Source organism: Bacillota bacterium, from assembly GCA_036504675.1.
In the GTDB taxonomy this organism is placed as follows: Bacteria; Bacillota; Sulfobacillia; order JAJYWN01; family JAJZPE01; genus DASXUT01.
Window position 1 is genome coordinate 1 of sequence record DASXUT010000052.1, and the last position, 55597, is coordinate 55597.

Consider the following 55597-nt stretch of genomic DNA (forward strand, 5'->3'; position numbering starts at 1 on the left):
CGTCGGTGGGCCGGGCCGTCCCGTTCTGGCCGGCCGAGAGGACCATTGTCAGCCGCCCATCCTCCCAGCGAAGGTCGTGCACGAGCGGCCTCAAATCCATTTCTCTCTCGCCCTTGTCAGTCCTTCTGACGACGGGAACTGCCTCAGCTTCCTTGAAGAGGTCGATCGCCCGGCGGACGGCGGCCTCGTCGACCGGACCGGCCGGCCCGGACCCGGATGACCCCCCGCCCCCCGACGGCCGGGCCTCGTAGGTTGCCCCGGAGACCTCCGCCGCCGGGTTCGGCGCCTCGGCCGCGACCTCGCGGGCCCTGGTCGCCCGAAGGCCCTCGGACATGGCCGCGTTGACCCGCCGGACGAAGTCCTCAGGGGCCACCGGCTCGTTCAGGGTGACCTCGATGATCTCGGCCCGCCCGGTCAGACCCACGGCCAGGCTGGAGGCCAGAGACATCTTGGGGTGGGGATTGAAGCCCTGGGAAAACGTCACCGGAAGGTCGGCGCGGCGCATCGCCCGTTCCCAGGCCCGCATCGTGTCCAGGTGAGAGACGAAACGGACCCGGTCGCCCTTGATGAACTCAGCCCTGATTCGCACCCGCGCCCACACCGCCCTTTATCGTCAGGTCAGCGCCGAGGTTGGGGCAGGCTCCGCAGAGGGTGCAGCCCGCCGCCCGGCAGTCCGGGGTAGTCTCGCCGGCCATGGCCCGGCGGTGTTCGTCGATGAAGAACTCGCGGGTGACGCCGGAAGTCAGATGGTCCCAGGGAAGGACCTCGTCATAGGCCCGCGGCCGGTTGGCGTAGGAAGCCGGGTCGAGCCCGGCTTCCTGGAAGGCGGCCAGCCAGGCGTCGAACCGGAATTGGTCGGACCACGAGTCGAAGCGGCAGCCCAACCGGTGGGCCGCGAGGAGGACCCGACCCAGCCGCCGATCGCCGCGGGCGAAGACCCCCTCGATGAAGCTGACCCTGGCGTCGTGCCAGTTGAGGTCGGCCAGGCGGGGCGGCAGGTTCCGGCGCAGGAAATCCTGCTTGCGGCGAAGGGTTTCGAGGGTGTCCTGGGGTTCCCACTGGAACGGGGTGTGGGCCTTGGGCACGAAGGACGAGACGCTGACCGTCAACCGTAGGTTGCGCCGGTTGCCGCGGGGCCCCCGCTGTTCGCTGGTGGCTTCCTGGTAGACCCGGGCGATCTTGCGGGCCAGGTCGACGATGCCGGCCAGGTCGGCCTCAGTCTCGGTCGGCAGACCAATCATGAAGTAGAGCTTGAGGCCATTCCACCCGGCCGAGAAGGCGGCCCTGGCCGTCCGCATCAGGTCTTCCTCGGTGACACCCTTGTTGATGACATCCCTCAGCCGCTGGGTGCCGGCCTCGGGGGCGAAGGTCAAGCCGGTCTTGCGGACCTTCTGAACCTCCCGGGCCAGGTTCACGTCAAAGGCGTCGACCCGCAGGGAGGGCAGGGAGACGCCGACCCCGGCCGGCCCATGGTCCTCGATGAGGGCGTGGAGGGCCTCGCCGATGGCGCTGTAATCCGTGGTGCTCAATGAAGTCAATGATATCTCGTTGTATCCGGTCCTTCGGACAAGGTCTGCGGCCAGGGACTTAACCTTCCCGGCCGACCGTTCCCTGACCGGCCGGTAGATGGCTCCCGCCTGGCAGAAACGGCAACCCCGGGTGCACCCCCGGAAGACCTCGATCATGATCCGGTCGTGGACGATGTCCAGGAACGGCACGATCGGCCTGGTCGGGTAGTCCAGCTCATCGAGGTCTTTGACGACGCGCTTTTGGACGACCGTGGGGACGCCGGGACGGTTCGGAATGATGGCCTCGATCCGCCCGTCGGGCGCGTAGGTCACGTCGTAGAAAGCCGGCACGTAGACGCCGGGGATGGCCGCCGTCCGGGCCAGGAAGGCAAGGCGGTCGGCCGGGCGCCCCTCCCCCCGCCATTTCTTGTAAGCGTCGACGATTTCGTGGACGACCTCCTCGCCCTCACCGAGGACGATGAAATCGAAGAACCCCGCCACGGGTTCGGGGTTGAAGGCGCAGGGCCCTCCGGCGATGACGAAGGGGTCTTGCGGCCCCCGGTCGGCCGCCAGGAGTGGAATCCCGGCGAGGTCCAGAAGGTTCAGGATGTTGGAGAAGCTCATCTCGTACTGGAGGGTGACCCCGACGAGATCGAATTCCCGCACCGGCCGCCTTGATTCGAGGGCGAAGAGGGGCAGCCCGTGCCCCCTCATCACGGCCTCCATGTCCACCCAGGGCACGAAGACCCGTTCGGCGGCCGTATCCGGACGCCGGTTCAACTCGTGGTAGAGCAGGCGCAGTCCGAGGTGGGACATGCCGACCTCGTAGACGTCGGGGAAGGCCAAGGCGAAAAGAACCTCGACTGAGTCGTGGTCCTTCCGGACTTCGTTCCATTCCCCCCCCGTATAGCGGGCGGGCTTCTGGACCTGGCTGAGGAGATGTTCGAATTGGACCATATGAGCCTATTATAACCTATCAGCAGCCTCCCCTGCCATCAGGCGGCGGCGATAGCAGCGAGGCCAAGGTGGCATTGAACGCGTTGGCCTCCAGCGCCTCCAGAACCTGAGCCTCGGTGAGGACCCCGAGGCGCCCGAGAGTGACCGGGTCAAGGACGGCGACGACCTGAAAGGCGTGGGGTTCGAAGGACTTGAGGACCTCCTTGACCGTCCGGTCGCCCAGGGCGACCAGGAGGTTTCCGCGCAGGACGCCCCCCGACCGGAGCTCCACCCGGCGTCGAAAGAGCTGCGTGTAAGCTTGGTAGACCAGGGCGTCGCGCTCCAAGACGGCGGCGGCCAGGATGAAGAACCCCGCCGCCGCCAGTCCGGCCGTCGCCCGACCGAGGACCATGCCGGCCGGCCCGGCGACGATCAGCCCAGTCCCGATGACCGCCCCGGCCCGATGGAGGAGGGCCGTCGCCCGCCGGTAGCCGAGCCTCGGGGACAACAGGGCCCGGCCGAGCCGCCCACCGTCGAGGGGCAGGGCCGGGACCAGGTTGATGGCGATCATGGCCAGATTGAAACGCCAGAAGAAGGCGTACAGGGAGGGGTCGAGGAGGCCGCCGCGGTCGGCCAAGCCACCCAGGGCGATGAGGATGAGATTGCCAATGGGCCCTGAGGCGGCCAGAAGGCCCTCGGAGAAGGCATCGGCCGGTGGCGTGTCGTTTCGGGCCACCCCTCCGAAAGGCCAGAGGGTTATCCGTTCGATTTCGGCCCGGACCGCCTTGCCCGCGACGAGGTGACCGACCTCGTGGGTCAGGAGGGCGCCCAGGACGACCAGGGCCTCACGGGGATAGCCGGCCAGGGCAACCACCGCAAGCAGCCCGAGAAAGAGCGGGTGGGCGGCGATGGACGTCCCAAAGAGGGTGAAAAGGTGCATCCTCGGTCATCGGGGCCCGGCCCTAGCTACCTGGGCTGATGGGCAGCCACGGCGAGGGGTCGACGGCCTTTCCGTTGACCCTGACCTCGAAGTGCAGGCTCGGCCCGTCAGCGTCGCCGGTCTGGCCGACCTTCCCGATCACCTGGCCCGGCAGGACCTCCTGTCGCTCCTGGACGTTGGTCTCCGAACACTGGGCGTAGAGGGTCGTCAGCCCGCGCCCGTGGTCGACGACGACCACCCGGCCGTACCCGTCGTCCAGCCCCACCTTGGTCACCTGGCCGGCCAGGGCGGCGACGATGTCAGTCCCTGTCGGGGCGGCGATGTCCAGGCCCGAGTGCTGCTCGGTCTTACCGGCCGCGGCCCGGACCCCGAAGGTCGAAGTGACGGTGCCCTCCACCGGGAGGACCATCTGGTGGTCGGCCGGGGCCGGCTTCTCCAGATGCAGAAAGGAGCGGAGCCGTTCGAGCCACGGGTCCACCACCTCGGACAGGTTGCGCCCACCGATGGTCTGCATCGAGGGCAGCTTGGCCCAGGCGTTCTTGAAGTCGTAGTCGGTCCCGATAGTGTACCGCACGGCCTGCATGGCCACCCCTACCGGTCGGTACTTCTCGAGTGACTTTCCGACCAGGGCCAGGGCCAGAATGGCCAGGCAGATGAGGGTTTGACGGACCCACAACGGACCCGTGAGCCTGAGTCTCCAGTTCCAGTGCCAACCGCCTTCGGCCGTCCGCAACTCCCGGACCCGGGTCCGCATCCGGCGTCTCAGCCGCTGCCAGCGCATTAGGGTCGCCTCCAGTCGCCAAAAACGCGAGCCTGGACTATTCTCGACTATTTATATTGGCCCGTCCCTCACTTTAGACCCCGGGAGACGCTCGCTCGCCTGATTAGCTAACCTCAACGGCTTCTTTGGGGGAGCCGATGGCACAGGCAGATAACCTCTTTTCGGGGTGATTGGTCTGCGTCGAGCCCTGAAAGTAACCGCCGTCCTCGTCTTCACCATGACCTTCCTGCTTGCGGCGGCCCTGGGGGGCGCCGCCCTGGCCTTCCTCCAGCCCGGCCTATCCGGCCACGCCGCCGGGCTGCTGGCGGTGGCCACCGGGGCCCTGGATCGTCTGGCCAAGCCGGCGGCGGCGGAGAGCCACCAAACGAGCCTGGGTCCCGACGGCTACGAAATCGAAGCCATCCTCGGCGTCGACCAGTTGGTCGCCGGCCGGGTGACGGTCACCTACACCAACCAGAGCCAGACGGCTCTGGATCGTTTGGTTTTCCACCTCCCGCGGGGCCTTCAGACCATCGCCCTCGAGGAGGTCTCGGGGGCCGAGGCCGGTTCGCCGGAACGCGTCGGCCTGACCTTGACCGTCCCCCTCACCGGCCGACTGGGGCCGAGCGGGCAGGTCAAGGTGGTCCTTCGGTACTCGACCTTCCTGGCCCAGAGCCGCAAACGCCAGGGGATCTCCGGCGGGGGTGGCGTCTGGCTGGTCAACGACTGGTACCCGAGCCTCGACGTGTTTGACGGGGAACGGTGGCACAGCGGGCAGGGGGCCGCTTTCGGCGACTACTCCTTCCTGGCGGCCGCACCGTACAAGGTCCGCTTGACGACTCCCCCGGGCCTGGCCGTCTTCGGACCGTATGGGGATCGAGGGCTGCCGGTCGTGGGCGATGAAACCAGCCAGACCGTGACCCTCGAGACCGGCAAGGTCCGGGAGTGCGCCCTGGTCCTGACGATGAGCCACGAGACCATGGTCGAGATGGGCCGGACCGACCCGACCGTGGTCGCCCTCTACCTGCCCGGCCACGAGGCGGGGGCTCGGGCGGCCATCGGGGCGGCCAGGCGCTCGCTGGACCTGTATACTCGGCTCTTCGGACCCTACCCGGGGCGGTCGTTCCTGGTCGTCGAGGCCCCCATCACGGATTTCAAGGGAGTCGAGTTCCCCGGCTTCATCCTCCTCTCGACGGCCGAATTCGAGCGACCGGCCGAGGTGGAGGCGGTGGTCGCCCACGAGGTCGCCCACCAATGGTGGTACAACCTGGTCGGCAGCGACCAACTCGAGGAGCCGTGGGTCGACGAGGCTCTGGCCGGCTACTCGACGGTGCTCTACTACGAGAAGGAGTACGGCCCGGCCGCGGGTCAGTCCGTGCTGGCCGGTGGGGCCTTCGGGCTCTATCGCTCGCGGCGGAGCGCCTACCCACAGTCCTCCGTGGCCAAGCCCCTGTCCGCCTTCGCCACCGACGAGGAGTACAAGATGATGGCTTACGGGCGCGGGGGCCTGTTCATCGGGGCCCTCCGCCAGACCCTCGGCGACGAAGGCTTCTTCACCTTCCTGCGGAACCTGGCGACCAACTACGCCGGTGGGTACCTCAGCGAGGCGAGCCTGCGCCAGGAGGGCGAGGCCATCGCCGGTCGCAGCCTGAGCACCCTGTTCGACCAATGGCTTAGGGCGCCCGATGGCCGGTTCGACCCGTAAGCAAGGCGGATGCCAAGAGGCAGACAATCGGCCGGCCCACGGGGGCCGGCCTTATCTTCGCTGACCGCTTATGGATTGGCCGCGGGTGGACCGGCCTCTGGCAGAAGGGACCAAGCGCCCAGAATCAACTCGTCCGTCCCTGGCTAACCTTGCTCCAGCGGGCTTTTCGAAGGGAGCGCGAAGGGTGAGCGTAAACGATAAACGGCTGCTTCAAACCTTCCTGGACCTGGTCAAGATAAGCAGCCCCTCCCGACGGGAGGGGCGCTTGGCCGCCGAACTCAAATCCCGCCTAGAGGACCTCGGCCTGAAGGTGCGGGTTGACCAGGCCGGCAGCACTTTCGGCGGGGAGGCCGGCAATGTCTTCGGCCGGTGGCCGGCCGATGCCGACCGCGGCCAGGGCAGCGGCGGCCAGGGCGGCAGCAACGGTCATCAAGGCCCGAACGCCCGGCCGGCCCCTGGGCCGATCCTGCTCTGTGCGCACATGGATACGGTCCGCCCGACCGAAGGCCTGGAGCCGAGGGTCGAGGGGGGCATCGTCCGCAGCGACGGGCGGCACATCCTGGGGGCAGACGACAAGGGCGGGATCGCCGCCATCCTCGAGGGGCTGACCGCCATCCATCAGGCCAAGCTCCCCCACCCCGAGGTCCGCGTCCTCTTCACGGTGGGCGAGGAGGTCGGCCTCCTGGGGGCCAAGTCCGCCGCCGATGAGGCCGGCGAGGCCGGGTTCGCCTTCGTCTTGGACAGCGGCAGTCAGGTCGGGACGATCATCGTCGAAACCCCATCGACCTATGCCCTGAAGATCAAGGTGATCGGCCGGGCGGCCCACGCCGGGGTCGAGCCGGAAAAAGGGGTCAATGCCATCCACGTGGCCGCCAAGGCCGTGGCCGCTTTACCCACCGGGCGGATCGACCCGATCACGACGATCAACTTTGGGATCATCGAGGGCGGGACGGCGACCAATATCGTCCCCCCTGAGGCTACCGTGGAGTTGGAGGCCCGCAGCCGCGACCGGGCGGCCCTGGACGGGCTGATCGAGCGGGTCGAAGCGACCTTCCGTCGGGAAGCGAATTCGGCCGGGGCCCGCGTGAACATCGACAAGCGGCTCGACTTCGAGGGCTTCAAGCTCGATCCGGAGGACGCGGTCGTCGGGGTGGCGGGCGCCGCGGTCAGGAGGGTCGGCCTTCAGCCGGGGCTGGTGCCCCGGGGGGGTGGCAGCGACGCCAACGTCTTCAACGCCCACGGGCTGCCGGCGGTCAACCTGGGGGTTGGTCCGAGCGACGAGCACACCGACCAGGAAAGCCTGGCCGTGGATCAACTGGTCAAGGCGGCCGAGTTGGTGGTGGCCCTGATCGAGGTCAGCGCCGGGGGCCGCTAGGCGGGCGGCCGGTTCTCGCCGGGTCGACCTTCGCGGGGTCCGCCTTCGCCGGGTCCGCCTTCGCGGGGCTCCGCGTCCTTGGGCCACAGGCCGAAGAACCCGGCCAGGTCCAGTCCGGAGGAAGTCCGTGCGGCCGGGCTCGCCTCCCCAACCGCGCCGGCTGCCCGACCCGCCTCCCCGCGGGCGGCGGCTCGGCTCCTCGCCGGGGTGACGATCAGCCAGTAATAGCCGGTGACCCCGGCGACCACGGCCGCCCCGGAGACGAACCCGATCCTCTCCCCCGGCACGAAGTAGATGGCGAAGATGATGGCGGCCATGGAAATGATGGCCGCCCAAGTCGTATAGGGGTAGCCCGGCATCCGGTAGGCGATGGCCCGCGGGTTGGCGGCCGTCATCTTCGGTCGGAAGTACAGGTGGGTCAGGGCGATCATCAGCCAGGTGAACATCACCCCGAAGGAAGACATCGCCGTGATGTATAGGAAAGCCGTGCGCGGCGAGAGGTAGTAAATGAGGACGGCTCCATAGAGCGTGACGGTGCTGAGGACGACCGCGTTGGACGGGACCCGCCGCCGGTTGAGGACGGCCAGGATGGCCGGGGCCTCGCCCTCCTCGGCCATGTTGAAGAGGATCCTGGAGGCCGTGTAGAGCCCGGAGTTCATGCTCGAGAGGGCGGCCGTGATGACGACGAAGTTCATCACGTTGGCCGCGCCCGGGATGCCCAGAAGTTCGTAGACGGTGACGAAGGGACTCCCCCGCAGTCCGACCTCGTTCCACGGGATGACTCCGACGAGGATGGCGATGGAGCCGATGTAGAGGATGAGCGTTCGGAGGACCAACCCATCCAGGGCGCGGGGCACGTCGCGCTTCGGGTTAGTCGACTCGCCGGCGGCCACGCCGATGATCTCCGTGCCGCCGTAGGCGAACATGACCATGACCATGGCCAGGAGCAGCCCGGGAACTCCCCGCGGAAGGAAACCGCCGCGGCCGATATAGTTGACCGCCCCGACCCGCGCTCCCGGAAAGACGCCGAGGATGAAGGCCCCGCCGAGGCCGATGAAGGCGACGATGGCGACCACCTTGACCATCGAGAACCAGAACTCGAACTCCCCGAAGGACCCCACCGACCGCAGGTTGACAAGGGTCATGGCCATGGCGAAGACCAGGCCGAAGACCCAGCTGTAGTTATGGGGGACCCAGAAGTCCATGTAGGTAGTAGCGGCGACGATCTCCGCCGACATGATGGCCACCCATGACAGCCAGTAGACCCAGCCGGTGAGGAAGCCGGCGAAGGGGTGCAGATAGCGTCCGGCATAGTGGCGGAAGGACCCCGGGGAAGGTTCGGCCACGGACATCTCGGCCAGGGCCATCATCACCAGGAGCATGATCACTCCGCCCAGGGCGTAGGAGATTATCACCGCCGGCCCGGCCAGACTGACGGCGGTGGCGCTGCCGAGGAACATGCCCACGCCGATGACCCCGCCGATCGAGATCATCCCGAGTTGCCTGGAGTTGAGCCCCTTCTTCAGACCAGCCACCCGACCGCCTCCTGAAAGCCGCGGCCCTCTGGCGTGGCCGCCTCAGGTGGTTAGGCTGCGTCCCCGACGGGGGGCCTATGCGGATCGGCGGCAGGGGAAGGCGCGGCGAACAGAGAACATACACGGCGGCGTCACAATCCGTTACCGGGAGGTGAGTGACGAATGGCCGTCTGGAAATGCAAGAAGTGCGGACACGAGAAGGAAGGCCGCTGCAAGCCGAAGAGCTGCCCACAGTGCTCAGGGAAGGACACCTTCACCAAGAAGGAAGAGAAATGAACCAGGCGCGCGACGCAAGGCCGGGCCATCCAAGGACCCGGCCTTGCACCGTCCGTGGGCCTGATTCAGCTGAGCTAAGCACACCACGGCCGGGTCCCTCGTCACTCAACCGGTCCACTCCGACAGCAGCCGTAGGAACGGCACAGCCTGAACTCCCGGGCCGTGCGCCGCGGGACCTGACCCTCGACGAGATGGCCTCCCTTCTTGGGACCACCCACGAGGTCGTCTGCCGGCTCTTGTATCGGCTGGCCCGGCTCGGGGGCCAGGAAGGTTCCCGGTCGGAAGGGCGAAATTGACAACAGTCAATGAACATCGTGCCGCCGCGTACTATGATGAGTCGGGGCGCCGAGGAGGTGGCGGCTACTACCCCGGTGACACCTTCCTGGGCAAGAAGCACGAGAAGGAGATCAAAGCCGGGCAGTGGCCGCTGTACTACTTCTCCGATAAGGCGGCCCGGATCACTTACGACGGCCGGCGTTTCTCCGCCAAGCCCGGGTATGAGAACCACCCCGTGACCATGGTCACCTGGTTCGGGGCCAGGACCTACGCCGACTTCCATGGCTGGCGTCTGCCGACCGAGGCGGAATGGGAGAAGGCGGCCAGAGGGACCGATGGGCGACCGTACCCGTGGGGCGAGGGTATCAGCCCGGCCAACGCCAACTACTACCACAGCCGTGACCCCTTCGAGGCGCCGGGAAGGGTCGGCGACACGACCCCGGTCGGCTTCTACGACGGAAGGACTTACGGGGACTTCAAGACCGCCGACTCCCGCAGTCCCTACGGGCTCTATGACATGGCCGGCAACGTCGACGAGTGGACGGCCGACGTCTACGCCTGGACCCACCTCCGCTACCTGCGCGGCGGACACAAGGGAGACCACCCTCCGGACCTACGGGTGTGGGCCAGAAGCAGCGCCGTCCCCGACTTTGGTGGTCCCAGCATCGGGTTCCGTTGCGTCCGCAGTGTCCCCCAGAATTGAAGGGAGGGTCCTGAGATGACGTCCCTCGACCGGCTGATCCTCTTACTTACCGGGTTGCTCGCCCTGTACCTGGCCGTTCACTTCCTCCAGCGCCGTCAATCGCCCGCCGACCGCCGTTTCCCCCTCTACTACTTCGTCGCCTTCGCCGTTCTGCTGGTGGCCGGCCTATTGCTGATCTTCCTCGGCTACGGAGTACTGGCCAACCCCCTCGTGGTCATCGTCGCCGCCTTCATCCCGCTGGCTCTGTCGGCGGGGCTGGTGGCTCAACTCTACCCCAAGTATGAGCCGGCCTACCTGATCTTCGCCATCGTCGGCCTGGCGGCCATCGCTGTCACCCGTTTCGTCGGCCCCTCCGGCCTGGCCACGGCGGTCCTGGCCGTCGTCCACGGGGTGGCCGGCCTGACCATCTTCTTCGCCCCGCTGGCCACCTGCCTGGCCGGCCAGCGCCCCTGGAGCTTTGCCCTGGTCACCGTCGGCGGAACGCTGATCGGCATCGGCGGCCTGGCCCTGGCCTTCCTCAAGGCCGGTAAGCCAATCCTGCCCGCCACCTTCATCTTCGCCATCCTGGCTCCCCTGCTGCTGCTGATGACCGGCAGCTTTGCCTGGGGGCTCATCAAAGGCGGGCGCTCGTAGAGCCTGGCTTCGGCCCTTCCCACCAGTTAGCCGCCCTGGTTTGCGTACCGGGGGGCTCTTCTTTTCGGCCTGAAGCCGGAGCTTGCCGAGGTCTCGCCGGCGACTACTGGAGGAAAGGCCCCGCGGCCCGTCGAATGGGGCCAGCGGGGTTTTAAGGCACCTTCAGACTCATTCGGGAATCGGTCTTGCCGGCCAACCAGCTAGGACGGGAAGGGGTCAACTTGCCAACGTCCGCAGCGGTCCCGAACCGATGCAGCGAATGCCCGATCGCCACGGGGACCAACCATGCCGACCTGGCCCTGCCCCGGGCCCTCCAAACCGAGCTCGACGAGTTCAGCGCGTTGGAGCATTTCCCGGCCGGCGCGTCCATCGTCCGCCAGGGGGATGAGGTGCGTGGATGGCACATCGTCCGCGAGGGATGGCCAGGGTGGTCATCGTCGATGAAGGTGGAAATGAGCAGACCGTCCGATTCGCCTATCCGGGGCAACTCATCGGCGGCTGCGCCCACGGCCGAGCCCAGACCTACTGCTACTCGGCCGAGGCGGTCATCGGTCTGCTCATCGCCGATCTGGCCAACGCCTACCGGCGACTCCACGACCTCGCCACGGCCACGGCCCACGAGCGGCTGCCCCAGGTCCTGATGGAAATCACCGACGCCCACAACCGCGGCGGGCGCGGGATCCAGGCCCGAGAGGGGCCACGACCGGGGTCGTACTGTATCGTCCTGCCCCGCCAGCAGCTGGCCGACATGCTCGGGGTGACCAAGGAGACCGCGGTCAGGCCCTGACGGCCCTGAAAAAGCGCGGTCTGGTCCATACCCAGGGGAAGACGATCTTCGTTCCCGACGTCGAAGCCCTCCGCCGATCGAGCGGGGAATCCGCCCGAGCCGTGAGGCGATGATCGGCGGACCGCCGGTTGACTTTGGTCAATGAACCGGGGTCCCTTCATGGACTATGCTCAAATCGAGGGACGAGAGGAGGCGCCGGCGGCATGCTCGAAAATGTGGCCGAAAGGACGGCCGGGCCGGTCGGACCGGCGGCTGACGTCATGGGCAAGGTCAAGGCTCTGGCCGAGGCGGCGAAGTTGAAGTCGGTCGTCCTCCTGACCTTCGTCGGCTTTGCGGGGGGCGTCTACGCGGCCGCCGGCGACCTCCGCAACCCGGCTCTGTGGCTGGGCACTCTGGCCGTGGCCATCGGCAGCATGGGGACCAACGGCATCACCGGCTTCATCGACCGGCGGATGGACGCCATCATGGCTCGGACGAAGAGCCGGCCGGTCCCCGAAGGGCGGCTGACCCCTCGTGAATCGCTGATCTTCGGCCTGGTGATGGTGGCGGTCAGCCTCCTGCCGGCCCTCGCCACGGGCCACCCCTGGAGCCTCTTCTGGCTGCTCTTCGGGATCCTTGACACGACCCTGATCTACAACGGCTGGTCCAAGCCCAGGACCCCGTGGAATGTCGTCCTGGGCTCACCGGCGGGCGGAGCGACGATTATGGTCGTCACCTCGGCGGTCACCGGCCAGGCTCTCGGCCTGGTCCCGTTCACCCTGGCGGCTCTGGTCGTCGCCTGGACCCCCGTCCACATCTGGAGCCTGGCCATCCTCCACGTAGATGACTACCGCGCGGCCGACGTGCCGATGCTTCCCGTGGTCTATGGGGTCGACCGCGCGGCCCGCTGCGCCGCCGCCTCGAGCCTGTTCTTGTGCGGTTTTGGCCTGGTCCTGCCGATCATCGCCCGGTTCAATCCGGCCGGGCTGGTCATCAGCCTGATCCTGCCGATCCCGGTGGTCGTCTACAGCCTGATCGTCGGTCACCAACCGGACCCCCGCAAGGCTTATGCCCTGTTCAAGCTGTCCAGTCCGTACCTGGCGGCGGTCTTCCTGTTGCTGATCTGGCAGGCCTTGCTCCGCTAGACCTGGGGACCTGGGACCGGAAAGACCATCGGACCGGTAGAACATGGGCCGAGAGAGCCCAAAAGCCCTTCCCGCATAGGCGCGGAAGGGCTTTGTCGTGTCTCCATGGCTTGATCCGGCGGGCCTGGGCCCAGACTCAGAACAGGATCTTCTGCCGCCGCATCCCGACGTTGAGGAGCAGCCCGATGGCCGCGGCGTTGGCCAGGAGCGAGCTCCCCCCGGCACTCATGAAGGGTAGGGGGATGCCGGTCACCGGCATGATCCCGGCGACCATCCCCACGTTGACCAGGACGTGGAAGGTGAGCATCGTGACCACTCCGGCGGCCAGAAGCGTGCCCAAAGTGTCCTTGGCGTGAGCCATGATCTGGATGCCGCGGAAGATGATGAAGGCATAGACAACCAGCAGGCCGATGGCCCCGAGAAAACCGAGTTCCTCGCTGACGACGGCGAAGATGAAGTCGGTGTGCTGCTCGGGAAGGAAGTTGAGCTGGTTCTGGGTCCCGGCGAAAAGCCCCTTCCCGAAGAGGCCCCCGGATCCAACGGCGATCTTCGACTGGATGATGTGGTACCCAGACCCGAGCGGGTCGATGCTCGGGTCGATGAAGACCACCAGCCGCTTCATCTGGTAATCCCTGAGGAAGTTGCGGATAATCGGCAGGTCGATGGTATAACGGAAGTGCAGGAAGAGAATGGCCGCCACGACCAGCAGCCCCGCCCCGGCGATGGTCGCCAGCTGACGGGCTCTGGCGCCGGCCATGTACAGCATCCCGAAGAGGATGGCCACGAAGACCAGGGAGGTGCCCAAGTCCGGTTGGCGCAGGACGAGGACGACCGGGATGGCGGCATAGATGAAGGGGCCGATCAGGTCCTGCGGTCGCCCCAGGCGCCCTTCACGCCGCCTGAGGAAGCCCGCCAGGGTGATGATGATCAGGACCTTGCCGATCTCGGATGGCTGTAGCCGGAAGAAACCGATGTCGATCCAGCGCTGCCCGCCCAGCGCCGAGCGGCCGACGAAGGCGACCACGAGCAGACCGGCCAGGTTCAGTCCGTACAAGACGTTGGCCAGGCGGCCGAAGAAGCCGTAGTCGAAGAACTGGATCATGAGGATGGCTACCAGACCGAGGGCGGCGAAGAGAATCTGTCGCTTGACGTAGTACAGCGGATCGGCCGAGACATCGCCGGACCGAGTGGCGCTGCCGATGATCAGGATGCCGAAGATCATCAGCATGATCACCGCCATCAGCAGAGGATAGTCCAGGTTGCGCCAGAGCCGGCGTTCGAACATGGGGAACGGCGCCTGCCTTCTTATGTCGACCTACAACCCAGCTATTATTCTCTTTTCTTGTCTCCTTTACCTCCCGGCAAAAGTAGTTGTGGCGCCGATTTTCGGTGCTTCGACTTGGCCGGCGGCGCGGCGCCATCCACCTTCGGTTGGACCGTAATCGACTTGGCGAAGCTTTCAAAGGGTTTGGCCGAGTCGATCCCCGGCCTGATCAGGGTATCAATGGGCTTACTCGAGCTGATGATCGCTCTGGTCAGGCTGTCGAGCGGCTTGGTCACAAGGCTGGAAGGTTTCGGAAGGAGGCCCGCCGGCTTTGGACCGCCGTTGGCCTTGGGGGCTTCCCAGGCCGGCGTGGGAACACCCCCGAAGGTCCCCAGAGACTTGGGCGGAGTCGCGTTCTTGCTGGCCATCCGGGGGGTCTTGGTGGTCTGCGTCGGCGGCGCCGGACTGACCTTGGCCTGAGGCGGCTTGAAGGGGTCCGGACCGTGAGTCGACCTGGCCGCGGGAGCCGGGGCCAGGGTCGTCGCCGCCACCTCGGAATCGGCTGAGGCCACGATGACCGCCTTTGCGGGCTCGGCCGGGGGCATCCCCTTGACCGGCCCATTGGAAACGGGCTGCCTGGATGGATCACTCTGGTCGGAGGGCGGACCCATGGCCTTGTTCGTGTTGAGGGCCATGGGCTGGGGCGGGTTGGCTGAGATGGTGCCATTCCCGGCCTTTCCTGGGGCAACTGGCGCGCTCGGCGCCGCGGCTGCGGTGACCGCCGAGGGCGCGGGCGGCCCCCCAACCACCTCGGCCGCCGTCGTCAGAACCACCGCCGGCTTGGGCGAAGCCTGTTCGATGATCACCTTGGTAGGTGCCGGGTGGTCCGACGGAGGAGGCGGCGCGACGCCCTTCGGCGCCGTGGGGGCCGCGGGCTCGGCCGCCTGGATTGGCCCGGGCTCGCCGCTCACCTTCGCATCGGTCGCCTTCTTGGCCAGGCGAACCGCCCGGTCGCCCCAGCACTCGGCCCGGTCGTGAGCCAGGACCCAGCGCAGCCGGTCGACGGCCATCTGGCCGGCTGTCTTGGTCTCGGCCTTCCGGCGGGCGCGGAGGAATTCAAACATGTCGGAGCCCTCCCGTCCCGCAGTTTATCGCCCGCCGATGAACCGTCTGATGGCGCCCACGAAACCGGTTCCGGTCTCCAGGCTCATCATCGGCACGGTTTCCCCGCACAACCTTCGGGCCATGTTCCGATAGGCTTCGGCGGCCCGTGAGGTCCGGCTGGTGATGACCGGGTCGCCTCGGTTGCCCGACGTGATGGCGGCCTCGTCCTCGGGGACCACCCCGAGGAGATCGACGGCCAGGATGTCGGTGATGTCGTCGATGTCCATCATGTCTCCGTGGCGAACCATCGTCGGCCTGACCCGGTTGACCACCAGATAGGGGTGTTTGAAGCCGGCGGCTTCGAGCAGGCCGATGACCCGGTCGGCGTCGCGGACGGCGGCGATCTCCGGGGTGGTCACGACAATGGCCTGCTGGGCGCCGGCCATGGCGTTCCGGAAACCTTGTTCAATCCCCGCCGGCGAGTCGATGATCACCATGTCGAAGTCCCGGCGGAGTTCGCCGCAGAGCTTCCGCATCTGGTCCGGGCTGATCGCGCTCTTGTCCTTGGTCTGCGAGGCCGGCAGAAGCTGGAGCCCCTCGAACCGCTTGTCCTTGATGAGGGCTTGCTTCACTCGGCAAAAACCCTCGGCGACGTCGGCAATGTCGTACACGATCCGGTTCTCGAGCCCCAGAGCCAAGTCGAGGTTGCGCAGACCGATGTCCCCGTCCAACAGGGCGACCTTTTTGCCGAGCATCGCCAAGCCGGCACCCAGATTGGCCGTGGTCGTGGTCTTCCCGACCCCGCCCTTGCCCGATGTCACCACGATGACGTCTCCCAAGGTCCCAACCTCCTATTCCCCAAGTCCGTGATAGGGTTCAATGACCACGACCCCGTTTCTCACCTTGGCCAGTTCCGGGGTCTCAGGGGCACCGGCCTCTCCGTCGGGGGCCCGGGCGATGTGATTCCCGATTCGCAGTTGCGTCGGCCGAAGGCGGAAGGCAGCCACGACCGCCAGATCGTTCCCACCGGCCCCGGCGTGAGCGATCCCTCTGAGCACGCCCAGGACGATGATGTCGCCGCCGGCGATGACCTCTCCGCCGGGGTTGACGTCGCCGATGATGGTGACGTGGCCAGGGTAGTGGATGACCTGGCCCGAGCGAAGAGTCCGCCGCATGACCATCGCCTCGTCATCTGGCGGGGGCGCCCCGGCCTCCGCGGGCGCGGGCGGTAGGTCGGCCGCCTTCTCCCCGGCCAGTCGGGGCCTCGCCCGGCCGGACTGGATGGTGAAAAGGGGACCCGGCCCGGCGGGAAAGGCGTCGTCAAAGCGCTCCCCGGGCCTCGTCGGGGGCTCACTCTTGGCCGGGGTTTCGACCCTGGGGGTGGCGATGGCTTTCGCGGGCCCGTCCGACCTCGTCGAGACATCAACCTTGGGCGGGGCTTCGGGCTTCGGCTCGATCGGCGGCTTCGGCACCGTCGGCGGCAAGACTGGCGGTGCGCTCGGTTCAGTCCGAACCGTCACCACCGTGGTCGCGGCGACCTCGGCCGCCGCCGAAGGCCTGGGCGTCGCCTTGAACGGGCCGGTTGCGCTGGTCAGCGCGCTCGGCACCAGCTCGCTGACGGGCTCTTGGGCCTGAGGCGGTCGCTTGTACAGGATCTCTTCGCTCTGACCGTGGATGATGTGGATCACCCCGGTCACCGGGTCGAGGATCTTCTTGATCCTCTTGAGTTGATCCGAGTCCAAGAGGCGCCGGCCGAAGTCCAGGTTGAGGCGCTCGCCGTCGCCGACCCCCTCGGCGGTGATGAGCCGCTCCAGCCGCGAACGGACCTTGCTGAAGGATTCCCGCTCGTCGATGGTCACCAGGCTCCCGCCCTTTTGGCTCTCCACCGTGATCCCGTCGCGTTTCATCCGTACGGCCCCTTCCCTGATTTCCCGGGAGGTTCGTCCGTCCAAAGACCCGGCTCCCCTCGCTCCCGGCCAGTCATCACCCTTTCAACTCGGCCTTTGATTCGGGAAACCAGCTTCCAACTCCTTCCAAGAACTATGCTGAATGATGTAGCTTGGGACCGTTTCGTTCTTTCCATAAGGACAAGAAGGGACAAGCCCAATGGCTTGTCCCTAGCATTTACGGAGCCCTTCTTAGCGGGTTGACCGGAACTACCTTCGACCAAGGCCGAAAGCCAAGGCTGGGCCGGATTCCTCTCCGCGGCCTGCCCTGAGCCGGCGATGCTTGCTGTAGCAGCGATTACCCGAAGCGGAGGCTAAGGCGTCGTGACCGAGCCGGTTGGCTGCGGTGCGGTTTGACTTGGCGTTTGCTGCTCGTTCGACGGCTGGTCGGCTGGAGTCGAATCAGTGGGCGGCGTGGTCACAGGATTCGGGGCCTGATCCGCGGCCGGGGCGGTTGGGTTCACGGATGTGTCAACCTCCGGCTTGGCGAGGTGGAAGTACTGGTCGAAGACCGCCTTGACGACCGGGCCGGCCGAACTTGAGCCGTGGCCGGCATTCTCGACGACTACGGCGACGGCGATCTCCGGGTCATCATAGGGAGCGAAGGCGACGTACCAACCATGCGTCTCCACGCCGCGATTCTCCGCCGAACCGGTCTTGCCGCCGGTCTTGATCGGGTAGTTGGCGAACAGCCAAGCGGCAGTGCCCTCCGGCCCCATGTTCGCGCCGAGCATTCCCTGGCGGACGGTGGCCCACGTCTCCGGAGAGGCCTCGACCCGCCCGACCTCTTGGGGCTTGTTGTCGACGACGATCTTGCCGTCCTGTTGGATCACTTGCTTGACGATGTAAGGCTGGTAACGGATCCCCCCGTTGGCCACGATGGCGACGTACGAGGCCATCTGGATCGGGGTGAAGGCGTGGAAACCCTGTCCGATGGCCGAGCTATCCTGGTCGGCCAGATACCAACGCTTGTCGGTCAAGTCCTTGACCGAGTCGGGGCCGGCCACGCTCCCGGCCGCTTCGCCGGGAAGATCGATCCCCGTCTTCTGGCCGAGGCCGAACTTGACCGCCCAATCGTGTAAGAGATATTGCCCCTTCTGGTAGAGTCGGGTCCCCATCTCGTAGAAAAAGATGTTGCAGGAGACCTCGAAGGCCCGGTACATGTTGACCAGCCCGTGGCCCTGCGGCACCCAGCACTTCTGTCTGGTCAGGGAATAGACGCCGGGGTCGAACACGGTGTCCTGGGGGGTGACCACCTTCTCCTCGAGGGCGGCGACGGCGGTGACCATCTTGAAGGTCGATCCCGGTGGGTAGAGGCCGGAGATGGCGAAGTCATTCAGGGCGCGCTTCTTCAGGATATCGGCGTACTGCTGGGTGCTGATACCCGAGGCGAAGAGGTTCGGGTCGAAAGCCGGCCGGCTGGCCAGGGCCAGGACCTCACCGGTCTTGACGTTGAGGACCACCGCCGCGCCTACTCCCGTCTGAGTCTTGCCCTGTTTCTGCAGGTTGTCGATGGACGCGTCGAGGGCCTTCTCAGTCACCTTCTGGAGTTCGGAGTCGATGGTCAGGATGACGTTGTCGCCCGGCGCCGGGTCGATCTGTCCGAGGGTGGCCACCGGCCGCCCGCGAACGTCGACCTCGACCAGCCGGCCGCCGTCAACGCCCCGGAGGTACCGGTCAAGGGTCTTCTCCAGACCAGACTGGCCGACGATGTCGCCGGGTTGGTAGAACTTGTCCTTGTCCGCCGCCAGTTGCTCGGCGTTGATCTCGCCGACATACCCCAGGATATGCGCCGCCGACGTGCCCTCCAGGTAGTCCCGGATCGGCTGGACGTCGACGATAACTCCGGGCAGCTCGCTCTTGAGCTCTTCAAGCCGGGTGTGTTCCTCGGGGCTGAGATTGGTCTTCAGGCGGACCGGTTCGAAGGGCCGGCCGGCCTGGGCGGCCATCTCCTTCCTGATGTCGGCGACGCTCATCCCGATGATGCCGGACAGGCGGCTCAAGACCTCGTCGGAAGTGGCCGCGGGGGAGGGGGTGATCGAAACGGTGAAGGCCGGCCGGCTGGTCACCATGACCGTGCCGTAACGGTCATAGAAAAGCCCGCGCGGGGCGGCGATCGGCAGCCGTCGGATGCGGTTGCCCTCGGCCAACCGTTCGTACTGGCGTCCTTGGACCAGTTGCATGTAGGCCAGGCGGCTGCCCAGCACAACGAAGACGATCAGGACGACCAGGGTGAATAGGTTAACCCGCCGCTCGAGCTCGCGGGAGATCATGGCGGATCCTCCAGTGTGGTGACCGGCGAACTGACGGTGGCCCTCAGAGCTTGGTGGCCATGCCGCTTTCCGTCTCTTTCTTCAGCCGGCGCAGGGGCCGGTAGACGATGGGGGCGATGATGGCGTTGTAAACGGCGGCCGGAAGGATGACGTTGGTGAAGGTCTTCCCCAGGGAGGGGTTGGCCCCAAAGGCCTTGAGGAGCAATCCCAGGATGGTCTCACCGACCAGGGTGGCCGCGAAGCTGGTGGCCATCGGGACCAGGAAGGGCTCCCGGTAGACCCGGGTCTCGACCAGCCCGGCCAGGAACCCGGCCAGCATGCGGGTGAGGCCGAAAAGGCCGATGTAATGGCCGATGAAGAGGTCCTCCAGGAGGCCGCCGAAGAGCCCGGCCACGGCCCCGTAGTTCGGACCGTAGAGCAGGCCGCCGAGAATGGCGACGACCAGGATGAGGTCGGGCTTGACCCAGTGGACGGCGACGAAGGGAACGACCGTCAACTGCAGAAGGAAGGCGCCGATCAGGGCCGCGGGGAAGGCCCACCAGCGGGAGACCCTCATGGCTGCGACCCCGGGACCGGCCCCACGACCCCGGCGTCCTGGATGACCAAGACCTCGTCGAGGTGGCTGAAATCGGCGTTCGGCTTGACGTCGGCGAACTTGACCAGTCCGAACTCCCCTTGCTCGACCCGGGTGACCCGTCCGAGGGGCAACCCGCTCGGGAAAACCCCGCCTAACCCGGACGAGATGATGTCGTCGCCGACCTCGACCCGGGCGTCCCGGGAGAAGAACTTGATCTGGAGCTTGCCGGCCGCGCCGGCCGCGCCCAGGAGCACGCCGGCGTCCCTGGTCCGCTGGACCAGGCCGCCGACCCCGCTCTCCGGGTCGAGGAGGAGGAGGACAGTCGAGGTGGTGTCGGTGACCTTGACCAGTTTGCCGACAAGACCGCCGGGGGTCATCACCGGCATGTCCTTGTCCAAGCCGGACGAGCGGCCTTTGTCGATGACCACCTGGGAGAACCAGCTGTCGGGGTTGCGAGCGATGACCCGGGCGGCCACGGTCTTCATCGGACTGGCCGCCTTGAATTCGAGGAGGGCCCTCAGGCGTTCGTTCTCAACGGCCAACTCATAAAGGCGAGTCTGGAGGACCTCATAGTTGCCCAGGTCCGTCTTCAGCCGCCGGTTCTCGGCCCTGGTCGAACGCAGCTCGCCCAGGCCGAGGATCCAGCTTCTGACGCCGGTGGCCAGCCCATAGCCCCACCGTTCGACGGGGGCCATCACCTCGGCGGCCCGTTGTTCAAAGTAGGTGAGGTGGTCCCGTTCCCGGCTGGTGACGTTCATCAGCGCAACCAGGACGATGACCACCCCGACGGCCGCGATGAATCTGGCGTTACGGCGAAAGAAGCGGGCCAAGACGATCAATCCCCCGATGGTCCCTGGGTCAGCTGGCCTTCCTCGTGGTGATCAGGATCCGCCGGAGGGTTTCAATCTCTTCCAGGACTTTCCCTGCTCCGCGGACGACCCCTAGGAGGGGTTCGTCGGAAACGTGGACCGGCATGCCGGTCTCCTTGGAGACCAAGGTGTCGATGCCCTTGAGGAGGGACCCGCCGCCGGTCATGTAGATGCCCCGGTCCATGATGTCCGAGGCCAGCTCGGGCGGGGTCCGCTCGAGGGTCACCTTGATCGCCTCGACGATCGAATCGATCGGCTCCTGGAGGGCCTTCTGGACCTCGTCAGACGAGATCTTGAGCGTCCGCGGCAGGCCGGTGACCAGGTCGCGTCCACGGACCTCGGTCTCTTCCTTCTGAGCGCCGGGGTAAGCCGAGGCGATGCGGATCTTGACCTCTTCGGCGGTGCGCTCCCCGACAAGGAGGTTATAGTTGCGCTTGATGTAGTTGACGATGGCTTCGTCCATCTCGTCGCCGGCCACCCGGATCGACCGGCTGGTGACGATCCCGCCGAGGGAGATGATGGCCACCTCGGTGGTCCCGCCGCCGATGTCGACGATCATGTTCCCGGTTGGCTCGTGAACCGGCAGCCCGGCCCCGATGGCCGCGGCCATCGGTTCCTCGATGAGATGGGCCTCGCGGGCCCCGGCCTGGAGGGTGGCGTCGGTGACCGCCCTGGCCTCGACCTCGGTAACCCCGGACGGCACGGCGATGACGACTCGCGGCCGAACCAGCATCCGCCCCTGTTGAGCCTTGTTGATGAAGTAGCGGAGCATGGTCTGGGTGACGTCGAAGTCGGCGATGACCCCGTCCTTCATCGGCCGAATGGCGACGATGTTCCCGGGCGTCCGGCCGATCATCTTCTTGGCCTCGTCACCGACCGCCAGGACCTGCCTGGTCTCGCTGTGGAGGGCCACCACCGACGGCTCCTGCATGACGACCCCCTTGCCCCTCACGTAGACGAGGGTATTGGCGGTGCCCAAGTCGATCCCCATGTCGCGAGAAAAGTAGTTGTAGATGAATCCAAACATCTCTCTGACCGCCTCTCACCTGGCAACCCAGGTAGGTTGTCCCACCGGGGCCGGGGCGGGAGCGCCGTGCCCGGGCGGTGGCCGTTTTGCTTATCTAAAGCAGAGATTTCTCCCGAAAACTGACGTACCTATTGTCACCGACGACGATGTGATCAAGCACTTCGATCCCCAGGAGCCTCCCGGCTTCGCAGAGCCGCTTGGTGACGTCGATGTCTTCGCGGCTGGGAGCGGGGTCGCCGCTCGGATGATTGTGGGCCAGGATGACCGCGGCGGCGTTGCGCCTGATCGGGCCCTTGAAGATGTCCCTCGGGTGGACCACCGAGGACGACAAACCCCCGACGGAGACCAGCTCCACCCCCAAGACATGGTGCTTGGTATTGAGCAGGACCACCAGGAAATGCTCCTGCTCCTGATAACGGAGGCGTTCGGCGACGACGGCTTCGGCGTCCTTGGGCGACCGGATGGCCGCCCGCGATCCTTGGCCGGCGGTCAGCCGTCTCCCGAGTTCCAGGGCCGCCTTGACCTGAACCGCCTTGACCTGGCCGATCCCGCCGACGGCGGCCAGTTCCTCGATCCTGGCATTGACCAGGTACCGCAGTCCCTCCGGATCGAGGGAGAGGACCCGCCTGGCCACGTCGACGGCCGTCTCCGAACGGGTGCCGGTCCGGATGACGATGGCCAGGAGTTCGGCCTCGCTCAGGGCGTCGGGGCCCTGAGCCAGGAAACGCTCCACGGGCCGCTCGGCCGCCGGGAGCTCGCGCAGGGTCATCGGGCTCATATACCCACCTCCCCAGGGTTCTCGCCCTAGAGAGGCTTGGCGCCCTAGAGCCACGGGTCCTCGTCAGTCGCGGACACCGCGGGTCCCACGTGAGTCCATCGCCGGGCTTGTCCTCAGAGCAGGTGAACGCCGAACTCGCTTAGCATCCGGTCCAGCCGGACCAGGGGCAAACCAACGACGTTAAAGTAGCAGCCCTCGATTCGTTCCACCAGGAGGCTGCCCAGCCCTTGGATGGCGTAGGCGCCGGCCTTGTCGTCGGGCTCGCCCGAAGCGGCGTACCGTTCGATTTCACCCGCACTCAGGGAGCGGATCCAGACGGCCGTCTCTTCGTGGCCGACGACTTCACGGCCGCCGGCCGCATCGACGACGGCCACCCCGGTGATCACTTGGTGTCGCCGACCGGCCAGGAGGCCGAGCATCATCCGGGCTTCCTTACGGTCCATGGGCTTCCCGAGGATGGCCGAGCCGACGACGACGATGGTGTCGGCCCCGATGACCAGCCCCGCCCGGCGGGACGCGGCCACCGCCCTGGCCTTGGTCAGGGCCAGGGCCCTCGCCTGTTGGACAGGCGTGCCCTCAATGAGCTTCTCGTCGACCTCGCTGGCGACGACCTCGAAGGGGATGCCGATCTGCTCCAGGAGCGTCCGACGTCGCGGCGAGGTGGAAGCCAGGATCAGCTGAATGTCCATCGGTGTAGCGCTCGTGGCCTGATTAGAAGCGACTCCAGGCGAACAGCCCGAGGAGCAGCCCGACCAGACCGACCAGATTGAGGTGCAGGGTCAGGCCGAAGGTCAAGGTGAAGAACTCGGCCGCCAGCTTGAATGGCGGCTCGATCCCGGCACTGAGGGATCTCGCCAGCACCGGGACGACCCCACCGGCCAGGGTGCCGATCAGGTTCCCCAGCCAGCCCCCGACCAGGAGCAGGACTACCAGTAGGAACAAGCTTTTACCGCGACGCGTCGCTGATTACCTCCTTAGGCCGGAGGCCTCTTGTTTCTATCTTCTGCCAAACCTGGAATCCTTATGCAGCCCCGACTTGGAGCCCGACATTGGCATGGCCCTCCGTCCGGTTGCCTCACTGACTTGTTCCCGTCACTTGTTGCCGTCCCAGGCCAGGGCGGCGAGGAACCCTTCGACGGCGGCCATGTAAGCGGAGACCGAGTGGTTATAGTCCCCCGTGGTCCCCGACGTAACGAAGGCGGAAATGGCTTCAAGGCTCGCCTTGGCCAGCTTCGCGGCGTCCGAGGCGCGGCCGCCGAGGGAGGTCAGGTCGGCCGGGGCGGCCGCCTGGCCGAGTTCTTGCGCGGCCTGGTCGATCTTATTCCGCCACGGGTCTGACTTGGTCTTCAACCCCGGTCGGTCGATCTTCTTGAGCTGGTAGGCGTCGAACCATCCAGCCTCGGCGGTCACGAGGCCGCCGATCTCAGTCAGGGCCGACTTGACCCGGTCGAGGTAGACGGCATCCGAGCCGCGCCAGGTCTTCGGTGTGGCGGCGATGGACAGGGAGGTCATGAAGCCGCCCAGGCCGGCTTGCTTCAACGACGCCCCGTAGGTTGTACCGACGGACTTGTCCGACCACGCGCCAACCCTGACCTTGTAGGTCGGGGGCGAGGAGGGCAGGCAGATGACGTAGGCCGGGTGTCCTTTGCCCTGAAGCCTGGACGCTTCGGCCTGGGCCGAGCGATCCTTGTCGAGGGCCGCCGCCTGGAACGAATAGAGGGTCAGGGCCGGGGGCGAAAAGGTGATCGCTCCCGGCGCGGCGGTTGACACCGATGCGCCGCCGGTCGAGGTGCCGCCGCCGGCACCACTCTTCTGGCTATTATCCGAGCCCTTGGCGGGCGCCTGGACGACGGCCGGATTCCTCGTGGTGATCGCGGTGAAGAGCCGCCAGCCCAGGTAGAACCCGGAGAGCCCGGCGATCACCGTCAAGACGGCGATGACCGAGAAGAGCCGGTACTTCCGCCGGGACTTTCGCGAGACCCGGGATCGCACGGACAACACCTCCGCCTGAGGCCGCAGACAGCAGGAATAGACGGGCGGCGAGGTGATGTTCGTAGCTCATTACGCCGCACCTTCGGTCAATTCCTCTTAGAAAACCCTGGTTTATTGCGGTATCGTTGGCAATAAGGTCCTACCCGGCCGAGACCCCGACCCCTCGTTGGGTGGCCAGCGTCTTGCCATCGGTGCCGATGAAGCGGATCGACATCCGCCCCAGCCCTTCCGGCAGCTGCGACCGTTCGATGAGCCCGACGGCCCGCGGGTAGGTGATGACCGCGGCGGTCATCACCCCCGGCGCCGGATCCTCGAAGTCGACTTTGACGACCAGGGCCCCGCGGTCCAGGGCCACTCCGGCAATGGCGACCCCGAAGCCGGCCGACGGGCAGGCCCCGCGGTGGGCGACGACCACGGCATCCCGCTGGAAGTCGATGACTGGCGAGTAGTCTTGCAGTCTGTAGGCTTCAATGAAGGACGGCTCGTCCAAAAAGAGAGCGTAGAAAGGGTGCCGGGGCTCGGTGTGACCGTGACACACGGTCCAATGGTAGGGGCGGATGTCCACACCATCACCTTCGTTCCCGTTCCTGGGTATTACCCTACACCCGGGGCAATTCCTTCATCCCCTCTAAATCTAGTCGGCGTCCCACCTCCGTAGACCAAGGGCAGTCTGACGTCGCTTCTTGGGTCTTGCCGGCCGGGGAGCCAGGGGACGCGGGGCCAACGAGAAGGGTGCTCCTGATGATAAGAATCGGCCTCCTGAGCGCGGTAGTGTCCGTACCCGGCCGGGTGGAGGCGAAATCCGAAGTCGTGGTCTTCGAAGCCCCAGCCGCGAAAATCTTCGTCGAAAAGGCCCACGTCCTTGAAGACGAACGCGGGCACGGATTCGGCTCACGGGCGCTCCTCTTGCTGCCGCCGGAGGACCTGCTACCTGGGGACCTCCACGACGGTGCTCCAGGAATCCGGCTTGGTCCCGTAGCCGCGGGCGATCTCCAGGGTCGCCCCGGCCGGGTCGGCGGGTCCGGCAGCGACCAGGGTGTAGACCCCACTCTTCCCGTCTTCGTTCAGGAGGTAGGACCGGACTTCGACCGGCACCACCTGACCGTCCGCGGTCAGCAACGCGAGGCCGTCCAGCTTGATCCCGCCACCCTTGACAACCCCCGTGATGACGTTCTTGCCGTCCTCGGCGGTGAGGCGGTCAATCTGGAAGGTGAAGCCCTCCGAGCCGGCCCTGGACCCTTCCCGCAAGGGCAGCTTCCAGCCGAGCTGGTACCCGCCGGAGAAGCCCTCGAAGCGGATGTTGATCTCACCGGCTTTGGTCGGCTCAAAGGCGGCCGTGCCGGTCATCTTGACCAACCCACCGGCCGGACCGCCACCCCCGCCGCCACCCCCGCCCAGCCTGGCCAGAGGTCGCCCGTCGGCCAGGAGGGACCAATCGGGCATCTTCAGTTCGGGCCCGTCACTGGCCAGCACAAAGTCATAGTGGAGGACCGTCCGGCTGGGCGCGAAGACCAGCTTATCAAGGTGGATGGGGACTCCCTCGGCGGACGTGAAGGTCTGATCGACCGTCACTTCCCGGGTCATCCGATCGCTCACCCGCTGCACCGGGAAGCTGACCTGCCAGTCGCCGGAGAGAGACGCGGTCTGGAGGGCCATCCTGATCCGGAGATGGCCGACGTAGAACGGTAGCGGGTCGGTCTGAAGGAGGATGTGCTGTTCACCCGCCTTGGCGTCAAAGTCCACCGACGAACTGCCGCGCCGATACTCCCGGCCGAAGCTGTCGGTGAGGACGAGCTCCCAGCGGTGGCCGGCCTTGGCCAGGTCCGCCCAGAGCGACTCCATCCGGGGAATGGGCCCCTTCAGGCGGCCGATGACCGCCGTCTGGGTGCTGTCCGCGTAGGCCCCGACGACGGTGAAAGTCAGGCCGTCGACGGTCACCGAGCGATCCAGTTCGTCCACCAGCCCGGCCTGATAGGCCACGGCCAGACCGCGTTCAATGGCCACCGCCGAGAAGAGGTCCCCCACCCCCGGTACCTGAGCCAGAACGCGCGCCGGGTAAGGCGAGAAGAACGGTGAACCCAGGAGCACGGCCGCCAGGGCCGCGGCGGCCAGGCGGAAGGCCGGCCGGCGGCCGAAGACCACCCGACGGCCGAACGCCACCCGGTCGTCGACCGGCGCCCGCCGGACGGGCCGGCTCAGGATTTCACCGACCGACCTCGGCGGGGCGGCCGAGACCCCCCGGGGGCTCAGGTACCCGGACAACCGGTCCGACAGGCCCTGCCACCTGGCCAACTCGCCCCGGCAGCGCGGGCACCCCGCCAGGTGGTCTTCCAGCTCACCCCACTCGGCCCGGGGCATCGCCCCGTGCACGTAGTCCAGCAGAGCGTCGACTGCGATGTGAGGGCTCACGACTCTTCCTCCTCCCGCAACATCAAGCGAAGCCGCTTCAGGGCTTCATAGAGACGGCTCTTGGCCGTCGGCACCGGGACCTCGAGGACCTCGGCCAGTTCGGCGAGGGGTAGACCCAGCCAATAGCGGAGGAAGACGACCGTCCGCTGATCACCGCTGAGTTGCCGAAGGGCGTCACGCAAGGCCGCCTGCTCCGCGTCGGGCTCCGGCAGAGCGACCTGAGCCAGATCCCCCACGGGCGACCAGGGCCGCCGCCTCCGGAGACCCTGCTTGCATTCGTTCAGCAGAATGCGGGTCACCCAGGTCGAGAAGTAATCCGGCTCGCGCAACGCGGACACGCCCCGAAAGGCCTTCAGAACAGTGTTCTGCCAGGCATCCTCGGCATCGGCCGGGTTGCCCATGATGGCCAGGGCGGTCCGATACAGGCGGTTTTCGAGCGGGGCGATCAGGGCGGCGAAGGCCTCCCGGTCGCCCCGCCGGGCGTGGCTGACGAGACTGGCATCCAAGGAAAGCACCTCTTCGATGATGAGACCGAACCTATCGGGCCGGACTTATGGGCCGGATTCGCCTGACTCGCTTATTAGATGCCGGACCCGGCCAGAAAGATGGCCTACCCCAGAAAAAAGACGCCCGTATCCCCACGGGGGGACGGGCGTCTTCTCCGACGTTCAGCGACCGGCAATTTGTTCGCGCCTCTCCTTCAACCTGATCAGCTTGTCGGCCAGTTCCTGGCGACGGACCCGTTCCTTGTCGATGACCTCGGCCGGGGCTTTGGCCAAGAAGCCCTGGTTGGCCAGGCGCCCATCGATCTTGGTCAGCTCCGACCCGGTGGCCTGGATCTCCTTGTCGACCCTGGCCACCTCGCGGTCGACGTCGATTAGGCCCCGGAGGGGGACGAAGATCTCGGCCCCGCCGGCGATGGCCGAGAGGGCCTGCGGCGGCCGTTCGTCGAGGGTCGAAGCCACCTCGAGCTGAGCCACCCCGGCCAGCTTGACGATGTGCCCAAGGCCCGTCTTGACGGCCTCGCGGCTCTCGATGTTGGTCGGATGGATGATCACGTCGGCCTTCTTCCCCGGCGGTAAGTTGATCTCGGCCCGGATGTTGCGGATGGCCTTGATGACCTCCATCACCGCCCCCAGCCGGCCCTCAGCCTGGTCATCGACGAGGCCCGGGTCGGCCACCGGCCATTCGGCGACCATGATGCTCGGACCGCGGCTCGGCAGGTGCTGCCAGATCTCCTCGGTGATGAAGGGGATGAACGGGTGGAGGAGGCGGAGGGTCCGATCGAGGACCCAGGCCAGGACGCGCTGGGCGGTCCGGCGGGTATCGGTGCCGGCCGCCGCCAGACGACCCTTGATCAGTTCGATGTACCAGTCGCAGAGCTCATCCCAGACGAAGTCGTAAAGGACCCTGGCCGCCTCGCCTAGCTCGAAGGCCTCGAGGAAACGGTCGGCTTCGGCCGAGGCCCGGTTGAAACGGGAGATGATCCAGCGGTCCTCGAGCTCGAGGCCCTCTCGCGGGAGATCCAGGCCGTCACGGTCGGGGTCGAAATCACCCAGGTTCATCAAGGCGAAACGGGACGCGTTCCAGATCTTGTTGGCGAAGTTCCGGCTGGACTCGACCCGCTCCCAATAGAAGCGCATGTCGTTGCCCGGCGTGTTGCCGGTCAGGACGGTGAACCGCAGGGCATCGGCACCGTACTCCTTGATGACCTCCAGCGGGTCGATCCCGTTGCCCAGCGACTTGGCCATCTTCCGGCCTTCAGAGTCACGCACCAGGCCGGTGATGAGGACGTGGTCGAAGGGCTTTCCCCCCATGAACTCCAGGCCCGAAAAGATCATCCGGGCGACCCAGAAGAAGATGATGTCGTAGGCCGTGACCAGGACATTGGTCGGGTAGAAGTACTTGAGCTCCGGGGTCTGGTCGGGCCAGCCGAGGGTGGAGAAGGGCCAGAGGGCCGAGGAGAACCAGGTGTCGAGGACGTCCTCTTCCTGCACCAGTTGGCCGGCGTCGGCCCCGCAATGGGCGCACTCCGTCGGGTCCTCGCGGGCAACGGTGATCCGGCCGCACTTCTGGCAGTGCCAGGCGGGGATCCGGTGCCCCCACCAGAGCTGGCGGGAGATGCACCAGTCCCGGATGTTCTCCATCCAGTTGAGGTAGATCCGGGCGAACCGCTCGGGGACGAACTGAACCTCGCCCCGGCGGACGGCCTCCATGGCCGGCTCGGCCAGAGGCTTCATTTTGACGAACCACTGGGTCGAGATGAGCGGCTCGATGATCGTGGCGCAGCGCGAGCAGTGGCCGACCGAGTGGGTGTATGGTTCGATCTTCAAGAGCTGGCCCTCGGCCCGCAGCTGCTCGACCAGGGCCTGGCGGCAGGCCAGCCGGTCCTGTCCGGCGTAGACCGGGCCGGCCTCGGCGGTCATCTTCCCGTCCTCGTCGATGACCGTGATCGCCGGCAGGTTGTGCCGTTGGGCCATCTCGAAGTCGTTGGGATCGTGGGCCGGGGTCACCTTGACCGCGCCGGTCCCGAAGGACGGGTCGACATAGTCGTCGGCGATAATCGGCAGGCGGCGCCCGAGGACCGGCAGGATGACCGTCTTCCCGACGAGCTTCTGATACCGCTCGTCCTTGGGGTTGACCGCCACGGCCGTGTCGCCCAGCATCGTCTCAGGCCGGGTGGTCGCCACCGTCACGTAGCCCTCGCCCCCCTCCAGGGGGTAGTTGAGGTGCCACAGGCTGGAGGTCTCTTCGGAGTGCTCGACCTCGATGTCGGAGATGGCCGTGTGGCAGTCGGGACACCAGTTGACGATGTACTTGCCCTTGTAGATGAGGCCCTTCTCATAGAGCCGGACGAAGACCTCGCGCACCGCCCGAGAGAGGCCCTCGTCGAGGGTGAACCGCAGGCGCGACCAGTCGCACGAGGCCCCCAGCTTGTATAGCTGCTTGAGGATGGTGCTGTTGTACTTCTCCTTCCACTCCCAGACCTTGGCCACGAAGCCTTCACGGCCCAGGTCATGCCGGGATATCCCCTGCTTGGCCAGCTCTTCCTCGACCTTGACCTGGGTCGCGATGCCGGCGTGGTCGCTGCCGGGCTGCCAGAGGGTTTCCAAGCCGCGCATCCGGTGCCAGCGGATGAGGACATCCTGGATGGTGTTGTTGAGGGCGTGCCCCATGTGGAGCGAACCGGTGATGTTCGGGGGCGGGATGACGATGCAGTATGGTTCCTTCTTCGGGTCGACCTCAGCCCGGAAGAAGCCCCCCTCGAGCCAGTACTGGTACCAGCGATCCTCGACCGACTTCGGGTCGTAGACCGAAGGGATCGGGGCGGTTGCGGCCGTCGTGGCCGGTTCCTTGCAGTCGCCCATGGGTAGTGACCTCCAATCCAACTAGAAACCAAAAAGCTCCTTTCGTCCAAAAGGACGAAAGGAGCCGACTCGCCGTCGCTCTCTCCGCGGTACCACCTCAGTTCCCCGGTCGTCCGCCGGCCATAGACGGCCGACTCGCACCGGGACCCTCTTGCTTAACGGGTTTAGCCCGTCCGAACCTATGCGGGACGCCCATGGGGCGCCTCCTTCAGTCCGGAAGCTCCGGGGCGACGTTCGGCGGTCCTTGCCTGGGAGGCCTTGCAGCCGAAGGGCTTCCCTCTCTGTCGGGCGGAACCGGCCTACTCTTCCCCATCTTCGCCTTTGGTCATATGATCGATTCTATTGGCTCAATCTTACACGGCCCGATAGGGGCTGTCAAGGCGGATGCCGGCCTTTTGTCGGAGGCCGACCTCGGCCCGTTGTAGGCTCATCAGGAGCAGGTCGTCGTGCCGCTCCAACTGCCGCTCGGTCAGCTTCAGGAGCCCCTCCTTGCGGAAGCCGCACTTCTGATAGCATCTGATCGCCCGCACGTTGCCGCGGTAGACCCGTAGATAGATGTGGGCCAGGTTGAGCCGGTAGAAGGCGAAGTCGGTGAAGACCCTGATGGCGTCGGCCCCGAACCCCTGGCCCCAACACTTCTTGTCGCCGATGCAAATCGACAGCTCGGCCCGCCCGCCACGCCAATCGATGTGTTCCAACTCGATGGAGCCGATCAGCCGTCCATCGTGCCGTTCAATGGCCATCACCCGGTGCCCGCGGCTGGCCGCCAGCGTATTGAACCAAGTCACGCAAGTATCCCGGGAGATGAACTTCTTTCCCAGGTACTGGATGATCTCACTGTCGTCGTCCCAATCCATCATCGGGCCGAGGTCGGATTCACGGATGGGCCTAAGGTTGACTTTGTGCCCGCGGAGCACGCTAGAGAGAACCTCCCACACTAGTCGACCGGTCAATGGCGCGCCCTGCCGTGAAAGCAAACAAGCGGCTGGGCCGGTCATTCCTGGGGTCAGATTCGGTGCTGACGCGGGCGACTCCTCTAGGAAAATGGCGCCAACGCAGGCCTGATGGCGTTTTGCGGCGGTGCCCGCGCCCACCGGCGGGCATTCTAAGCGAGAGGTGAATCACTCATTGACCGCCGAACGACACTCGACTTCGTCCTTCCGACCGGCGTCCGTGATCCTGGCCGCCGCCGCGGCCGTGGCTCTGGCCATCGCCCCGGTCGGCGGCATGAGCAGGTTGGCCGTCCGGCGCCAGTCGCCCGGCTTTCCGGCCGGGACGCGGGTAATGGTCCTGGCGCCGCACGCCGACGACGAGTCCCTGGCCACCGGCCAGTTGATCGCCGCCGCCCGACGGGATGGACTGCCGGTGAGCGTCGTCTTCCTGACCAATGGCGACGGCTTCACCCGGGCGGCCGAGGAGACCTTGGCCGACTCCGGCGGGCTCCCGGATCCGTCGGAATACCTCGAGCTCGCCCAGACGAGGCAGGTCGAAGCGAGGGCGGCGGCGGCCGCCCTCGGCGTTCCCGACGGCAACCTCTTCTTCCTCGGCTACCCGGACCGCGGCCTGAAAGAGATGCTCGTCGAGCACTGGTCGGCCGCGGCTCCCTACCGGTCACCGTATACCGGGAGGTCGACGTCGCCCTACCCCGACTCGCACCACCAGGCCGCCCCTTACGCCGGGGAGACCCTCCTCGAGGACCTCGAGGAACTGATGGCAACCTTCCACCCGACCCTCCTGGCCATCCCCCATCCGGATGACCTGCACAGCGACCACTGGGCGACTTCGGTCTTTGGTCGGTTAGCCGTCCTTCGCCTGGTCGCCCAGGGGCGGCTGACCTCGCCCGGCCCGCGCCTGCTGGACTACGTCGTCCACGCCGGTCCGTGGCCCTGGCCGCCATGGCCCGCCCCCTACCTTCCGCTGACCGCCCCCCAATCGCTGGCGACCAGCGGGACGGTCTGGGAATTCCGACCGGGCGACCGCCTTTCGCGGCACCAGAAAGAGCTGGCCATCGCCAGCTACCGCACGCAACTGAAGGTCTCTCGCGGCTACCTCGGGGCCTTCGACCGGGCCAACGAACTGATCGGCGAGGTCTCCCCGTCGGCCATCAGTTCGGACGGCCGGCCGATCCAAGTAGCCAACCCCTGGACCGGGGCGGCCGTCGGACGGCGGGCCGGGACGGCCGACTGGAGCCGGGCCACCCTGACCTGGGACGGTAAGGGGTTGGGCGTCCGGCTGCAACTGACGTCGCGGCCGCGCCGGGGTAGCGTTTACCGGATCTACCTGTACTCCCCGCTCGGTACGGCGCGCGGCGCGGAGCCCGGCCCGGCGCGCGGCGCGGAGCCCGACGAACAGCCGGCGTCCGCCCCTGGGTCACCTTCGCGCCTGGTCGTGGAAGTGGCCGCCAATGGCGGCTTTCGGGCCGTCCTCCGGGACCTCGAGCGGGGCACGGAAGAGACCGTCCCCGCCGAGGTCGGGAAGGGCGGCCGGTCGGTCTCTCTGCGGGTCCCCTTCGAAGAACGGGCCCTACCGTGCTATGTCGGGTTCGAGGGGGCCTCCGGGGCCCCGGAGACCCGGCCGGCCACCTGGTCGCTGTTGGTGACTCGGAAGGCCTCGCCGAGTTGATCGGCCACTTCCTTGAGACCCTCGACGACTCCGGACGGCCGCAGGGAGAAGACGGCCACGTCCCGCCCGTCGATGACGATCAGGGCGGCCGGTCTCACCGAGGCTACGGCGGCGGCGAACCCGGCCCCCTCCGACCCGCCCTGACCACCCGTGCCCAGGCTGCCGAACCAGCACGAAGCCACGGGCACGACCTTGACCGGCCCGACCTCGATGGGGCGGCCGATGATGGCATCGGCGCTGACGTTCTCCATCGCCCCGGAAAGCCTTTTGGAATCCTCGTTATCGGCACCCGTCGTCAAGGCCAGTCCTCCACAGCCCTCTGCCCGCGGCCGAACCCGCGGCGGGCGGAGATTAGTATTTCCAGGACAGGCAGAAGAAAGCAGCGGGCGAAGGCGGCCGCTGAAAGGTTAGCCGGAGCTGGCGTCGAACCCCTAAAACCTCGGAGGGATCAACCAATAACCAGCTACGGAAGGACTATTTGGCGCCGGCACGGCGCCGGCGTCTTGGCCGCCTTCATCTTCATCGCCCTGGTCATCACCGGTCCGGTCCGCCCGGCCGCGGCGGAGGGCCGTCCGATCCAGGTCGTCATGGACACCTTGCCGGTCGAGTTTGACGTCCAGCCACTGGTCGAGAACTCGCGGACCCTCGTCCCTTTCCGGGGTATCGCCGAGGCCCTCGGCGCCTCGGTCGACTGGGACCAGGCCGGCCAGACCGCCGTCGCCCGGCTCGACGACATCGAAGTGGCCGTCCCCTTGAACAGCCTGAAGGCCAGGCGCAACGGCGAATCCCTGGCCCTCGAGGTCCCGGCGCGGGTGACCGCGCAGCGGATCATGATGCCGCTCCGGTTCTTCACCGAGGCCTTCGGCTGCCAGGTCGAGTGGGACCAGGAGAACTACCGGGTCCTGATCACCTCGCCGGCCCGGCCGATGGAGGTCATCGGTTTCTATGCCCTGGGCGACGCCAGGACTTCCAGCTGGGCCGACCTGTTCGGCCGGGCCTACCCGGACACGGCGGCCGGCCGGACCGACCTCCTGCGCCGCCTGTCCCTGGGTTGGTACACCCTGAACCAAGAGGGCGGCCTCCTGACCCGGAGCGCCAGCGGCTGGCAGCAGCCGCAGGGTTGGGAGAAGGTCGTCGCCGCCTCGACCAAGTACGGCCTGAAGAACGAGATGGCCGTGCAAATGACCGACGGTCGGGGGGAACTGACCGCTCTGTTGATGAACGAGACAGCCATGCAGTCGGCGGCCGACCATCTCTTGGCCGAGGTCCAGGCGGTCGACTACGCCGGGGTCAACCTCGACCTCGAGGGCCTCGGCTTCCAGGAGCAGGGGGCCCAACTGGAGGCCACCCGCGGGCGGCTCAATCACTTCGTCGAGATCGTCGCCGGGCGTCTCGCCAAGGCCGGCCGGACCTTGACCCTCACCGTCCACCCGCCCAACAGCGCTTATCCGGGCTACGACCTGGCCACCCTGGGCCGCTTGGCCGACACCGTGATCCTGATGGCCTATGACTATGGCCCCAAGCCCGAGCCGGTGGGGCCGGTGACCGACGCCATCGTTGCGGCCGCCGCCAAGGTCCCGTCCGATCGGCTGGTCCTCGGCATCTCCGCGGCTTCTGAGACGGCGGCGAGCATCGCCGGCAAGGTCGGGCTGGCCAAGCGTTACGGCCTCAAGGGCATCGCCCTGTGGCGCCTCGGGATCGTCTCCGACGAGACCTGGGAGGCCCTGCGTTCGGCGATCAAGGCTCGATAGAACATCGTTTGGGCCGTACGTTTCCGGTCGGGAGGTGGTGGGGCGCCGCCCCGGCCTTCGGCGAGATGCTGGTTTGGCCGGGGATCCCGGCGGCGGTTGACCGCCTCGGACCAAGGGCCCTGCTGACCGCCCTCCCGGTGGTCCTGACCGTGCCCCTGGCGTTGGTCTTGCTGGCCGCCGGGCGGCGGGGTCGCGGCCGGCCGAAGCCACTCGGATCGGCCTTCCCCTAAGCCCGAGAGGGATGAAAAATGAGAGCCGCCAGTGGCGGCTCTCATCAGTCAGGCAACGGTTGAGTTGATACCGGTGCGGACGACCCTCAGGCCGTGGCCACGGCCCGTGTATCGGCGGCGACGAGGAGCCCGTAGCGCTCCAGGGCCGCGTCGAGGATCCCGTTGATCAGCTGGTTGTAGCTCATCCCTTCGGCGTCGGCCATCTTGGGAAGGTCCGAGAAGCCGGGGGCTAAGCCGGGCAACGGGTTGATCTCGATGACGTGCGGCACGCCGCTCCGGTCCAGGCGGATGTCCACGCGGCCGATGTCACTGCAGTTCATCGCCTTGAAGGCGACCAGGGCCAACCGGCACAGGCGGTCCCGCTCCATCTCGGCCAGGGGAGCCGGCATCAGGTAGTAATGCTCGGCATCCCAGTCGCGCTTGAACTCGTAATCGTAGACCGGCGGGCGTCCTTCCGGACAGGCCGAGAAGTTGATCTCGGTGATCGGGAAGAAGTGGTGGTCGTGGTTGCCGAGGAGACCGACGGTGAACTCGCGACCGTCGAGGAACTCCTCGACCAGGGCGGCCTGCTGGTAGTAGCGGTGGATGTAGATGACCTGCTCGCGAAGCTGCTTGCCATTCTGGACCACCGAACTGGTGGAAACGCCGATGCTCGATCCCTCGCGGGCGGGCTTGACGAACAAAGGGAAGTGGAGGTTGCCCCGACAACATTCCTGACCCGGTTCAATCACTTCGAACTTGGCGGTCGGGATGCGATGGTAGGCGAAAACTCGCTTGGCCATCGGCTTGTCGAGACTGAGAGCCAGAGACAAGACATTCGATCCGGCGTAGGGGATCCCCAACATCTCTAACATCGCTGGAACGTGCGACTCGCGACTCTCTCCGCGCAACCCCTCGGCAATATTGAAGGCGATGTCGATCTTTGTATGCCTCAGGGTCTGATACGCGCTCTCGGTGGCTTCGATGAAGATAACCTCGTGACCACCCCAGCGGAGAGCATCCGCGATAGCCAGCACTGTTTTCTCGCTGTCCAGCTCAGCGTGGATATCGGGAGGCTCGTCTTCTTCTGGGGGTTCGTACTTACCGAGGTTGTAGAGCAAACCTACGGTGAGTCCCATCCGTCCTTCATTCCTCCTGATTCGTTATGGGTGATCCGGTCGGGGAGCGTTGTGAGTGTCTCCCGGTCTCTCTAGGCCCCTCCTCCTTCTTGGCCATTTGGCGGTGGCATCTATTGGCAAAAGGGGCTCATTTCAGTGTTGATTATAGCATCCGGTGGACCTGTGTCAACAGAAATCTTCGGTCCTGGCCCGGCTAGATGAAGCATGGTATACTACCGTTGTGGAGGGCGGGCGCTTTGACTGGAAGAAGACTTCTGGCCGACTTGTCTCTACTGTTGGTCGCCTTCATCTGGGGGTCGACCTTCGTCGTCGTCAAGGAGGCCGTCGCCAGCCTGTCCACCTTCTGGTTTCTGTCCATCCGGTTTTGGTTGGCTTTTTTGGTCCTCCTTGCCATATATTATCGTCAGGTTTCGGCAGCGCTTAAGTCCCGTGCGGCCCTGGCCGGCGCAGCCGCCGTGGGGACCCTCCTGGCCTTGGCCTATGGGTTACAAACGACCGGCCTGACCATGACCGCGGCCTCCAAGGCGGCTTTCATCACCGGGCTCTATGTCGTCCTGGTGCCGATCCTCTCGACGACCCTCCTCGGGCGGCCCCCGGGCCGGCTGCCCGTGGTCGGCGCCCTGGCGGCTGCGGTGGGCCTGGCCTTCCTGACCCTCAGGGGGTGGGTCCTGCCCGACCGCGGCGACCTCTGGGTCCTGGCCGGCGCCCTGGCCTTCGCCGCCCACATTACCGCCGTCGGCCACTTCACCCGCCGGCAGGACTCCTACGCCTTGGCCACCCTGCAGGTCGGCGCGGCGGCGGTCGTCCTGACCATCCTGGCCCTGACCTTCGAGCCCACTCCGACCCGCATCCCGCCAGCGGTCTGGGTGGCCATCGCCATCACCGGCGTCCTGGCCACGGCCCTGGCGATGGTTCTGCAAAGCGTCGTCCAGAGGCTGACCCCGCCCACGCACACCGCCCTAATCCTGGCGACGGAGCCAGTCTTCGCCGCCTTGACCTCCTACCTCTACCTCGGCGAGATCCTCAGCCCTCGGGCCATCCTCGGGGCCCTCATGATGTTGGCCGGGATGGTCCTCTCCGAACTCCAGCCCGGCGAATCGGCTCGGCAGGAGACCCCTCTTTCCGCGGCGAAATCGCCCTAGTCACGACCAAGCAAATGGCCCGAGCGGCCCCAACCGCCCCGCCCGCCCAGGCCGACTCTGAGACAGGCCATGTCAGGAGGACCTCGATGCCCAAGCAACCAGAGGAGCGCCCGACTCCCAAGAAGATCCTCGGGATGGACCAAGCGAACTGGAGAGAACTGCTGATGGTGGCCGGCCTGGCACTGGCCGTGGCCTTCGTCATGTTCTTCTGGGACATCTCCAAGAACGGCTCGGACTTGCTGACCTACGCCAACAAGGCCTTGACCCAGAAGGATTACGTCGCCGTCACCGTCGACCCGACCCGGCTGGTGGCCAGGGGAGTGGCTTCGGACGGCACCTACACCATCGAGGCCTCGTTGACCCCGGGAAGTGACCCGGTCACCTCCATCCAGCAGGCCGCCGGTGGTTCTGGGCTGGGCGAATTTCGCTTCCTCGGCTCGGCGGGCGGCACGCCCATCGGCAACGCCGAGGCTTCGGCCGTCTCCGTCCCGGCGGCCAGCCCGATCGACCCGGCCAAGCCGCTGACCTTCTTCGGCCGGGCCACCGCCCCCGAGAATACCTTGGCCATCGTCCCTCAAGGAACGAAGACGGTCGGGAGCGGCTCCTACTCCCGCTTCGAGGTCGTGTCCGGCAAACCGACGGCGAACGTAATCGCCCGTGCCTTGGAAACCTACGGCAAGGGATTCCGCCGGAACCTTCCGAGGGCTTACATCTACACGAATTCCCGGTCCAAGCTGCCCGGCTACATGCTGGAGACCGGCTCATCGGGGCTGGCCCTGACGGTCTGGCGGTTTAACCAGGAGAAGACGACCGTCGCCGGAGTCTGGGAAAAGTTCAAGTCCGCCGACGCCGCCGGCAAGCTGGCCATCCTTGGCTTGAACCCGGCGGAGGTGGCCCAGATCCTCAGCGAGCGGTAAGACCGGGCCGGGGACCAGGTCGACGACCGAACAACCGATCAGGAATACGAAGCGCCGGAGCGGATGCTCCGGCGCTGATGTTTCTGGCGCTCGCAGGACTTCAGTGAGGCTGGTCGGTGGTCAGGATGTTCTGGATCGAGGCTTCCTGAAGGGCCGGGGGAGCGACCCCTTCGACCACGACGGCCTCGGCCGGCACGGCGTCGGGGGCCAGGGCCACGTCGAGGACTTCTTCCATCGACTCGACGAAGACGAACTCGATCTTTCGCCGGACGTTGGCCGGGATCTCCTCGGTGTCCTTCCTGTTGTCACGGGGGATGATCATCGTCTTGAGACCGGCCCGGTGGGCCGCCAGGACCTTCTCCTTGAGCCCGCCGATGGGCAGGACCCGGCCGCGCAGGGTGATCTCGCCGGTCATCGCCACGTCGCGGCGGACCGGCCGGCCCGACAGGGCCGAGACGATGGCGGTGGCCATGGTGATGCCGGCCGACGGACCGTCCTTGGGAATGGCCCCTTCCGGAATGTGCACGTGAAGATCGTACTTCTCGTAGAAAGCCTCGTCCACCTGCAGCTCCGCGGCCTTGGAACGGATCCATGAGTAGCCGGCCTGGGCCGACTCGCGCATGACCTCGCCCAACTTGCCGGTGAGGAGGAGGGCGCCCTTGCCCTTCATCACACTGACCTCGATGGGCATGATGTCGCCGCCGAAATCGGTGACGGCGACCCCGGTGGCCACGCCGACCTCGTCCTCCTTCTCCGCCTCGGTGTCGTGGAAACGCTCGATACCGAGGTAGTTGTGAAGGGTCTGGGCGTTGACCTTGATCGGTCCGGTGGTCCCGCGGACGATTCCCTTGGCCACCTTGCGGCAGATCGAGGCGATCTCCCGCTCGAGGTTACGGACGCCGGCCTCGCGCGTGTAGTACCGGATGATCCCGCGGATGGCGTTCTCGCTAATGATCGTGTTCTCCGCAGTCAGGCCGTGATCCTTGATCACCTTCGGGACCAAGTGGCGCTGGGCGATATTGACCTTCTCCTCCTCGGTGTAACCGGAGATGTAGATCATCTCCATCCGATCGAGGAGCGGCCGCGGGATGTTGTACATGTTGTTGGCGGTGGTGATGAAGAGGACCTTCGACAGGTCGAAGGGGAGCTCGATGTAGTGGTCGGAGAAGGAGTTGTTCTGCTCGGGGTCGAGGACCTCGAGGAGGGCCGACGCCGGGTCGCCCCGGAAGTCGGAACTCATCTTGTCGATCTCGTCCATCAGAAAGACCGGGTTCTTCGAACCGGCCTGCCGCATGCCCTGGACGATCCGGCCCGGGAGGGCTCCGACGTAAGTCCGGCGGTGGCCACGGATCTCGGCCTCGTCACGCACGCCGCCCAGGGAAATGCGGACGAACTTGCGCTCGAGGGCCCGGGCGACGGATTTGGCCAGTGAGGTCTTGCCGACCCCCGGGGGGCCGACGAGGCAGAGGATCGGCCCCTTCATCTTCTGGGCCAGCTTACGGATGGCCAGGTACTCGAGGATGCGGTCCTTGACCTTGTCCAGACCGTAATGGTCCTCGTCGAGGATCTTCTTGGCCAGGTCGATGTTCAGGCGATCCTCCGTCTGAACGTTCCAGGGCATGGCCAGGACCCACTCCAGGTAGTTCCGGACGACCACGGCCTCGGCCGACATCTGCGGCATCTTCTCGAAGCGCTCGATCTCGCGGAGGACCTTCTCCTCGGACTCCTTGGGCAAATTCAGTCCCTTGAGCTTATCGTGGAACTCCTCGGTCTCGTTGCCCTTCTCGTCGCGGTCGCCAAGTTCCTTGTGAATCGCCTTGAGCTGCTCGCGCAGATAATACTCGCGCTGCGTCTTCTCCATCTGCTTGCGGACCCGGAAGTTGATCTTTCGCTCGAGTTCGAGGATCTCGATCTCGCGGCCGAGGATCTCGTGGACCGTCTCGAGCCGCTTCTTGACCGGGAAAGCCTCCAGGACGTGCTGCTTATCCTCAATCTTGAGGACCATGTTCAGATGGGCGGCGACGGTATCGGCCAGATGCCCAGGCTGTTCAATATTGCCCAGGGCGGACAGGATCTCGTCGGAAACCCGCTTGGAGAGCTTATTATATTGTTCGAACTGATTGAGGAGGGCCCGCATCAAGGCTTCGACCTCGGGGGTCTTTTCCTCTTTCTGATCGACTTCCTCGATGAGGACACGGTAGAGGGGGTCGGCCTTGGTGTACTCGAGGATCCTGACCCGATTCAGCCCTTCCACGAGGACCCGGACCCCGGCGGGGAGCTTGATCAGCTGCTTGACCTCAGCCAGGGTGCCGACGCCGTAGATGTCGTCCGGGGCCGGCTGGTCGATGGTGATCTCCTTCTGGGTGGCCAGAACGATGAGTCGATCCTGGATCATCGCTTCTTCGACGGCGTTGATCGATTTCTCCCGGCCGACGTCCAAATGGAACATCATGTGGGGGAAGATGAGCATGCCGCGCAATGGCAGAAGCGGAAGGTCTTTGATTCTAGGGGAACGCCGTTCGCTTACCATTGACTCGACTTCCTCCTCTCCCGTTCCAGCCTCCGATAGATGGGGCTCATCCGACCTGCGTACGGCCAGTTACATAAGGCCGAACGCGGTGACGCCTTAACCTTCTCTTCCTCCGGCGGGTCTTCCTGCCGGTGGACGATTTTTTGGCCTTTTGACCCGCTACTACAATACTCGGCGGTGGCTTGCCCTGATTTTAGTCAAGGGCCACTTAACCTGTCCTTTTCGCTAGGTCGAGGCCGCCTAAGTGAAGGTTCTTCTGCGGCGTGCTGGCGCCCATTGAATTCCTCGCAGGTTGTTACGGTTAACTCGATTATAACTCAAAATCCCTGCTAGAATCGTTAGGAATGTCATGGGAAGGGCCGTCCATAGTCGTCCAGGAGCGCGAGCGAGCCGGACTTTGCGTGAGTAGGGACGATTGCTGGCCGGATGACCGGCTCACTGAACGGAAAACATCGAGGAGCAGGATATCCTGCTCCTCGATGCCGTTCCAAAGGGGCACCGGCCGACGGCGGGCGACCGCCGCCTATTTCTCGTACTGTGGCGGGAAGTAACCTAGCTCTCGCTGGGCAGTGATGCGCCCCTTATCGGTCACGATGAACTCCCAGGTGTGGTCGAGACGGCCGGTCTGCGGGTCGCCGGGACGGCGGAAATCGACCGCGTTCCAGCTGGCGATGAAGTCGACCAGCCAGTCCGGTCCCATCGGGGTCACCCTCGTCTCGAGGGTCCCGGAAATGGTCGCCCCCTGAGTGCCCTTGGGGATCGAAACGTTGACCGTGCCGACCCGGCTCGGGAACTGAGCCAGGATTGAGCGGAGCTTCGCCTCATTGAACTCGGGGGACTTGCGGACGGCCTTCAACGCGGCGTTGCTCCGGATGCGCCGGGTGATCCCGGCCGTCAGGCTGCAGCCGCTGAGGGTCAGAGCCAGACTGATGATGATGATGGCGGTCAGGCTCCGTTTGATGCCGGCGGTCAAGGTCGCACCTCCATAGAAACCCAAACCAAGGCAAGCGGCCCGGGTATCGAACATACCTGGGCCATTTTCGCTGTTCCCGGGCGCTGTTCCTGCCCGGAAAGGCTGCCTTTGTTTTCAAGGACTGCTTCTCGAAAAAAAAGGCAGCCGGACCGAAGGATTCTCGGCCGCGGCTGGGGCTTCCTTCTCAGTCGTTCAGGCGGGCTGGTCGCTTCACGGGCCGGGCGGGAATACCGCTCCGGGCGGTATGGGCGGCGGCGTCACCGGGGCTGGCACCTCCTGGGTCGGTCCGGGAGGGAACGGCGTGACGGGGTCTGGAGTCGCCGGCAAGGCGGGGTTGGACGCCGATGGCAGGCCGACAGACGCCGCTGGGGCGGCTATCGCGGCCGCCGGCTGAGACGACCAGGCCCGCACCGGGGCGATTGCCGCCTGCCCCGCTTCGGCGGGCAGGAGGGCCATTTCGAAGACCTCTCCCAGGGTCTCGACGGGGATGACCTCCACCCCGCTCACATCCCGCATGATCTCCTGCCAGTTGTCCTTGGGGATCAGCACTCTGGCCGCGCCGGCCTGTTTGGCCGCCTCGATCTTGGCGGTCACTCCGCCGACCGGCTTGACGAAGCCGCGGATGGACAGCTCGCCGGTGATGGCGATCAGGTTGTCGATGGGCCGATTGGTCAGGGACGAGTAGATGGCCACGGCGATGGTCGTGCCGGCGGATGGGCCGTCGATGGGCACGCCGCCGGGGAAGTTCACGTGAATGTCGTAGTCGCGCGGGTCGACCCCGAGGTAACGGCGGAGGACCGTCAGGACGTTCTCGACCGAGCCTTTGGCGACGCCCTTGCGACGCATCGTCCGTCCGACCGTCCCGATCTCTTCCTCGTCGACCACGCCGGTGACGGTCACCTTTCCCTGACCCTTGGGGGCACGGACCGTCGAGACCTCGATCTCGATGACCATCCCGATGTTCGGTCCGTAGACGGCCAGGCCGTTGGCGCAGCCGACCATCGGCTGAGCCGGCACCTTCTTCTCCGGCCTCGGCGAGTACTGGCCGGAGTTGACCACCCACTCGATGTCCTCGCCGGTTATCTGCAGACGACCCACGCCGAGGGCGATGCCCGCGGCGATCTGAACCACGTTGACGGCCTCGCGCCCGTTGGTGGCGTACTTCATGATCACGTCGAGGGCCGCCGGCTCGATCTCCGTGGTGATCTTCTTGGCCGCATTGAGGGCGATCTTCTTGACCTCGTCGGGGAGGAGCGGGCGGAAGAAGATCTCGACGCACCGGGAGCGGATGGCCGGCGGGATGTCCTGGGGGAGCTTGGTCGTCGCCCCGACGAGGCGGAAGTCGGCCGGCAGTCCGTTATCGAAGATGTCCTGGATGTGCTTGGGGATATTCGGGTCCTCGGAGCTGTAATAGGCGCTCTCCAGGAAGACCTTGCGGTCCTCGAGGACCTTCAGGAGCTTGTTCATCTGGACCGGGTGGAGCTCGCCGATCTCGTCAATGAAGAGCATCCCGCCGTGGGCCTTGGTCACCGCCCCCGCCTTGGGTTGCGGGATGCCGGCCATACCCAGGGGCCCCGCCCCCTGGTAGATCGGGTCGTGAACCGAACCGATCAAGGGGTCGGCGATACCCCGCTCGTCGAAGCGGGCGGTGGTCGCGTCGATCTCGACGAACTTGGCGTCTTCCTTGAATGGCGAGGCCGGGTTGCGCTTGGCCTCCTCGAGGACCAGGCGGGCCGCGGCCGTCTTGCCCACCCCGGGCGGCCCGTAGATGATGACGTGTTGCGGGTTGGGGCCGCAGAGGGCGGCCCGGAGGGCCTTCAGCCCTTCCTCCTGGCCGATGATCTCCTCGAAGGAGGTCGGGCGGGTCTTCTCGGAGAGCGGTTCGGTCAGGCGAATCTCCCGCATCTTGCGGAGCTTCTCCATCTCCTTGACCGACTCGCGCTCCACGGCCACTTTGGAGCCCTGCTGGCTGCGGAGGAGGTTCCAGAAATAGAGGCCGATGATGACGGCGAAGAAGACTTGGATGATGGTGAAGACGTTACCTGTCAGCCTCGGCCACCTCGTTCTCCGGGCCATATTGCCGCCGTGAGCCTGGGACGCGGCGGCGCCCAGCCGCCGCGGGAGAGCCGTCGTAACTTGACCGGCGCGGCTCATTTAGTATTCGCTGGCCCGCCGACCTTCAAACCTGGACGGCTCTGGCAAGCGCGGCCAATTGGCCGTTGTCGCTGGCCCTAATGAAAGACGGCCGACCACCGAGGTCGGCCGCCGCATTCGGCAGTCAGGCTACCCATCGATGGCCCGGCTCGGGCATTTCAGGCATTCACCGCACTTCAGGCAGAGGCTCGTCCCGGCGGCCTCATCCGGCTGTAGGTCGACCGGGCAGGCCCGCCGACACCAGCCGCACCCGTCGCAGCGGTCTTTCTCGACCCTGTACGGCCGGCCGCCGATCTTGTTGAAGAGACCGAAGATCAACCCAAGAGGGCAGATGAAGCGGCAGAATGGCCGCTTGACGAAGACCATCGCGGCCAGCACGGCCACCAGGACGACCACCTTGAGGACATAGAAGGGGCCGACCAACGGCCACAGCTCCGGACGGCCGGCGACCACCGGCAGGCCGGCGGTGAGCATCCCTTCCGGGCAGAGCTTGCAGAACCAGGGCTCCTTGAGGACATACGAGGCCAGTCCGACGAGGCCGACCAGCGAGACCCAGCGGGTCCAAGTGTGGCGGTTGCTCACGGTGACCTTGGGGCCGGGTAACCGATGGAGCAAGTCCTGGAGGAATCCGAATGGACAGAGGTAGCCGCAGACCGTCCGCCCCCAGAGGGCCCCGACCAAACCCAGGGCTCCGGTCAGGTACAGCGGCAACTGCCCGAGGATGATGAAGTGTTGGAGGCTCCCCAGCGGGCAGGCGCCGACGGCCAGCGGACAGGCGTAGCAGTGAAGGAAAGGATAGGGCAAGAAACGCAGGAACGGCAAGAAGTAGGCGTTGGCCAAGACCAGGCTGGTCACCTGGATGAGGCGCCGGTTCGGGAACCTCTTTGGCCGACCGACCAAGCCTGTCTTCATCGCCCTAACCCCAGGCAGGACAGGCAGAGCAGTAGGGCGTTGCGAAGGACGGCCAGAGCCTCCCCGCGCCAGACTCCAACCGCCAGGGCGACGCCGAAAATCCCGGCCGCCGCCCATGAGACCAGCCGGCGGTTGGCTGCCAGCCGGGGTCTCACCTGAATGCGCCCAGCAGGGGGTCGGCGCTGTCGCCGAAGCCGAGTTCGGAGCCGGTCACCGTCCCCTCGGTATCGATGAAGAAGTTGACCGGGAGGGGGCTGACGCCATAGGTCTTGAAAACCGCCCCGCTGCCGTCGGCGACACAGCGGATCCCTGAGCCACTGAGCTTGTTCCGGGCCAGCCACTTGAGCATTGTCTTGCGGTCCAGCATCCCGATGGCGATGATGGTCACTCCGAGCTCATCAAAGTCTTTCTTCCTCTGCTGCAACTGCAGCAGTTCCCTTTGGCAAGCGCCTCACGTCGGACGCCAGAAGTTGAGCAAGACCTTCTGCCCGACCGTCGACGACAGGGTGAACTTCTGGCCGTCGGCGTCGAGAAGGGTGAAGTCGGGTGCCTTCGCGCCCACGGCGACCTTGCCGGTGGGTTGGGTGGTGAGCCCTTCGGTGTCCGTCCCACCGTCGCCGGCCCCTCCGGTCCACTTGACGCAGCCCGCCGCGGCGGTGGTGATGAGGAGGCCGATCACGGCGAGCAGAGCTAGGAAACGCCCGCCCCTGTTGATTCCGAGCTGCATGTCCCACACTCCTTTCCAAAATGCGGCTTTCCATGAAAGCTATTCGCCGGGGAGGGCGGTCTGACCTACGCCCCGGCTGGTTGCACGATTCCCGGTCCCATCTGGTTCGCCGACCCGCAGCGACGTAGCCAAAGCAAAAGGCCCGTCACCATTGGGGTGACGGGCCACTGGCGGTCAGGTGATGTCGGGGTATCCGGCCGAAGCCATCGACCTTTCCTCGGCTCAGGCCGTCTCTTCCTTCTTCTTGGTCTTGGCGCCCCGGTCGGAGGCCGTGACCAGGAGGGGCTCCTCGCGCCTCTCGACGGTCTTGTCGGTCAGGATGCACTTCTGAACGTCCGTCCGCGAAGGGATGTCGTACATCACGTTGAGCATGATGTCCTCCATGATCGCCCGCAGCCCGCGGGCGCCGGTGCTGCGCCGCAGGGCCTCCTTAGAGATGGAGCGGAGGGCCTCCGGGGTCACCTCGAGGTCGATCGAGTCAAGCTCGAAGAACTTCTGGTACTGCTTGACCAAAGCGTTCTTGGGTTCGGTCAGGATCCGGATGAGGGCGTCCTCGTCCAGGGCGTCGAGCCAGGCGATGACCGGCACGCGCCCGATGAACTCGGGGATCATCCCGAACTTGAGGAGGTCCTGCGGCATGATCTGGGACAGGATGTCCCCGATCTTCCGCTCCTCCTTGGCTTGGACCGCGGCGCCGAAGCCCATGGATTTTTTGCCGACCCGGCTCATGATGATCTTGTCGATGCCCTCGAAGGCGCCGCCGCAGATGAACAGGATGTTCGTCGTGTCGATCTGGATGAACTCCTGATGCGGATGCTTCCGGCCGCCCTGCGGCGGGACGGAGGCCACCGTGCCCTCGAGGATCTTCAGCAACGCCTGCTGAACACCCTCGCCGGAGACATCGCGGGTGATTGACGGGTTCTCCGACTTGCGGGCGATCTTGTCGATCTCGTCGATGTAGACGATGCCCTTCTCGGCCTTCTCGATGTCGTAGTCGGCTGCCTGGATCAGCTTGAGGAGGATGTTCTCGACATCCTCGCCCACGTAGCCGGCTTCGGTCAGGGAGGTCGCGTCGGCGATGGCGAAGGGGACGTTGAGAATCCGGGCGAGCGTCTGCGCCAGAAGGGTCTTGCCGACCCCGGTGGGCCCGAGCATCAGGATGTTCGACTTCTGAAGCTCGACGTCGTCCATCTTGCCGCCCAGGTTGATCCGCTTGTAGTGGTTGTACACGGCCACCGACAGGATCCGCTTGGCCTTCTCCTGGCCGATGACGTACTGGTCCAGCTGGGCCTTGATCTCGCGGGGCTTCGGCACGTCCTTGAGTTCGAAGTCCATTTCCTCATTGAGCTCTTCTTCGATGATCTCGTTGCAGAGCTCAATGCACTCGTCGCAGATGTAGACCCCGGGTCCGGCGACGAGCCGCTTGACCTGGTCCTGAAGCTTCCCGCAGAACGAGCACTTCAGCTGACCGGTTTTCTCGTCCGTGAATTTGAACAAGCCGTCACCCCCTTACGGGTTCTTTGTAGCGGCCTTGATCGAGTCGGCGGAGGACAGGAGGTTGTCGATGATCCCGTAATCCTTGGCCTCTTGGGCGGACATCCAGAAGTTCCGATCGGTGTCCCGGGCGATCTTCTCGATGGGCTGCCCGGTGTGCTTGGCCATGATCTCGTTGATGATCTCGCGGGCCTTGAGGATCTCCTTGGCTCCGATCTCGATGTCGGCCGCCTGCCCCTGGACCCCGCCGAGGGGTTGGTGGATCATCACTCTGGCGTGAGGCAGGGCGAAACGCTTGCCTTTGCGGCCGGCGGTCAGGAGGACCGCGCCCATGCTGGCGGCCATCCCGACGCAGACGGTGTTGACGTCGGACTTGACGTATTGTATCGTGTCGTAGATGGCCAGGCCGGCGTGGACATCGCCGCCCGGCGAGTTGATGTAGACCATGACGTCCTTTCCGGGGTCTTCCCCGTCAAGGAACAGGAGCTGGGCCATGACCAGATTGGCCACGTTATCGTCGATCTCGCTACCGATAAAGATTATGCGCTCTTTGAGCAAACGCGAGTATATGTCATAAGCTCTTTCGCCTCGACTGGTTTGCTCGACGACCATAGGAACTAGGTAGCCCATGGGTTCTCCTCCTTAGATGTAGACTGGGGAGAGGTTGGGCGAGCCGTCACTCGGCCGGAGGAACAGCCGGAGCGGACTCCACCGCGGCCACCTCAGGCTCAACCCGGGTCAGAAAGCGGACCGCTTTTTGGAGGGTGATGCTCTCCTTCAACGCGTCGACCCGGTCAGGACCGGCGAAAACCTTTCGGATCTCGTCGGGCGAACGTCCGTACAGCTGGGCCAAGCGAGCGATCTCCAGGTTGACGTCGCTGTCGTCGGCCAGGAGGTTCTCGGCCTTGCCCACCGCCTCGAGGACGAGGTCATTCTTCACCCCGCGCACGGCCGCCGGGCGGAACTGCTCCCGCAGGGCGTCCGCAGTCTGGTTGGTGTACTGGAGATACTGGTCCATGGTCATCTTCTGGTCTTCCAGACGGTGCTCGAGGTCGTGGACCATCTGGTCGACGCGGCGATTGAACATCACATCGGGGACCTCGACGGTGGCGTTGTCGGCCACCCGCTCAATGACCGCCTCGTTGAACTTGCGGCGAGCCTCCGATTGGGCGACGAGTTCGAGGCGTTTCCTGATCGACTCCTTCATGTCGTCCAAGCTCTTCGCCCCGAGTCCCTTGGCGAACTCGTCATCCAGGGCGGGGAGCTCACGTTTCTTGACCTCACGGACTCTGATCTTGAAGGTGGCTTCCTTGCCGGCCAGTTCGGTGGCCCGGTAGTCGGCCGGGAAGGTCACCTTGACCTCGCGCTCCTCGCCGGCCTTGGCGCCGACGACGCCTTCTTCGAAGCCGGGGATGAAGGTCCCGGAGCCGAGCTCGACCAGTTGCCCCTCGGCCTTACCGCCCTGGAAAGGCTGGCCGTCGATGAATCCCTCGAAATCGAGGACGACGAAGCTGCCCTTCTCGGCCGGCTGGTCGGCGGGTATCGCCGCCAACTGAGACTGGCGCAACTGCAGGGACTCCAACTCGTGGGCGACATCCTCGTCCTTAATATCGGGTTTTTCGAGCTCGATGTCCAGGCCCTTGTACTGGCCGAGGGCGACCTCCGGCTTGACCTCGACGGAGGCCGTGAAGCGGAGAGGCTTGCCCTCCTCGAACTCGACCACGTCGACCTCGGGCCGGTCGATCGGGTCGACCTTGGCCTCGTCCACGGCGCCCGCGTATGAATCTTGGAGCAGCCGGTCAAGCGCCTCTTCCTTGAGGTAGTCGGCGCCGACCTTCCTCTCGACCATCCGCCGCGGCGCCTTGCCACGGCGGAAACCGGGGATGCTCACCCGGCCGGCGACGGCCTTGTAGGCCCGATCATAGGCCTTGGCCACCGCTTCTTCGTCCACCATTACGTCCAGCTTGACCTTGTTCTTGTCTAGCTTTTCCAGCGTGACCTTCATCTATCCGAGGTTCCTCCGTTCCCGACGGTGAGTGCATGGGAGGCCGCCAGCGTAGGCTGGACGGCCTTCCACTTTGAAGGCTAAGCCATTACATTATACCATGACCGTCTCCGGCCGCTCAAGCCGCCTGAGACTCGGCTTAGAGACTCTGGCGAACATTCGTTCGAACCTGCTAAATAGGGGTATCGCCGGGCCCCCGGGGGCGGAAGTAATCCATCTGCATGGCGTTTCTTACCAGTTCCATGGTCTCCTGGCCGATTCGGCGGGCCCGGCTGGTCCCGGCCATGAGGATCTCCTCCACCCGCCCCGGCCGAGCCTGGTAGAATGCCCGTCGTTCGGCCATCGGCGCCAGCAGCTCGATGATCGTCTCTTGGATGGCCCGCTTACAGTCAACGCAGCCCATCCGCCCGGCCTCGCAGTCCGCCCGGGCCTGGCCGACTTCGGCCGCCGGCTGGAAGGCCCGCCGGTAGGCAAACACGGTACACCCCTGGGGATGCCCCGGGTCGCGGGCATGGACCCGGGACGGATCGGTCACCGCTTGAGCGACTTTGGTCCGAACGACTTCCGGCGGGTCAGTTAGGTCGACCGAGTTACGCAGGCTCTTAGACATCTTCGACCGGCCGTCGAGCCCGACCAGTCGCGGCTCGCCGCTGAGAAGGCCCCGGGGCTCGACGAGGGCTCGGCCCGGCAGGCCGGCTCGGTCGTCATCTGTTCCCCCGTATATCTCGTTGAACCGTCGGATGATCCGGCGGGCCAGCTCGATGTGGGGGACCTGGTCATCGCCGACGGGCACGAGCTCGGCCCGGCAAAAGGCGATGTCCGCCGCCTGACTGACCGGGTAGCCCAGGAAGCCGTAGGTCAGATCGGCGTAGCCCCGCTCGGCGGCTTCGGTCTTGATGGTCGGGTTGTGCCGCAGCGCGTTTACCGTGACCAGCATGGAGAAGATGACCGTCAGTTCGGCGATAGCCGGGACCATCGACTGGACGACGATGGTGGCCGCTTCCGGATCGATGCCCACGGCCAAGTAGTCGAGGGCGATGGCCCGAACGGAGGCGGCCAGCCCCTCCGGCCGGTCGTAGTGCGTCGTCAGGGCCTGGACGTCGGCGATCAGGACGAGGGTGTCGTACTCGTGCTGCAACTTCACCCGGTTGGCCAGAGAGCCGGCGTAGTGGCCGAGGTGAAGGGGGCCGGTGGCCCGGTCCCCGGTGAGGATCCTTTGCCGTCGCTTGGTCATGAGTCAGGGCCTCCTTTCAGGAAGGTCGGTGGGCGTGGCCGGCGGGCCCGCCCGGAAGAAGCGGAAACCCCCGCCCTGAAAAACAGGACGGGGGCGAGTGACCTCCGTGGTGCCACCTGCGTTGGTGTCCAAAAATCGGACACCCGCTCATTTGTTCGGACCTCGCGGGTCCATTCCAGCCACCGGTCGGCGCCGGATTCGCACCCTCCCGGCTCTCTGGGGCCTTCCGCAAGTGACCGTACTCTTCCCGCTCATTGGTCTCATTGTTGGATTGGCCAAATCATACCGCCGGGGCCCGGTCTTGTCAACGGTCGGCCCGCTCATCCCTTGAGCCGCAGCCAGATGGTCTTCAGGTAGGCCGGCTCGGCCCGGCTGACCGGGAAGTCAGGTGGCTGGGGGGCGAAGTGGCTCCGGGTGACCGTCCGCCCGGCCTCCCGGACGGCGCCCGTCACCGCCTCGATGAAACGCTCCGGCGCCAGCTTGGCGGCGTTGGTCGAGGCCAGCAGGCAACCGTCGGGCTTGAGCAGCGGCATGATCGATGCAACCAAGCGGCCGTAATCCTTGGCGGCCTGGAACGTCCCCCGGCCCTTGGCCCGCGAGAAGGTCGGCGGGTCGAGGATGACCAAGTCGTAGAGGCGACCCTTGCGGGCCAGCCGGCCGGCCCAAGCGAAGACATCGCCGTAGATGAAGTCGTGGTCGGCCGGATCAAGTCCGTTGGCGGCGAAGCTGCCGCGGCCCCACTCGAGGTACTTTCGGGACAGGTCGAGGCTGGTGACCCTGGCCCCGGCGGCGGCCGCACAGACCGAGAAGCCGCAGGTGTAGGCAAAGGCGTTGAGGACCTCCCGGCCGCGCGCCGCCGCCCGCCCCGCCTCCCAGAGGGGGAAGCCGGCCGCGACGTGACCGGTGAGGAGCCGGCGGCGGTTGTCTCTCTGGTCCAGGAAGAGGCCGACCGAGTAACCCTCATCAAAGCTGATCAGGAAGGACAAGCCGTTCTCGCGGACGGGGAATTCGCCCGAAGTGCGGCCGCCCAGGACAGGTCGGGGCGAGGCGTCCTCACCGGCCAAGCCGGCCGGGTCACGGCGGAGGACCTTCTGATAGGCGCCCAGCGCCCCGACCGCGCCGGCGAAGGCGTCGACGACCATACTGGCGCCGTCGTCCAGCGTCTCCTCCGCTTGGGCCAGCAGGTATCGACCGAAGCGGTCGAGGTAGAGTCCGGGGGCACTGTCTGAGGCCCCGTGGATGAGGCGGTAGGTGTCGGTCTCCTCCGCGTCGATGACCGCGCGGCGGAGGGCCAGCCGGGGGTCGGTCCGGAAGTCGGCGGGCACGCGGAAGGTCATCGCTTCGTCGGTGGCCGGGTGCCGAAAGCCAATCTCCTCGGCGTGAAGACAGAGGCGAGGGGCCGGGGTTCCGCCGTAGACGGCATCCCCAAGGACCGGGAAGCCCTTCTGGGCCGCCTGGACGCGGATCTGATGGGTCCGACCGGTCAGCGGCTCGGCCCGCAGGGTGGTCAGGCCGTGCGCCTCCGAGAGCCGGATGAAGCGGGTGGCGGCCGGGGCCCGGGCGACGACCGACTCGACCAACGCCTCTTCATCGGGGACGCGACGGTCGGTGACAAAGACGTAGGCCTTCTTGACCGTGCGGGTGGTGAACTGGTCGGTCAGCGAGCGCGCGGCGGCGGTCGTCTTCGGGAAGACCATCACCCCGGACGTCTCCTTGTCTAGCCGGTGGACCACGGTCAAGCCGGCCCAACGCGGCTCACGGTCGCGGAGCCATTCGTAGAGGCCCTCTCCGGCGTAGAGCGCGGGGGCGTGCGTGTTCAGACCCGGCGGTTTGCTCACCACCAGCAGGTCATCGTCCTCATGGACGAGGAGGTCACGGAGCTGCGACACGGCGATAGCCTCCTAGAAGTCACAAAGGATCACAGAGTTCGCCTGAACTCGACGATGGTGTAGCGTTCGAAGACCGCGCCTGGGGCCTGCCCCCTAGATGGCCCACGGATCGGCGATCCCCTTGACCCGGAACGGCTTGGCGCCGGGAAGGTCACGGAGATATTGCGCGTGAGTGACCGCGGGCCAACCCGCCGCTTCAGTCGCCTGAAGGATCAGGACAGGATGAACGTGTCTTCCCCGCCGGTGCCGATCTTCCCCTGCCCCTGCCTGGCCACCGTCCAGGTCATCGGCGTCGAGTCGGGCGGTGGCCGCCGGGCGGTGGGGTGTTGACGACCGGGTCCTCATCGCCCCAGGCGGATTGACGGGATGCCGTAGGATACGATGATGGTATGGTCGCTCGCGCCTCATTCATCAGACTCCCCGGCGACACCGGTTGGCCCGAGCTGATATAGACTTCCCGACCAAAGGCGGCCCTATCAAGGTCTACGGCGGCGAGGATCTGGTCCCTAGACTCCGGACCGTCCGGGCGGCCACCCGGGCGACGACCCACCGACCCGAGCGAGACGTCGCTTGCGAATGGGGCTCGGCGGACTTCGGTGACCATCCTCCTCTGCTTTTATACGTTAAAGCGATGGGCGAGTTCTCCTCCTTGTGGGGGTGAGTGCAGAAATTTTATTTAAGGAATACCTCTCCATTGAAGGAAAATGTAGGCGTCTGTCGAATGTCGTCCCTGGAGGTGAATAGCAATGGCAGTCGCTAAGCCCAAGGCCGCCCCGAAGAAAGCTGCCGCTCCAAAGAAAGCTGCTCCGAAGAAGGCAGCTGTGAAGAAGCCCGCCGCCAAGAAGCCCGTCGCGAAGAAGAAGTAGTGAAGTCGGCCTTATAGGCCGGCTTTCCCTTTGAGCACCAGATGAAGTTTTCGGCGCCTGTAGGCGCCGGATTTTTTTCGCCTTGGAGGACCAGTTCTCATCGGGGACCGCCGCGATCCGCCTCACTTTATTCAACTAAAGCAGATGGACATAGTGAGACCCCGGTCCTCGTAGGACCGGGGTCGGTCTGTCCCCTCTTGACTCTTCAACCGGAGTGACGGAAGTTGATGATGTCCCCATCCTTGACGATGTACTCCTTGCCCTCGAGCCGCAGCAGACCTTCGGCCTTGACCGCGCTCATCGCACCGAGCCGCGCGAGGTCCTGATACGGACAGACCTCGGCCTTGATGAAGCCGCGCTCGATGTCGGTGTGGATCTTGCCCGCCGCCCGCTTGGCGTCGGTGCCCCTGGTGATGGTCCAAGCCCTCACCTCGTCCTCACCGACGGTGAAGAACGAGATCAGGTCGAGGTGATGATAGGCCGCGGCGGCCAGCCGGTCGAGCCCCGATTGGCTCAGGCCATACTCGGCCATGAACGCCCCGCGGTCCTCCGGCGGCAGCTCACCGAGCTCCGCCTCGACCTGCCCGGAGAACTCGACGACGGGCGCGGCGATGGATGACGCGAAAGCGGCGAGAGCCTCCTTGGACGGGTAGTCGCCCCGCCGCAACTGGTCCTCGTCCAGGTTGACGGCAATCAGGAGGGGCTTCAGCGTGAGAAAGGAGTAGCTCCTCAGGAGGGCCTTCTCCTCGTCAGTCAATCGGAGCCCGGCGATGAGCCGGCCATCCTCGAGCGCGGCCTTGCAGCGCTCCATGATCGCGAGTTCGACGTCCTGCTCCTTGGTGCGGTTCCGGGTCTTCTGCAAGACCTCCAGGCGTTTCTCGACCACAGCCAGGTCGGCCACGGAGAGTTCGAACACGATCTCCTGGGCCTCGCCCAGTGGGTCGATCTTGCCGTCGGCGGTCGGCACGCTTTCGTTAGCGAAAGCACGGGCGACCAAGACGACGGCGTCGACGTTCCTGATCTCGGCGAGGAACTGGTTCTGACCGCCGCGGCCGCCGGCCTTGCCCCCCGAGCCCTCCCGGCTGAGGCCGGGGAGATCGATGAACTGAATCCGCGCGTGGGTGGTCTTCTCCGGCTTGTAAAGGGCGGACAAGGAATCCACCCGCCGGTCGGCCACCTTGGCAACACCGACGTTGCGCTCGGACTTGCCGGTGAAGCCGGAGGCCGAAGTGGCCGCCGAACCACCGGTCAGGAGATTGAAGATGGTCGTCTTGCCGGTGGCCGGTAGACCGACCAGCCCGATGTCCAATGCCCTTCCCCCTCGAATAGCAGACATGGCACGGACGGCAGGGTGACCTGCCGTCCGCGACCGGCCCCGAAAGGGGCGTCTTCTGAGCGGAAGACGGGATTTGAACCCGCGACCCTCGCCTTGGCAAGGCGATGCTCTACCGCTGAGCCACTTCCGCTGGAAATACCGGCGTGTGCGGGCGGGGAGACTTGAACTCCCACGGGGGTGAAACCCCAACGGATCCTAAGTCCGTAGCGTCTGCCGTTCCGCCACGCCCGCTTGGTTGTGGGCCATGATGGGGTCGAACCATCCACACCCCGCTTAAAAGGCGGGTGCTCTGCCGCTGAGCTAATGGCCCTAGATGGCTGGGGCGGCTGGATTCGAACCAACGAATGCAGGATCCAAAGTCCCGTGCCTTACCACTTGGCTACGCCCCATGGAAACATCGTCACGGTCGCGACGCGATGCGTCAGCGCCCCTTGACTTGCGCGCCCGGCAGGACTCGAACCTGCGGCCTGCTGGTTCGAAGCCAGCCACTCTATCCAGCTGAGCTACGGGCGCATTGACTGACATCGACTTGACTAACCGGACTTGAACAGGGACTTAGGTGAAGCGCCTCCATCCCCGAACGTAGGCGATCAAGGACCAAAGGCGCCCGCTCTCTTAGCTTGGGTGAATGACGGGGCTCGAACCCGCGGCCTCCAGGGCCACAACCTGGCGCTCTAACCAGCTGAGCTACATCCACCATGAACTATGAAGCTTAGGCCCACGTTCGGCACAGAATATCTTAACATAGCCTGGTCTCGAATTCAAGTTGACTTCGCGACGTGTCCTTCAGGCCAGGCCCATCGCCTGGACCGCTCCTTCAGCCAGCCCCGGAAGTCGGGATGGGCGACGGCGATGAGGGCTTCGGCCCGCTGAGTTGAACCGGGCCGATGGTCTCCGAGGCGATCTGCCGCTGCCCAAGCTGCGAACCCCCCGGTGCCGCGAAGGTTGCCGCGAAAATCAAAAGGGTCACGGGTTGCCCCGCAAACCCCGGCGGTCGTGGTGGCTTGCGCCACCCGATTGGCGCGCCTGGCAGGAATCGAACCTGCGGCCAGCTGCTTAGAAGGCAGCTGCTCTATCCCCTGAGCTACAGGCGCAGCATTTGAGCGGGTGATGGGAATCGAACCCACGTATCAAGCTTGGAAGGCTAGCGCTCTACCATTGAGCTACACCCGCGGATGCTGATATAGTATAGCACAGGCGTCGCCAAAAAGTCAAAAACGCGGCCCATGAAACGCAGTCATAGCGCAGTTCTGAAGCCGTTTTCCTGGTTTGCCTCGATGGATCAAGGCCCCCGTCACCCCTGGGCCAACCGGGCCGCAGGCTTGAGGAATTTCTCCCGTCTGAACCATTGGATGGTGTCGGCGATGCTTTCCGTGATCGGCCGCGGTCTCCACCCCAGTTCCGTCGAAGCCTTGGCGTGGCTGGTCAGGGAGTTGCTGCGGAGGGTCAGGAGGCTCTCGCGGGTGAAGAGCGGGCGGGCGCCGGCCAGCCGACTGAACGGCTCGGTCGCCGCCGCGGCCACGTCGGCCAAC

General features: G+C 65.9%; 50 protein-coding genes and 8 tRNA genes. 13 read left to right on the forward strand and 45 right to left on the reverse strand.

What is annotated here, in order from left to right:
* The 4 genes from VGL40_03710 to VGL40_03725 form a co-directional block, all read right to left on the reverse strand.
* Positions 1-589 (reverse strand): TIGR03936 family radical SAM-associated protein (locus VGL40_03710; protein HEY3314377.1); only part of this gene is annotated, 589 nt, incomplete at its 3' end.
* Positions 573-2465, reverse strand: a complete 1893-nt coding sequence (locus VGL40_03715) for a TIGR03960 family B12-binding radical SAM protein (protein HEY3314378.1) — start codon at positions 2463-2465, stop codon at positions 573-575. The genes VGL40_03710 and VGL40_03715, both read right to left, overlap by 17 nt.
* Positions 2466-2484: 19 nt before the next feature.
* Positions 2485-3384, reverse strand: a complete 900-nt coding sequence (locus VGL40_03720; GenBank protein ID HEY3314379.1) for a hypothetical protein — start codon at positions 3382-3384, stop codon at positions 2485-2487.
* A 22-nt stretch (positions 3385-3406) separates the two neighbouring features.
* The gene (locus VGL40_03725) at positions 3407-4165 is read right to left on the reverse strand and encodes a M23 family metallopeptidase (GenBank protein ID HEY3314380.1); all 759 of its coding nucleotides are present in this window, start codon (positions 4163-4165) and stop codon (positions 3407-3409) included.
* Between the two features lie 166 nt (positions 4166-4331).
* Between VGL40_03725 and VGL40_03730 the strand changes: the two genes are divergently transcribed.
* Positions 4332-5849, forward strand: coding sequence for a M1 family aminopeptidase (locus VGL40_03730; GenBank protein HEY3314381.1), 1518 nt, complete (start codon positions 4332-4334; stop codon positions 5847-5849).
* A gap of 184 nt (positions 5850-6033) precedes the next feature.
* The gene (locus tag VGL40_03735) at positions 6034-7224 is read left to right on the forward strand and encodes a M20/M25/M40 family metallo-hydrolase (GenBank protein HEY3314382.1); all 1191 of its coding nucleotides are present in this window, start codon (positions 6034-6036) and stop codon (positions 7222-7224) included.
* On the opposite strand, the gene VGL40_03740 is transcribed toward VGL40_03735, so the two are convergent.
* Positions 7221-8759 carry an amino acid permease gene (locus VGL40_03740; GenBank protein ID HEY3314383.1) on the reverse strand — a complete coding sequence of 513 codons (1539 nt, stop codon included), beginning with the start codon at positions 8757-8759 and terminating at the stop codon, positions 7221-7223. The two genes, VGL40_03735 and VGL40_03740, sit on opposite strands and share 4 nt — an antisense overlap.
* Before the next feature lie 162 nt (positions 8760-8921).
* Between VGL40_03740 and VGL40_03745 the strand changes: the two genes are divergently transcribed.
* The 5 genes from VGL40_03745 (at position 8922) to VGL40_03765 (ending at position 12558) form a co-directional block, all read left to right on the forward strand.
* Positions 8922-9035: a rubredoxin gene (locus VGL40_03745; protein HEY3314384.1), complete on the forward strand. Its 114-nt coding sequence runs from the start codon at positions 8922-8924 to the stop codon at positions 9033-9035.
* Between the two features lie 292 nt (positions 9036-9327).
* Positions 9328-10014, forward strand: a complete 687-nt coding sequence (locus tag VGL40_03750; GenBank protein ID HEY3314385.1) for an SUMF1/EgtB/PvdO family nonheme iron enzyme — start codon at positions 9328-9330, stop codon at positions 10012-10014.
* Between the two features lie 15 nt (positions 10015-10029).
* Positions 10030-10647, forward strand: a complete 618-nt coding sequence (locus tag VGL40_03755; GenBank protein HEY3314386.1) for a hypothetical protein — start codon at positions 10030-10032, stop codon at positions 10645-10647.
* 397 nt (positions 10648-11044) lie between these two features.
* Positions 11045-11434 carry a hypothetical protein gene (locus VGL40_03760; GenBank protein ID HEY3314387.1) on the forward strand — a complete coding sequence of 130 codons (390 nt, stop codon included), beginning with the start codon at positions 11045-11047 and terminating at the stop codon, positions 11432-11434.
* 203 nt (positions 11435-11637) lie between these two features.
* Complete coding sequence (locus VGL40_03765; GenBank protein ID HEY3314388.1) at positions 11638-12558, forward strand: protoheme IX farnesyltransferase; 921 nt, start codon at positions 11638-11640, stop codon at positions 12556-12558.
* A 136-nt stretch (positions 12559-12694) separates the two neighbouring features.
* On the opposite strand, the gene rodA is transcribed toward VGL40_03765, so the two are convergent.
* The 17 genes from rodA to VGL40_03850 form a co-directional block, all read right to left on the reverse strand.
* The gene (gene rodA / locus VGL40_03770; protein ID HEY3314389.1) at positions 12695-13843 is read right to left on the reverse strand and encodes a rod shape-determining protein RodA; all 1149 of its coding nucleotides are present in this window, start codon (positions 13841-13843) and stop codon (positions 12695-12697) included.
* Positions 13844-13887: 44 nt separating this feature from the next.
* Complete coding sequence (locus VGL40_03775; protein HEY3314390.1) at positions 13888-14946, reverse strand: hypothetical protein; 1059 nt, start codon at positions 14944-14946, stop codon at positions 13888-13890.
* A 24-nt stretch (positions 14947-14970) separates the two neighbouring features.
* Positions 14971-15765, reverse strand: a complete 795-nt coding sequence (gene minD, locus VGL40_03780) for a septum site-determining protein MinD (GenBank protein ID HEY3314391.1) — start codon at positions 15763-15765, stop codon at positions 14971-14973.
* Positions 15766-15777: 12 nt separating this feature from the next.
* Complete coding sequence (gene minC / locus VGL40_03785; protein ID HEY3314392.1) at positions 15778-16833, reverse strand: septum site-determining protein MinC; 1056 nt, start codon at positions 16831-16833, stop codon at positions 15778-15780.
* A 353-nt stretch (positions 16834-17186) separates the two neighbouring features.
* Complete coding sequence (gene mrdA / locus VGL40_03790) at positions 17187-19145, reverse strand: penicillin-binding protein 2 (GenBank protein ID HEY3314393.1); 1959 nt, start codon at positions 19143-19145, stop codon at positions 17187-17189.
* A 43-nt stretch (positions 19146-19188) separates the two neighbouring features.
* Complete coding sequence (gene mreD / locus VGL40_03795) at positions 19189-19701, reverse strand: rod shape-determining protein MreD (protein ID HEY3314394.1); 513 nt, start codon at positions 19699-19701, stop codon at positions 19189-19191.
* Positions 19698-20552, reverse strand: coding sequence for a rod shape-determining protein MreC (gene mreC, locus VGL40_03800; GenBank protein HEY3314395.1), 855 nt, complete (start codon positions 20550-20552; stop codon positions 19698-19700). Before mreC ends, mreD begins: the two co-directional genes overlap by 4 nt.
* Positions 20553-20580: 28 nt before the next feature.
* On the reverse strand, positions 20581-21618 hold the full coding sequence (locus VGL40_03805) for a rod shape-determining protein (protein HEY3314396.1): 1038 nt from the start codon (positions 21616-21618) through the stop codon (positions 20581-20583).
* Between the two features lie 94 nt (positions 21619-21712).
* Positions 21713-22396, reverse strand: coding sequence for a DNA repair protein RadC (radC, locus tag VGL40_03810; GenBank protein ID HEY3314397.1), 684 nt, complete (start codon positions 22394-22396; stop codon positions 21713-21715).
* A gap of 113 nt (positions 22397-22509) precedes the next feature.
* Positions 22510-23085 (reverse strand): Maf family protein, encoded by a 576-nt coding sequence (locus tag VGL40_03815; protein HEY3314398.1) that lies wholly within the window; start codon positions 23083-23085, stop codon positions 22510-22512.
* A 22-nt stretch (positions 23086-23107) separates the two neighbouring features.
* On the reverse strand, positions 23108-23338 hold the full coding sequence (locus VGL40_03820; protein HEY3314399.1) for a DUF4321 domain-containing protein: 231 nt from the start codon (positions 23336-23338) through the stop codon (positions 23108-23110).
* A 150-nt stretch (positions 23339-23488) separates the two neighbouring features.
* Complete coding sequence (locus VGL40_03825; GenBank protein HEY3314400.1) at positions 23489-24388, reverse strand: SPOR domain-containing protein; 900 nt, start codon at positions 24386-24388, stop codon at positions 23489-23491.
* 139 nt (positions 24389-24527) lie between these two features.
* The gene (locus VGL40_03830) at positions 24528-24953 is read right to left on the reverse strand and encodes a protease complex subunit PrcB family protein (protein ID HEY3314401.1); all 426 of its coding nucleotides are present in this window, start codon (positions 24951-24953) and stop codon (positions 24528-24530) included.
* Positions 24954-25315: 362 nt separating this feature from the next.
* Positions 25316-26797 (reverse strand): DUF4179 domain-containing protein, encoded by a 1482-nt coding sequence (locus tag VGL40_03835; protein ID HEY3314402.1) that lies wholly within the window; start codon positions 26795-26797, stop codon positions 25316-25318.
* Complete coding sequence (locus VGL40_03840; GenBank protein ID HEY3314403.1) at positions 26794-27303, reverse strand: sigma-70 family RNA polymerase sigma factor; 510 nt, start codon at positions 27301-27303, stop codon at positions 26794-26796. The genes VGL40_03835 and VGL40_03840 overlap by 4 nt, the downstream gene beginning before the upstream one ends.
* A gap of 162 nt (positions 27304-27465) precedes the next feature.
* The gene (locus tag VGL40_03845) at positions 27466-30165 is read right to left on the reverse strand and encodes a valine--tRNA ligase (GenBank protein HEY3314404.1); all 2700 of its coding nucleotides are present in this window, start codon (positions 30163-30165) and stop codon (positions 27466-27468) included.
* Positions 30166-30518: 353 nt separating this feature from the next.
* Positions 30519-31082 carry a GNAT family N-acetyltransferase gene (locus tag VGL40_03850; protein ID HEY3314405.1) on the reverse strand — a complete coding sequence of 188 codons (564 nt, stop codon included), beginning with the start codon at positions 31080-31082 and terminating at the stop codon, positions 30519-30521.
* A 211-nt stretch (positions 31083-31293) separates the two neighbouring features.
* Between VGL40_03850 and VGL40_03855 the strand changes: the two genes are divergently transcribed.
* The gene (locus VGL40_03855) at positions 31294-32787 is read left to right on the forward strand and encodes a PIG-L family deacetylase (GenBank protein ID HEY3314406.1); all 1494 of its coding nucleotides are present in this window, start codon (positions 31294-31296) and stop codon (positions 32785-32787) included.
* Here VGL40_03855 and VGL40_03860 read toward each other — a convergent pair.
* Positions 32697-33086, reverse strand: a complete 390-nt coding sequence (locus VGL40_03860; GenBank protein HEY3314407.1) for a hypothetical protein — start codon at positions 33084-33086, stop codon at positions 32697-32699. The genes VGL40_03855 and VGL40_03860 overlap by 91 nt on opposite strands.
* Positions 33087-33290: 204 nt before the next feature.
* Between VGL40_03860 and VGL40_03865 the strand changes: the two genes are divergently transcribed.
* Together VGL40_03865 and VGL40_03870 are read left to right on the forward strand one after the other, a co-directional pair.
* The gene (locus VGL40_03865) at positions 33291-34538 is read left to right on the forward strand and encodes a stalk domain-containing protein (protein HEY3314408.1); all 1248 of its coding nucleotides are present in this window, start codon (positions 33291-33293) and stop codon (positions 34536-34538) included.
* Positions 34539-34546: 8 nt separating this feature from the next.
* Positions 34547-34768: a hypothetical protein gene (locus tag VGL40_03870; protein ID HEY3314409.1), complete on the forward strand. Its 222-nt coding sequence runs from the start codon at positions 34547-34549 to the stop codon at positions 34766-34768.
* 86 nt (positions 34769-34854) lie between these two features.
* Here VGL40_03870 and VGL40_03875 read toward each other — a convergent pair whose 3' ends face one another.
* Positions 34855-35886 (reverse strand): D-alanine--D-alanine ligase, encoded by a 1032-nt coding sequence (locus tag VGL40_03875; protein ID HEY3314410.1) that lies wholly within the window; start codon positions 35884-35886, stop codon positions 34855-34857.
* A gap of 236 nt (positions 35887-36122) precedes the next feature.
* Between VGL40_03875 and VGL40_03880 the strand changes: the two genes are divergently transcribed.
* Both VGL40_03880 and VGL40_03885 read left to right on the forward strand, forming a co-directional pair.
* On the forward strand, positions 36123-37028 hold the full coding sequence (locus VGL40_03880; protein HEY3314411.1) for a DMT family transporter: 906 nt from the start codon (positions 36123-36125) through the stop codon (positions 37026-37028).
* 86 nt (positions 37029-37114) lie between these two features.
* Entirely contained in the window at positions 37115-37945 is an 831-nt protein-coding gene (locus VGL40_03885) for a hypothetical protein (GenBank protein HEY3314412.1), read from the forward strand.
* A gap of 100 nt (positions 37946-38045) precedes the next feature.
* On the opposite strand, the gene lon is transcribed toward VGL40_03885, so the two are convergent.
* The 11 genes from lon to VGL40_03940 form a co-directional block, all read right to left on the reverse strand.
* Positions 38046-40475, reverse strand: a complete 2430-nt coding sequence (gene lon / locus VGL40_03890) for an endopeptidase La (GenBank protein HEY3314413.1) — start codon at positions 40473-40475, stop codon at positions 38046-38048.
* Positions 40476-40998: 523 nt separating this feature from the next.
* Positions 40999-41448 (reverse strand): hypothetical protein, encoded by a 450-nt coding sequence (locus VGL40_03895; protein ID HEY3314414.1) that lies wholly within the window; start codon positions 41446-41448, stop codon positions 40999-41001.
* Between the two features lie 210 nt (positions 41449-41658).
* Positions 41659-43524 (reverse strand): ATP-dependent protease LonB, encoded by a 1866-nt coding sequence (lonB, locus tag VGL40_03900; GenBank protein ID HEY3314415.1) that lies wholly within the window; start codon positions 43522-43524, stop codon positions 41659-41661.
* Positions 43525-43731: 207 nt separating this feature from the next.
* A complete protein-coding gene (locus VGL40_03905; GenBank protein HEY3314416.1) occupies positions 43732-44514 on the reverse strand; it encodes a 4Fe-4S binding protein in 783 nt (260 codons plus the stop codon).
* Complete coding sequence (locus VGL40_03910; protein ID HEY3314417.1) at positions 44511-44669, reverse strand: hypothetical protein; 159 nt, start codon at positions 44667-44669, stop codon at positions 44511-44513. The genes VGL40_03905 and VGL40_03910 overlap by 4 nt, the downstream gene beginning before the upstream one ends.
* Positions 44666-45241 carry a peroxiredoxin family protein gene (locus tag VGL40_03915; protein ID HEY3314418.1) on the reverse strand — a complete coding sequence of 192 codons (576 nt, stop codon included), beginning with the start codon at positions 45239-45241 and terminating at the stop codon, positions 44666-44668. Before VGL40_03915 ends, VGL40_03910 begins: the two co-directional genes overlap by 4 nt.
* Before the next feature lie 222 nt (positions 45242-45463).
* Positions 45464-46738, reverse strand: a complete 1275-nt coding sequence (gene clpX / locus VGL40_03920) for an ATP-dependent Clp protease ATP-binding subunit ClpX (GenBank protein HEY3314419.1) — start codon at positions 46736-46738, stop codon at positions 45464-45466.
* 12 nt (positions 46739-46750) lie between these two features.
* Positions 46751-47365 carry an ATP-dependent Clp endopeptidase proteolytic subunit ClpP gene (gene clpP, locus VGL40_03925; protein HEY3314420.1) on the reverse strand — a complete coding sequence of 205 codons (615 nt, stop codon included), beginning with the start codon at positions 47363-47365 and terminating at the stop codon, positions 46751-46753.
* Positions 47366-47411: 46 nt separating this feature from the next.
* Positions 47412-48740 (reverse strand): trigger factor, encoded by a 1329-nt coding sequence (gene tig, locus VGL40_03930; protein ID HEY3314421.1) that lies wholly within the window; start codon positions 48738-48740, stop codon positions 47412-47414.
* 172 nt (positions 48741-48912) lie between these two features.
* A complete protein-coding gene (gene trpS / locus VGL40_03935; protein HEY3314422.1) occupies positions 48913-49974 on the reverse strand; it encodes a tryptophan--tRNA ligase in 1062 nt (353 codons plus the stop codon).
* 320 nt (positions 49975-50294) lie between these two features.
* The gene (locus VGL40_03940; protein HEY3314423.1) at positions 50295-51863 is read right to left on the reverse strand and encodes a class I SAM-dependent methyltransferase; all 1569 of its coding nucleotides are present in this window, start codon (positions 51861-51863) and stop codon (positions 50295-50297) included.
* A 168-nt stretch (positions 51864-52031) separates the two neighbouring features.
* Between VGL40_03940 and VGL40_03945 the strand changes: the two genes are divergently transcribed.
* Positions 52032-52193 carry a hypothetical protein gene (locus VGL40_03945; GenBank protein HEY3314424.1) on the forward strand — a complete coding sequence of 54 codons (162 nt, stop codon included), beginning with the start codon at positions 52032-52034 and terminating at the stop codon, positions 52191-52193.
* 741 nt (positions 52194-52934) lie between these two features.
* Here VGL40_03945 and ychF read toward each other — a convergent pair.
* From ychF to VGL40_03995, 10 genes are all read right to left on the reverse strand, one after another.
* Positions 52935-54038: a redox-regulated ATPase YchF gene (gene ychF / locus VGL40_03950; GenBank protein ID HEY3314425.1), complete on the reverse strand. Its 1104-nt coding sequence runs from the start codon at positions 54036-54038 to the stop codon at positions 52935-52937.
* An 85-nt stretch (positions 54039-54123) separates the two neighbouring features.
* Positions 54124-54195, reverse strand: a tRNA-Gly gene (locus VGL40_03955).
* Between the two features lie 16 nt (positions 54196-54211).
* A tRNA-Leu gene (locus VGL40_03960) sits at positions 54212-54296 on the reverse strand.
* A 7-nt stretch (positions 54297-54303) separates the two neighbouring features.
* Positions 54304-54375 (reverse strand) — tRNA-Lys (locus VGL40_03965).
* A gap of 4 nt (positions 54376-54379) precedes the next feature.
* Positions 54380-54454: transfer RNA gene (locus VGL40_03970), tRNA-Gln, on the reverse strand.
* A 50-nt stretch (positions 54455-54504) separates the two neighbouring features.
* A tRNA-Arg gene (locus VGL40_03975) sits at positions 54505-54578 on the reverse strand.
* A 110-nt stretch (positions 54579-54688) separates the two neighbouring features.
* Positions 54689-54762 (reverse strand) — tRNA-His (locus VGL40_03980).
* Between the two features lie 321 nt (positions 54763-55083).
* Positions 55084-55159: transfer RNA gene (locus tag VGL40_03985), tRNA-Arg, on the reverse strand.
* Between the two features lie 8 nt (positions 55160-55167).
* Positions 55168-55238, reverse strand: a tRNA-Gly gene (locus VGL40_03990).
* Between the two features lie 121 nt (positions 55239-55359).
* Positions 55360-55597 (reverse strand): hypothetical protein (locus tag VGL40_03995; GenBank protein ID HEY3314426.1); only part of this gene is annotated, 238 nt, incomplete at its 5' end.

What these genes read in the sequence shown, in the direction of transcription:
- VGL40_03760 (HEY3314387.1), top strand. Translation starts at nt 11,045, where the DNA reads ATGGCACATCGTCCGCGAGGGATGGCCAGGGTGGTCATCGTCGATGAA.
- mreD (HEY3314394.1), bottom strand. Translation starts at nt 19,701, where the DNA reads ATGAGGGTCTCCCGCTGGTGGGCCTTCCCCGCGGCCCTGATCGGCGCC.
- VGL40_03805 (HEY3314396.1), bottom strand. Translation starts at nt 21,618, where the DNA reads ATGTTTGGATTCATCTACAACTACTTTTCTCGCGACATGGGGATCGAC.
- lonB (HEY3314415.1), bottom strand. Translation starts at nt 43,524, where the DNA reads ATGGCCCGGAGAACGAGGTGGCCGAGGCTGACAGGTAACGTCTTCACC.
- VGL40_03720 (HEY3314379.1), bottom strand. Translation starts at nt 3,384, where the DNA reads ATGCACCTTTTCACCCTCTTTGGGACGTCCATCGCCGCCCACCCGCTC.
- VGL40_03775 (HEY3314390.1), bottom strand. Translation starts at nt 14,946, where the DNA reads ATGTTTGAATTCCTCCGCGCCCGCCGGAAGGCCGAGACCAAGACAGCC.
- rodA (HEY3314389.1), bottom strand. Translation starts at nt 13,843, where the DNA reads ATGTTCGAACGCCGGCTCTGGCGCAACCTGGACTATCCTCTGCTGATG.
- mrdA (HEY3314393.1), bottom strand. Translation starts at nt 19,145, where the DNA reads ATGATCTCCCGCGAGCTCGAGCGGCGGGTTAACCTATTCACCCTGGTC.
- VGL40_03845 (HEY3314404.1), bottom strand. Translation starts at nt 30,165, where the DNA reads ATGGGCGACTGCAAGGAACCGGCCACGACGGCCGCAACCGCCCCGATC.
- tig (HEY3314421.1), bottom strand. Translation starts at nt 48,740, where the DNA reads ATGAAGGTCACGCTGGAAAAGCTAGACAAGAACAAGGTCAAGCTGGAC.
- lon (HEY3314413.1), bottom strand. Translation starts at nt 40,475, where the DNA reads ATGGTAAGCGAACGGCGTTCCCCTAGAATCAAAGACCTTCCGCTTCTG.
- radC (HEY3314397.1), bottom strand. Translation starts at nt 22,396, where the DNA reads ATGAGCCCGATGACCCTGCGCGAGCTCCCGGCGGCCGAGCGGCCCGTG.
- VGL40_03725 (HEY3314380.1), bottom strand. Translation starts at nt 4,165, where the DNA reads ATGCGCTGGCAGCGGCTGAGACGCCGGATGCGGACCCGGGTCCGGGAG.
- VGL40_03815 (HEY3314398.1), bottom strand. Translation starts at nt 23,085, where the DNA reads ATGGACATTCAGCTGATCCTGGCTTCCACCTCGCCGCGACGTCGGACG.
- minC (HEY3314392.1), bottom strand. Translation starts at nt 16,833, where the DNA reads ATGAAACGCGACGGGATCACGGTGGAGAGCCAAAAGGGCGGGAGCCTG.
- trpS (HEY3314422.1), bottom strand. Translation starts at nt 49,974, where the DNA reads ATGACCAAGCGACGGCAAAGGATCCTCACCGGGGACCGGGCCACCGGC.
- VGL40_03765 (HEY3314388.1), top strand. Translation starts at nt 11,638, where the DNA reads ATGCTCGAAAATGTGGCCGAAAGGACGGCCGGGCCGGTCGGACCGGCG.
- VGL40_03755 (HEY3314386.1), top strand. Translation starts at nt 10,030, where the DNA reads ATGACGTCCCTCGACCGGCTGATCCTCTTACTTACCGGGTTGCTCGCC.
- VGL40_03745 (HEY3314384.1), top strand. Translation starts at nt 8,922, where the DNA reads ATGGCCGTCTGGAAATGCAAGAAGTGCGGACACGAGAAGGAAGGCCGC.
- VGL40_03905 (HEY3314416.1), bottom strand. Translation starts at nt 44,514, where the DNA reads ATGAAGACAGGCTTGGTCGGTCGGCCAAAGAGGTTCCCGAACCGGCGC.
- VGL40_03715 (HEY3314378.1), bottom strand. Translation starts at nt 2,465, where the DNA reads ATGGTCCAATTCGAACATCTCCTCAGCCAGGTCCAGAAGCCCGCCCGC.
- clpP (HEY3314420.1), bottom strand. Translation starts at nt 47,365, where the DNA reads ATGGGCTACCTAGTTCCTATGGTCGTCGAGCAAACCAGTCGAGGCGAA.
- VGL40_03875 (HEY3314410.1), bottom strand. Translation starts at nt 35,886, where the DNA reads ATGGGACTCACCGTAGGTTTGCTCTACAACCTCGGTAAGTACGAACCC.
- VGL40_03885 (HEY3314412.1), top strand. Translation starts at nt 37,115, where the DNA reads ATGCCCAAGCAACCAGAGGAGCGCCCGACTCCCAAGAAGATCCTCGGG.